Source organism: Halomicrococcus pelagicus, from assembly GCF_050954125.1.
Genome location: NZ_JBPBWC010000007.1, coordinates 114,224 through 171,894, shown reverse-complemented (window position 1 = coordinate 171,894; position 57,671 = coordinate 114,224). Strand labels below are relative to the sequence as shown.

Here is a 57,671-nt window from a genome sequence, read left to right as displayed (position 1 = left end):
CGACCATGTTCGTGCCGAGATAGTGGGAGTTCACCGGGCCGGTCCGGAAGAAGTACTTGTACTTCTCGTAATCGTGTTTGACCTTCGTGGTCGCTTCCGGCGTTGCCGCGCCGGTCCCCATGTGGACGGTCTGTTGCTGTGCGATGGAATCCATCACGTTCAGCAGCACTTCGCTGGTGAATATGCCAGTCGTGAAGTCGACGCTCTCTCCGACGGTAAGTTCCTGATACTTGGACTTGCCCGTCGACGGATCTTCCTTGGTGTCTTTGACGATTACCTTTACGTCTTTTCCAAGCACGCCCCCGTTCTGGTTGAGCTGCTTGGCGGCGAGTTTCGCGCCATTTGCGATGGACCCGCCGATGGGGTTTTTCGAGGGCTCGGGGGCGAGTACTCCGATCTTCACCGGGCCTGACGGACCGCCGTCTCCACTGCTGCTACCGAGGCAGCCGGCGAGACTCATGGTTCCTACGACGCCTGTCGTCTTCAACAGTGCCCGCCGTGACGACGTCCGTGATTCTTCCCCTGTTCGCCTTTCGCTTCTATTATCTTTACTATCACTCGGCATTTTGGGTGTTTGATTACTATTGTTAACCATGCTCTGGATTGAGTATCGGAGAGGTTCGACTTAAATATAAGGGTTGGTATCACACGACAAGGAGGCAGACGACGGGCAGCATCACGGCCACGGCGAACGCTACCGCGTCACCTTCCATCGGTCGAGGGGAACCATGCAGAGCGAACTCGAACGCTCTCGACGCGTCGCTCGTCGTGCCGAAGAAAACTACGGGGAAAGCGCCTAGCGCCCGCTACACCTCCGTCGTCTCCTCGATGCGCGGGACGCCCTGTGCCGTGATAGTCTCCCCGACAAGATAGGAGCTTGCGGAGCTGGCAAGGAACTGCGCGACGTCTGCTATCTCCGCGGACGTCCCGATCCGTCGTTCGACCTCGTCCCGGTCGATGTCGTCGGCGGAGACGCCCATCTGCGATTCGACCCCTGGCGTGGCGACGAATCCGGGCGCGATTGCGTTCACCCGCACGTCGTCGCTCGCCCACTCGTAGGCGAGCGTCGTCGTGAGGTTGATGACTGCCGCCTTCGCAGCGCCGTAGTGGCTCATCATCGGCGATCCGCGTTGTCCGGCGACGCTCGCCAGGTTGATGACGGTGCCGCCGTCGTCCTGACGCATGTGTTCTCCGGCGACCTGTGTGCAGTGGTACGTCCCGGTCAGGTTGATGTCGACGATGGTCTTCCAGCCGTTCGGACTGATGTCCTCGAACGGGGCCATGAAGCTCGCGCCCGCGTTGTTGACGAGACAGTCGATGCTTCCGAACTCGTCGACCGTCGCCTCGACGAGCGCGTCGACGGCGTCCCGGTCGGTGACGTCGCACTCGACGGCGATGGCGGTGCCGCCGTCCGCCTCGTTTATCGTCTCCGCGACCGGGTCGACGTTCCCCTGTTCACGCGAGCAGACGACGACGTCGGCGCCCTCCTGGGCGAACTGTTCGGCGATTTCGCGTCCGATACCGCTCGACGCTCCCGTGACGATGGCCGTCTGTCCCTCGACGCTGAACCGGTCGTTCGTCATGCTCCACCTCGTCCCGCAATTACCGTTATCATCGTTAATACATCCCTCCTCTTCTTCGACAACGTTAATAAATACACCCTATTCATCGACCTCCGTTAAGATAATGTGTGATAACGTCCACCATATGATATGGATATACCAGAATCCCTTCGAGCCACCGAGGCGCACAACGCTGCTCGTCTCTTCGAAGCGACGGCTGACCGCCGCGGTGACGCGGTCGCCGTCAAGATGGACGGCCGCGAACTCTCGTACGCGACTCTCGACGACCGCGCCGCCGCGTTCGCAGGTGGACTACACGACCGGGGATTCGAGCCCGGCGACAGACTCCTCCTGTATCTGCCGAACTGTCCGGAGTACATCGTCGCCATCCTCGGTGCGTTACGAGCCGGGGTCGTCGTCTCGCCGGTCAATCCGCAGTACAAAGCACGCGAACTGGCGCACCAACTTGAAGACACGGACGCCTCCATCGTCGTCACGCATCCGGGACTCCGCGACCAACTCGTCCAGGCGTGCGACGAGACGGGTCGCGACCCGACCGTCGTAACGCTCGACAATTCCGGCGACGTCGCCTTCGAGGATGTAGACGGCGATTCCGTGTTCCTCGAACGCGACGGTGACGACACGGCGATGCAACCGTACACGTCCGGGACCACGGGCCGACCGAAGGGCGTCCTCGTCACCCATCGAAACCTCCGCGCACAGGCGTACTCGGGGTTCCAGTTCACGGAGCAGTCCCCCGACGAGCAGCGCGAACTGGCCGCGCTTCCGCTCTATCACATCACGGGATTCATCCACTCGACCTGGCAAGCGCTGATTCGTGGTGGAACCGTTCACCTCCGGAATCCGGCCGAGTGGGACGCCGAGGAGGCGATGCGAATCATCGAGGAGTACGAGATAACGGGCTTCGTCGGCGTCGCTGCGATGTTCGTCGACATGGTGAACGACGAGTCGTTCGGCGAGTACGACCTGTCAAGTCTCGACACGATTAACGAAGGCGGTGCCAAGATGCCGGTCGCCGTTCAGGAGGCGTTCGAACGAACGGCCGGCGTCGAGATGTCGGAAGGATACGGGTTGACAGAGACGACGGCGGCGACCCACACGGGCGTAGGGTCGACGTTCGGAACGAAACACGGCTCCATCGGTCAGCCACTCCGGATGACCGACTGCAAGATAGTCGACGACGCCGGCGAAGAGCTCCCGCCGGGTGAGACGGGTGAACTCCTCGTCCGCGGGCCGCAGGTGATGAAGGGCTACCACGACCGGCCGGACGCGACCGCCGAGGCGTTCACCGACGAGGGCTACCTGCGGACGGGCGACCTCGCACGGAGGGACGCGGAGAACTACTACGAGATCGTCGACCGTAAGAAGCACATGATCAACACCGCCGGCTACAACGTCTACCCGAGCGAGATCGAGGAACTCCTGTACGAGCATCCCGACGTCGCCGATGCCGCCGTCGTTGGTATCCCCGACGACCGTCGGAACGAGACCGTCAAAGCGTTCGTGGTGCCGACGGCGGCCGACGCAGTGACGGCCGAAGAGATCCGGGAGTTCTGTCTCGACAACCTCGCAGCATACAAGCATCCCCGCGAGGTCGTGTTCGTCGACGAGTTACCACGGACGGCAAGCGGGAAGGTCCAGAAGTTCAAACTCGTCGACGCGGAGACCGCCGAATGACTCGCTACGACGCCGTCTTCTGGGACATCGGCGGCGTGCTCCTCGACGTTTCGTCGGTGCGGGCGGCCCACGCGGCGTTCGTCGAACGGCTCGTCGACCGCCGCGGCGGGTCGATGGACGCCGACGAAGCGCTCGAGGTCTGGCGACGCGCAGTCGGCCAGCATTTCGAGGAGCGCGACGGGACCGAGTTCCGGTCGGCGCGGACGGCGTACGCCAAGGCGACAGAAACGGTTCTGGGAGGGTCGGTTTCGGAGGACGAGTGGTTCCCGCTCTTCCGCGCGACGGTACGCGACTATCTCCGTCCCAACCCTGGTGCCAGCGAGGTCACTGCACGGCTGGCAGATGCGGGCGTCTATCAGGGTATCGTCAGCGACGTGGACGCCGAAGAGGGGGAGTTCCTCCTCGACCACCTGGACGTTCTCGCCCACGTCGACGACGTGACGACGTCGGAGGAGGTCGGTCGGACGAAACCCGACTCGGCGATGTTCGAGGCGGCGCTGGAAAAGAGCCCCGTCCCGGCCGAGCGCACGGTGATGGTCGGGGACCGGTATGAACACGACATGGCCGGTGCCGCCGAGCACGGTATTCGGCCCGTGAGTTACGGTGCGGACGACGGCCCGGCGGTCGAGTACGTCGCCGACGATCTCTGGGACGTCCTCTCGATAGTTACCGCTGACTGATACTCCCGAACGATTATTGCAGTAAAACATTATTTATATCAATGGTGAACGCTACCATATCCCCGATTCACCGCGGACACATCCGAACGGATATAAACCACATCGTCGAGGGCTACCGACTCGGATCCAGCGCGGAACCGAATCCCGACGCACCGATGGACGAAGGCATCGTGTACAACCTCGTCATCGACCACCCCGAGGCCACCATCCTCTGGGACACCGGGTCACACCCCGACGCCGGGAACGGCCACTGGCCCGCTCCTCTCTACAAGCTGAGTAGGGCGAGTGCCTCGGGACGTGACCCCGAGGGTGAAGCCCGTCAACAGGTTTAACGTACCACGTCTCGTACCGTAGTTTAACGACCGTGACGTGGGTTAAAGACCTTAATCCGAAGCGGTCGTTCTCGGAAGTTTGGAAATGCGACTCCTCTCAAAACCCGCCATCGGCGGTGAGACGGGAGTGGTCGGGTCGTGGTGGAGCGACCGATCCTCACGGACACCAGCGAGGTGTTCGGGTGTTACTTCCAACCAACCCAGTTCGGGAAGGTCGAGGGGAATTAAATTCGCCTGCGTCTGTCCGTCCGTTTCTGGACGACACAGACAAAACGGTGAAGCCTCGGGGCGTGTCCCCGAGGTACTTCACGCGGCCTTCGAACATTACGACGCGGACGAACACCCCCTGCCCGACGCCCTCGACGACGCGGGCTACGCGCTGTCGGATATCGACGCCGTCGTCGCGAGCCACCTCCACCTCGACCACGCCGGGGGACTCCACCACTTCGACGAATGGACGTCCCGGTCTACGTCCACGAGGAGGAACTGAAGTACGCCTACTACAGCGTGAAGACAGACGAGGGCAGCGATGCCTACGTCCTCGACGACTTCGACCACGACCTCGACTGGCAGGTCGTCCATCGACCGGTTGAAACCCCTTCGAGGACGTGCAGTTCGTCCACCTGCCGGGGCACACGCTGGGACTGATGGGACTCCAACTCGACCTCGACAGCGGGACGGTCCTCGTCGCGGGTGACGAGGTCTACCGCCGGACGAACTACGACGAGGAAGTCCCGCTGGGAGCCGGACTGCTCTGGAGCAAGCGACACTGGTACGAGAGCCTCCGCGAGCTCAAGGAGCGCGAGCGCCGCCACGACGCGACGGTGCGCTGCGGCCACGACGAGAACGACCTCGGGAGGCTCGAGACACCCCTGTAGAACCACTAACGGCCCTCGAACTGGGGGTCCCGGTCTTCGAGGAACGCCTCGACGCCTTCGGCGTGGTCCTCCGTTTCGAAGACGATGCCCTGCGCCGTCGCCTCGTCCACCATCGCGCGGTCGAGCGACTTGTCGAGGCCCTCGCGGAGCAGGCGTTTCGCGTGTCGGAATGCGACGGTCGGACCGCTGGCGACCCGGCCGACAAACTCGGCGACGCGGTCGTCGAACTCTTCGTCCGGATAGACGTGATTGAACAGACTGAGGTCGGCCGCCCGCTCGGCGTCGACCACCTCGCCGGTGTAGACGAGTTCCTTCGCGACGTTCTCCCCGACGATGCGCGGCAACAGGTACGACGTACCGGCGTCGATGCTCAGTCCGACCTGGCGGAAGAGAAATCCGATGCTCGCCGACGCGCTCGCCAATTGGACGTCACAGGCGATGGCGAGGTTCGCCCCCGCGCCGACCGCCGGGCCGTCGATCTTCGCGACCGTCGGGTACGGACACGTGACGACGCGAGCCATCGTCTCGCTCGTCGTGCGTTCGAGTTCGGCGACAGCGTCGTCGAGTGACCCGTTGTTTTCGAGCCGCTCGTGCATCTGCTTGATATCGCCACCTGCGGAGAACACGTCTCCCTCCCCTTCGACGACGACACATCTGACGTCGTCACGGTCTTCGAGAGCGGCGAGGTGCTCCTGGAGGCCGTCGGATATCTCTCGCGTGAGTGCGTTACGGTCGTCCGGCCGGTTCAACGTGAGCGTTGCGACGCCGTCGCTGACAGTCATGATCACGGGGTCAGTCACGGTAACACCCCTCTCTGTTTCTGTCGCATACGGCATCTCTCGTCGTATTATGGAATAAAAGTTCGGGAGAAAGTGAACAGTGTTGGACTAGATGGCTTATTGAATTACTACTGTTATCGGACCTGGCAAAGACTTACGGTGGTCGGTCTTCGAGTATCCAACGAACACGATGACGACTGCTCGTCTTCTCAGGAAGGGACATCGAGACCACCGACACGAGGCAGGTTCAGCATGACCGAACGCGAACTGCTCCAGTCGTTCGTGGACGAACACGGCTACCTCTCGTGGCTCGGTCTCCGCGTCGAAACCGTCGGCGACGGACGCCTCGAGATGCGGATTCCCTTCGACGAGAAGCTTCTCAATCCGGTCACGGAACGAGACGTCATCCACGGCGGCATCGCCGCGACGCTCGTGGACACGGCGAGCGGGTTCGCACTGCGGACGACGCTGGACGACCCGGAAGCCGCACACTTGGCGACGACCGACCTCAACGTCTCGTACATCCGCCCCATGGGTAACGACCTCCTTGCGGAAGCCACCGTCGTCCGGTCCGGCGATTCGATGGGCGTCGTCACGGTCACCGTCTGGACAGTAGACCCCGACGGACAACGGACGGAAGTAGCCGTGGGTCGCACGTCCTATCGGCTCTTTCGGTGACGCCGTCGACGTGCGACGCGTCGCTCATTCCGTCGCGATCGCCGACCAATCGGGGGTCCCCGTCATCGGAATCAGGTGAAGAGCGTCCAGCGGCCGACGAACTCCCAATATCAGGTCGCTGAAGACGTTGCACACACCTGCGGCAGCGACTGTCCACCTGACTCCACAGCGCCCCACGTCGGCGGAGAGAGAAGACACTCAGAACATATCCCTGTCAAGAGCATGGAGCAATCCCAGAAGGAGCGCAAGAGAGGAGTTACCGGCTTCGACGGGATCAAGAGAACACCCATTGCCGCAAGGTCGACGTCCTCCACGGGCTTTCACCCATGGGATCTCGCTCTGGAATTGTGGTGGACAACCGCCTCCCAAGGTCCACTCCCACTTAGCGGGCCCTATAGATGCACTGGTGAAAAAGCTCGTTTTCTCCCACGGATAGGGCTGTGGCGCGGTCACAGACACCCCAACGGAACGGAACTGATGTCTTCGCCGTGCAAGGAATCGCCCCCGACCGTTCCTTGGCACTCCTCGTCTGTTCGGAGACGAACTCAGTGAGAGGCCGTCGCAGTCCAACCACTGCCCGCCACGAACTCGATCACAACGGCGGGAACGCCACCCATCCACACACAATGCGCGGACCGATGCATCGTACCTACTGCTTCTCTGCTGCCTGCAGACGTGGGGCTGCGCTATCCGTCTGTCGCAATGTCGTACCCCTGAAAACCGGGGGCGGGTCCCTCCGAACAAGAGCAAGCGCTTGACAAACTATTGTCGTTCGTTGACGACTATGAGTCGGTCGTCGCGGCCGATTGACGCCATTCTCCGCCTCCCGTCAACCGCCTCTCTCAGGATGAAGTAGTCATGTATAGAGTTGTCGTCTGGGTTCCGGCCCCACAACAAATATAAATTTATAAAGGTATATTATCTGAATAGAGTCGTAAAGCGAACTATGGCACGCGACAGACTGACGAAAGCAGTAGACTTCGTCACTGGCCACCCGCGCATCACGATACTGGTGATGGTTCTCCTCTCGGCACTGGTGTTGGCTGGGATTCCCCAGCTCGACACGGAAAGTCAGGCCAGCGCTGACTCCGACGCGTTCAACGACGTGGAACGTGTCAAGAAGTCACAGTACATTCAGAAACATTTCGCGCAGACTACCGACAGACCGAACCGGACGTTCGAGATGGTATACGTCCGGGACGACGACGGCAATGTCCTCTCGAAGAAGTCCCTGCTAGCCGGGTTGCGATACCAGCAGGCAATACACGAGAACGCAACCATCAGCACAGCACTCCACGAGGACGGCGTCACGGGTATCGCAAACCTCGTTGCCAAACGCGCGGCGGGCAACCAGAGTGCGTCCCTCGACGAGCAGATTCGGGCACTCGAGAACACGAGTCCCGCCGACGTCGAACGGCTGGTCGAACAGACCCTGACGAACGACCGGCGGGCGCTGCGATTCCTCCCAGCCGACCACGACCCCGCAGACGCGACGGCGACCGACCGCCGAATGCTGGTCGCACTCGACACCGACGTCTCTAACGCGACGCTCGACAACGCGAGCGCAGCCCTCTACAAGAGCGCGTCTGAACGGTCCGACTCCGGGTTCTTCGTGGTGAACTCCCACGCGTGGAACACTTACAGCGATCACTTCTTCGGCCAGATGATAGAACTGGTCGTGCCCGCGGCGCTAGCGTTCATCCTCGTCGTCCTCGGGTTCGCGTACCGCGACCTGGTCGACGTCGTCGTCGGCATGGTCGGCGTCGTGCTCTCCGTGCTGTGGATGTTCGGCCTCCTGGGTTGGCTCGGCGTCGCCGCCGGCACCGTTAGCATCGTCCCCGTCGTTTTGGTCTCAGGACTGAGTATCGACTTCGGCTTCCACGTCTTCAACCGCTACCGCGAACAGCGCGGCGACGACGAGGGCATCCGCGCGCCGATGCGTCGCGGCGTCACGCTCGTCGCCACCGCACTCGTCCTTGTGACGGTCACGGCGGCCATCGGGTTCCTCGCGAACCTCTCGAACCCCCTGCCGCTCATCCGCAGCCTCGGCGTTTCCATCACGCTCGGCGTCGTCTCCGCACTCCTCATCTTCATCACCGTCGTACCTGCCCTGAAAATTGGCATCGACGGTCTGCTCGAACGCTTCGGTATCGACCGCGGCAAAGCCGCGCTCGGCGACGGCCGCTACCTCCGTCCAGTGCTCGCCCGAACCGTGGTGCTCGCACGACGCGGCGCACCCGTCGTTCTGGTTGCCGCCGTTCTCGTCGGTGCTGCCGGCGGCCTCGCCTGGATGGACCTCGACGAGGAGAGATACCAGCAGAGCAACGGCGAAGTCGCAGAGTGGAAACAGCAACTCCCCGGCCCCCTCGGCTGGGACACCCACCCCGTCGCCAGCCAGAGCAACCACGTCGAAGACGTCTACCAGCCCGCAAGCGCGGACGACGCCTTCCAGGAACCCATTCTGATAGAGGGCGACGTTACCAGCGACGATGCGCTCGAAGACCTCCAACGCGGCGTCGATGACGTCAGACAGCAGGACCTGCTCGTCGACCAGGCCGGCACCCGCGCGGTCCGGTCGCCGGTAACGGCGATGCAGGCCGTCGCCGCACAGAACCAATCGTTCGCTGCCGTGCTCCAGCGAGCCGACACTGACGGCAACGGCGTCCCTGACCGCAACCTCGAACAAGTGTACGACGCCTTCTACGCCGCCAACAGCGACGTCGCGAGTCGCGTCGTCGAACGCCGTGATGGAGAATATAAGTCCCTGCTCGTCACGCTCTCGCTCGATGCCGACTACGCCAACGCCGAGGAAGTCGTCGCACAACTCTCCGACAGTGCCGACGTCATGGAAGACGGCGACGAACGAACTGCGACTGTCGCTGGTAGCTTCGCCGTCAACGAGGCAGTGCTCGGCGAGATCGTCGATGGTATCCTCACGACAATGGCGCTCGCGCTCGTGGCCATCGTCTTGACACTCGCCGTCGTGTTCAAGTACATCCACGGCAGCGCCACGCTCGGATTGGTCGTCTCCATCCCCATCGCGCTGGTTCTCGGCCTCGTCATCGGCGGGATGTACGTCCTCTCGATTCCGCTGACGCTCCTGACCGCGCTTCTAATGAGCCTGGTCATCGGCCTCGGCGTCGACTACAACATTCACGTCGGCGACCGTTACGCCGACGAACGGCGTAACGGCGCGAGCACGTTCGAGGCGCTCGACGCCGCCGTCACCGGTACCGGCGGTGCACTACTCGGCAGCACCCTCACCTCTGCGGGTGCGTTCGCCACCATTATGCTCGTCCCTCACCCCCAGCTCCAGAGCTTCGGCGCCATCGTCGTCATCGCCATGACGACGGCGTTCGTCGTGAGCATCCTCGTCCTACCGAGCCTGCTCGTCCTCTGGGACCGCTACGTCCCTGCCACCGTAACGGCCGCTCCCACTACGAGCGACGCTCCCCAAGACTGACCACCACTACGGTGCTTCCCCGGCCTGCAAGTTGCCAGAACCGATATCTCACAGGGAAGACACGCTGCAGGCTAAATCAGCTGTTCCGTCTGCTTGCAATTAATTCACTGTGATGTTGAACAGTAACTCATCTGTTGTCACATACTGCCAAGGGAATGAAAGGCGGTATTCTCGTCGAATAACGAGAACAAGTCACTATACCGCGTTCGCCACGAACCAATCGATGATCTTTCCCTCGGCCCGGTGGAGGATGTCGCTCGCCGTGGCTTTCGAAATATTCATCGATTCCGCGACATCCGTCAACGTCGTCCGGCGAGGTGTCTCGTAATACCCCTGTTCGACGGCCGCGAGTAACACCTGTTGCTGGCGGTCGGTCAAGACGGATTCGGCGTCACTGTCGCTGATGCTTCGAACGTAGTCGATATCGAATTTGATTCCCGACGCCTCTAACTGTTCACCGAGAGCAGAGAGTCGATCCGAAGATGTCGTTAGCTCCCAACTCGCGGTGCCGTCGACGACCTCAAACGGGGTTTGCAACGGCACCCCAATCTCCTGAATCGGATCTAACAGCAGGGGATTCGATGTCTCGACTTGTAATAGCGCTTTGTCTTCGTCTTTCCAGAGTAGTTCGAGCATCGTGATATCCTCCTGATGCTCTATGTCTGCGAGCATCGGCACGGGATTTTTCGCCGTCACTTCAAGAAGCGCAACACTCGATTCACTCCCTGGAAGGACAGTGATGACTTTGAACACACAATCCGAATAGTCGTTCGAGATCTGAGATATCCACGACTCATCCGGAATGGTGATAGTGAATTTGGCTCGTGGCACTTGTTTCCTCCGTCAGTAACGCGTAGGCGATACACGTGCAAAGGGGCGGTTCCAAACATGTTCGCATCCCACCAACCTGTTCGCACGAACCATTGTCCGTTGTCCGCGACAAGAAACGATTACCGAGGTTCCAAAACGAATGCAAGCACGAAACAATCCGTTCTTCGTTATGGCAGGACTGTACCTGACGGTCGGGGTACTGGCCGTGGTCGGCAAACTCGCCATTGGAATTGACTTCATCGAACCACTTGTGCGACTTCGTTGGGTGATGATCCACCTGGTCACCATCGGCGGGATGACACAGGCGCTGTTCGGGGCGCTTCCCCACCTCGTCGGAAGCGTCGGCGGTTCGACGAGCAGTCTTTCATCCCGACTTCGCTGGTTACAGTGGATCTCCCTGAACGCAGGGTATCCGCTAATTCTGTACGGGATGACGACCGGTTCGAATCTCATAGCTGTCACGGGAGCGACCATCGTGCTGTTCGCACTGGCGCTTCTGTTGGTCACGGTCTATCGCGTCAGTGCCGGTTTGCACGGTTCGATGCTGAGCCGTTACTATCGCGTTGCACCGTGGTTTCTCGTCGTCGGCATCTTTGCAGCGTTCGGGATGTTGCTCAACATCCACGGTCCGGGTGGCTACTTCGGTTCGATAGAAGCGCACGTCCACGCGAACGTCTGGGGGTTCCTCGCCCTCGTCGTCGCTGCGACGTTGTTACATCTTATTCCCGCACTGGCGGGCACTGACCTCCGCTATCCTCGTCTAAAGCGGGTGACGTTCTGGGGCGTGACCATCGGCGCGATCGGTCTCGTCTCGGGCCCGTGGTTGGCGATGCACGTGCTGACCTTTACGGGACTCGCCATCTACGTGGTCGGAACGATTGCACTGTTGGCGAACATCGTCGGTACGAAGCGAGCGGGTGGCTGTACGAAAGATGCCCGAGTCGGCCATATTCTCGGCGCGTACGTATGGCTCGTCTTCCCGGTTCCGTGGGCGCCTCTCGTGCTTCTGTTTCCAAACGTCGTCCCTGGTCGAGCCATCGAAACGGCGGCCATCAACGGGTTGGTCTTCGGGTGGATGCTCCAGTTGGCGATGGCGTTCCTGCCGACCGTCGTTGATGCCTTCCAAGGTTCAGAGGGACTCGTGAATCTGAAGGGCGCAGTGGAGGCGAGTCATTATGCTCCGTCGTGGGCAGGGGTCGTCAGCATCAATCTCGGGATGCTCGCTCTTTGGGCGACGGCGTTCCCGGTGTTTTCGAACGTCGCAGAGCTGCTCAGTGTCGCTGGCTTCGCACTCATTGCCCTCCCATGGGCGGCGTTCGTCGTTCGACTGTGGCAGATGATCATAGGTGATGAACCACGTAGACGACGTGATGAACCAACTGATACGTCGGCATCGGCCGGTGACTGAGCACGACTATGTTGTACTGATAAAAACTCATATTATATTAATTCCGGAATTAACTATTAACAAAGGGTTTGTTTTTGACGTCACCTGGTTAATTTAGACCGTGCTTCTTTTCTGTAGTAGTTTCGGGCGACTCTCAATCCATGCCCGTGAAGACTGCCCCTCCCTCCGGACACTACAATGACATCTGCATAGTGTCATCGAATATGGAGGCCACCACCTGCAATGAGGCGATGACAGTCATACTCGATAGTCGTCAGAAAAGTGTCTTCGCGTCCAGTCATCGAATTTAACCGTCGTTTCGACTGGGAACCCTAATCTCAGAAGTTGCGACTGATTCGCTCAATGCAGAGCGAAACGTACGTCACTGTGACAGGCTACTCCCAATTTTGTTACATGATGTGTGTTATCCAATGACGTACGACTGTGCGTAACCGACACATATAAGAAATTGACCAGTGTTGGCTCACTCAGTTCCGTCTTATGACCCACTTGGCTGCACGTCCGTTCATTCCTCTCGTTGCAGTCGTCGCAACTGCATAGCGACGGCCGGATAGCAGCAGCACTCGGGTCGCCTCACTTCACTACGGGTTCCGTAGTCGCACTTACTCACCATGAACACCAACACAAATGCAGACCGCCATCGGGTCTCTGGTCGCCAACGATCAGACACTCTCTGGACGCCGAATCGATTCGCCCCACAAGCCAGCACCAGTCGATAGACTATCAGTAATTCTCTCTCCTGCCGCCCGGACCTACAGCTGTAATCCCTGCAGCGGTGGAAATTCGCTCGCGTTTGCTGATAACCTACTGATGTATATCTTGTTGGGGAGGTGGCCATGAGCCAGCAACAGGACGCAGTGGCCACTGCAGACACAGATAAATCGTCTCCCTGGAACAACCGGGATTTTCTCCGTCTGTTGTTCGGGCGGTTCGTCACGAACGCTGGCGATAGCCTCTACACGATTGCTGGCACATGGCTCGTATACGACCTCACGGGGTCGAGTTTCTATACGGGTCTTGCCGGAGCGTTGCTTCTCTTGCCGCCAGCACTTCAGTTCGTCTCTGGACCCCTCGTCGACCGATGGCCGCTTATCCGGACCCTCGTCTGGACACAGCTAATTCAGGCCGTTCTCATTCTATCGATACCTGTTGCGGCCTACTTCAATCGCCTCACTGTCGAGCTGGTTCTGCTGACGATCCCTCTCCTCTCGTTTCTGAATCAGTTCGTGTATCCAGCTCAGAACGCGGCGCTTCCTCGAATCGTCGATAAGAGCCAGTTGACTCGTGCCAACTCCGCGTTCTCGTTCGCCAATCAGGGAACGAACATGGTGTTCAATGCACTCGGTGGTGTCCTCATTGCTCTGATCGGAGCGGTCTCGCTGTTCGTTCTCGATTCAATCACGTTCGTCATCGCGGTTCTCTCGTTCGTCGGTATTACCGTTCCCGAGCAGTCCGAGAGGACCGACGAAACGGCTGCAATCGACGTTTCCGGATATCTATCTGACCTCCGAGATGGAGTGCAGTGGCTTCGAGGGACAGTGTTTACCGAAATGATGCTCACCACAGCGGTCACCAACTTCGGCACCGGTGTGATGCTCGCTGTTCTCCCAGCGTTCGCCGCTGCTCGTGGTGGCTCGATACTCTATGGAGCCTTACTCGGGGCGATCGGGGCCGGGGGGCTCACCGGCGCGCTGGTCGCCTCCCGACTGACCCACATCAGGTATGGCTCAATCCGAATCGTCGGACTCGGAATTGGATTCGTCATGTGGGTCGTTGCGGTCTACTCACCATGGCCGGCACTGACGGTCGTATTGTTTGCTCTGACGGGAGTTCCGATGGGTGTCACGAACGTGATGGGCCAGACGCTCATACAGACGGTCACCCCCGAGGACTTCCTTGGCAGGGTCACATCTGTTGACGCGAGCGTAGCAACTCTCACGGTGCCGTTCGGGTCGCTCCTCGGTGGAATTGCAGGGAGTACCTTCGGGGTCGTTCCGACGATGGTAGTCGCTACGTTCAGCTTTGCGTTCGTCAGTCTCTACTTTAGCCTCCGACCTCGCTTACGCCGTTTGCCAGCAGTTGACAATATTAAAGAAGAGAAGTTTGTCCGCCGCGAGACGGCTCCATCGCCGGCGAACAGCTCCGAGTAGGACAGTGCGAATCCTATTCTCTTACTTGGTTCGAGGAGGGGCTCTATGGATAGTTACTGGCTAGACGTATGACGATTGACCGGGAGCAAATCTCGGCAAAGGACATCGAAGAGGGATTGCGAGCATCCCGAACCGCTCGACGCGACGTTTTTCGAGCCCTCGCCCAAACCTCGTACCACGACTGGCCGGCGTATCGGTCGACCCCGCTGTACGATCGTCAGTCGCTCCCGGCCCTCGAAGAAGACGTCCGCACCGTCGCCAGCGAGTGGTTCACGCACGACGCTCACAAGTGCGTCGATGAGTTCGCCTGCCACCTACCGCTTGCGTACATGGACTTCCAGCCACACGACGGATACACCGGGCCGACGCAGTATGAGATGACGCCACTCGTCCGGGCGTTCTTAGTCAAAACACTCCAGGGTCGGGACCACGAGACTGCGCTCGTCGAGTATCTCCGCAACCACCCTAACCTACGCCAAAAACTCGGCTTCGAATCAGTACCCGACCAGTCGACGCTGTGGCGCAGTTGGCACGAGCGCTTCAGCACCGACCTCCGAGAAACCATCAAGACGGCTGCTCGGTCGGTTCTCTTCGCCGCTGACCGTGCGGGTGTCGATATCCCGCGTGAGCCAGAGCGCACGACGCCTCATAACGAGACAGAGAACGAGAACCCACCCACGGACCGCGCGGTCCTCAAACAGGCTGAAGCAGTTACTGACCACGTCCGCGATATCGTCTAACCGGCGTTCTCGCTGCCTCGTGGCTAGGGGTGTGAAATCCACGAGCACGCCTTCTAGGACCTCCAGATGTATCTGGGCCTGCGAGAGAATCTCGCGGCCAACGAGGGCGCGAGGGGTTCGTCGACGAGTCACAGCGCGAGCGGACACCACTGGGGCATGTCCACCGGAAACACATTCGCCGGCTCTCTATCGACCAGATTCGGGCGATGTACCGGGAGGCGATGAAGCGCCTGAACGACCGCCTCGAAGAGACTGACGCCTTTCATGGCGCGGGAATCGTCGCTATCGACATCACCGAGGCCGACCCGTTCACCGGCGACCGAACGGGCCACGAAGAGGAAATCATTGGCACCAAGGAGCAAAGCGACGAGTACGCCTACCAGTGGGCGACGATTCAGTTGGTCGGCAACGCGGTTCCGCTCGTCCTCGACGCCCGGCCTGTCCGGAACGGCGAGAGTCGTGTCGACATCGTCGAAGATCTCCTAGACAGTGCCTGAGACCTCGTCCAAGTCGACAACGTGCTGATGGACCGGGAGTTCGACAGCCAGCACGTTCTCGAAGCCATCTCTCAGCGCGGCCTCTCGTACGTTGTTCCGAAGCGGATGTACACGAGCGAACGGGGGCAGGCAAAACGGCTTCTCAAACGCGAACAGGACCGCTACGTTCTCGACCGCAAACTCCACCTCGGGAACAACGAGTGGCATGAAACGACGCTCATCTATCGTCGCAACGAGCGCTCGGAACACGACGATTACCGCCAGTACTCGGTGTTCATGTCGAATTAGAGGACGAGCTATCTTACCGAATATGCGTATCGCTGGGAGATCGAGCGGGGGTATCGGACGATCAAGCGGTTCATGCCCGCCACTACCTCCAAGAACTTCGTCCTCCGGTTTTTCTACTTCGCGTTCGCCTGTCTTCTCTACTCGATGTGGCGCGGCGTCGATCTCCTCGTGCAGGTCGAGTTGACTGGCGAATACGAGCGCTCACCGATGGTGACCGCCGACAACACACTCACGCTGCTGAAGAAGGCGCCGGGTATCGGATAACGTCGAGAAGCGCGCCGACCGCCCCGGTCGGGAGCGGCAGCGCTGACCAGACCGTCGAGTAAGTAGTGAAATAGTTGCAATTACAATACGAATCGACTCCCCACGGCGACGTCGAGAACGACTTCGTCAGTCGATTCGGTCGAAATCGCGCATCACAGACCCGCCGAACTCGCTGTAGTCGCAACTCCACGCGTGGCCGCAAAAGTTGAGACTGGGATTCTCAATGCATATGGTTCTCAAATCTCTTCGTGGTTGAGCATGATCTCTTCGTTGACTTACTCAGCAACATCGAATGCCCAAGATGGCGACTGAACGGAGTGAGTTACTTCTCTAATTCTGACCACACGTGCCGGAACTTCCCACTTCGTTCTTCTCGTTGTGGAGGCTTGGATGCCGCTTCGACAGTTATGCGGCTAATCCCGTGAGTACGAAGGAACGACTGGAGCTCCCGCTCGATATGCTTCCAGACCTCCTCCTCGGTTGCATCAGGAGTGACATCAAAGCGGACCTGAAGTGTCGTGGGGGCTGTGCGGATAATCTGGGGTCGATAGATACCCGGAACTTCTTCGACGACACTTGAGAGGGAGAGTGGGAAAATCGGGACCTCCTCTCCCTCATCGGTTTCGAACTGGAGGACGTCTCCTTGCCGTCCGCCGACTTCCATAATGGGGAATGCGCTCCCGCATGGACACCGCTCTTCGTACAGCGTGATGCTGTCTCCGAGATCGTACCGAACGAGCGGTTGCACTCGATTCGAGAGGCTCGTGATGAGGACGGTGTCCGACGGCGTCCCAGATTCGACCGGCTGATAGTCCTCGTCGACCGGTTCGACCACGACCCAGTCGGTATTGGCGTGGAGATTTCCGTGTTCGCACTCGACGGCAATCGGGACGAATTCCGTCGCCCCATAGAGTTCTCGGACCACACAATCGAAGGTGTCCCGGAGCATTCGCTTTTGGGTCTCAGAGATGGGTTCTGCCGTGGGGAGAACGAGTGCCGGGCTGATGTTGAGTCGACCATCCTGCTGGGCTCGCGCCAGCTCGACGAAAACGGTCGAGTAGCCTTCGAGGATGGCAGGTTGGTACTGGTTCAGATCGGAGATCAGGTCGTCGATCGGGCTCTTCGGAGAAAAGAGTCGAAGGCGACGCTCTCCATAGACGGATTCCCGACGCATCATCTCGAGACCGGCCGCACCGGCGAAGTGACCGCCCGAAACGGCGATAAGTCCGATGCGGAGATTCTGTGTGAAAAGTCGGGACAGTGACGAAATTCCGGCCATTGCGGGCACGATCCACCGATCACCCAGCACATCTGAAATGGTCCATGCGGTCTCATCCTGGACGAACACCCCCGGTTCCCCGGTCGTCCCAGACGTCGTCCAAACCGGATACATGCCGAGGAAGCGCTCGCCAATCTTCGTCTCGTCGGCGACGAACGCGTCGATCTCGCTTTTGGTTATTGCCGTGTCCGTGACGATGTCGTCGAAGTGTTCCATTAATATCGGCTTCGTCACCGGCGGGTACTGTGTGAGGTCGGTACTGCCCTCGGGCACGTCGGCGTAGTGTTGCTTATAGAACCGTGACTGTCGCCGGACGAACGAGAGCATTTCAGCGAGCCGTCGTCGCTCTCGAGCCTCTATCTCTGCACGGGTCGCTCTTCTGGTCCGCCACACGTCAAGCGTGATCTTTCCTCTCTCGATTGGATTCATCGGACTGGTGTTGGAACGCGGGGGAATTCTTCCGAGCCCCCCTCGTGTTCCCTGTCCACTTCGCGGCGAACGGACTTTGTTATTGGCCCGCCGAGCCAGCTGTTACCCGACGGTCCTCATGTCCCCCGGCCAGGGCTCACCATGTCCGGACAACAGCACGACCTCGCCACAGGAATCCAATTTTCGTATCGACGACCGCGCCTTCTCGGTGTCGTAGTGTATCGGTGGCAACACTGCCGGTTCAGTGTGGCGGCCAGTTCGCACGTTGTACGTCATCAGGGCGTCACCGCAGAAGAGCACAGCTCGATCGGGGAGATAGAACGCGGACGACCCGGCCGTATGGCCAGGGACGTGAATGACCATTGGGTGGCCAGGAACGTTGAGTTCGTCGCCGTCCTCAAAGATCTCGAACGCCGTGAGTTGTGGTACTGACCCGACCCCTGAACGGACAACTTCGACGAAGTACGCAAACGCCGGGGGCTTCCAGAGCACCTTCAAGAAGTCAAGCGGTGGGAGCGACCGGGAAACCGTGTTCGCTCGCTGCACATCGGCCGGGTGGATCCACACCGGCGCGTCAGCAGCTTGTCGAAGCCATTCGGCGAATCCGAGATGGTCGAGGTCGCCGTGGGTGATGAGGACCGCCGCAACGTCGGATACCGTGTGTCCGAGTGCCTCGACACCTTCGACGAGGAGGTCCCAATGACTGGGGAGGCCAGCGTCGACGACGGTGAGCGCATCGTCCTCCTCGATGATGTACCAGTTGATTCGGCGCGTCCCGAATCGATACACCCCATCGGCGACTTCGACGCCACGAACGAATTCCATACTGTACGTACGCACTCGAATGGGATATTCCTGCTAGCTGGTTTGAGCGGGTGAGCGCCTGCTTTCTGGATGCCGTGCCTTCTCCGACCGCCCGCGTCGAAACCCGTTGTCAGCCGACGAGCGTCACCCCAATCAGGCTCCCGACACCGTAGGTGAGGACCGCAGCAGCGAGTCCAATCCCGACCTGTCGAAATCCAGAAAAGAGCACGGACCGTCCCGTGAGAAGGGTGATGCCGGCGCCGATGACGAACAGCGCGATTGCACTCAGCACGAGACTCGCGCCGACGGCGACCAGTCCGCTCAACACGAAATACGGGAGGACGGGGACGATGGCTCCGAGTGCGAAGAGCACGAACGACGTCGCGGCCGCTTCCCCTGCTGAACCGCCCAGCTCTTCTGGATTGATGCCCAACTCCTCGCGGGCAAGTGTGTCCAGTGCCATCTCCTCGTCGGCAATCAACTGCTCGACAATCTCTCTTGCGCGTTCTTTCGAGAGGCCTTTCGCCTCGTAGATGAGCGCCAGTTCTTCTGCCTCCTCTTCAGGAACCTCGGCGAGTTCTTGGGCCTCAATGCCAATCTGGCGTTGATACAGTTCCCGAGAACTCTGGACGGAGAGCCACTCGCCCATCGCCATCGACCCCGAGCCAGCGAGGAGTCCGGCGAGACCGTAATTAGAATCGCCGTCGAATCCAGTGCCGCGCCGGCGACGCCCATTACGAGACTCAGGTTGGAGACCAGACCGTCGTTCGCGCCGAGAACAGCGGCACGGAGTGCGTTGCCGCTAGTCGCCCGGTGGCGGCCTTCGAGCTGGGCGAGGACTTCTCCTCGAGCTCCTTGCCCGGGCGTTTCTGCGATGACTGTCAGAAGACGATGTGTGAGCGTTCGTCGGCTGCTATCCCGGTTCCTGTGACCTCTGGTTGGGTCGCGTAGCCACTCCCACCGATGGCTTCCCCGGCTTGCATTGAGGATAGTACTAACCCCGGCCCGAATCGACGAGCTAGCCACGCCAGTACTCTGGCTCTCTGAGATGGATTGGCGTTTCCCGGATCGGAACCGGCCTCTCGAATCTTCTCAGTCCAGAAGTCTGCATGGGTTCGCTCCGTCTCGGCCAGCCGGTGGTAGACTTCTGCGACCTGTGGTTGCGATTCGGCGTCAGCCATCGCCGTGTAGACCGTCGCACTGTCTATTTCGTCCTGGTGATTGCGACGGTAGCGTTCGATATCTTCCGGAGTAGTCATATCTAGTGTAATTGCGACGCGAGGGCTTAGTAGTGCATTCAGCGCATCACCCGGCCGTGACCGCTGCTTGCCCCCTCATCCAATAGAATAACGGTGAGATAGCTCCGAGAAAGACGGCCACTTCCTGAACAGACCGACGGTATGAGGCGAACAGATCTATCGGACGATCGTCACTGGTATCGGTGCTTGTCGCATCACGCGCTCTGCGACACTCCCGAGGACGAGCCGCGAGACGCCCTCGCGGCCGTGGCTTCCCATGATGATGTGCTCGATGTCGTGTTCGTCTGCATACTCCAGGATAGCGCGGGCGGGACGACCGATTTCGGTCGCCGTCGTAATCTCGCAATCGTGGTCGGTAGCCTGCTCTGTCGCATCGGCACAGATCTCGTCGGCCCGTTCTTTCATCCGATCGTGCCACGTGCTCGCTGCGGACAGTCCCTTTGTCTCCGCTTCGTAGACGGAGAGCATTGGATCGATCACGTAGAGCACGGTAATCTGGTCGTCGGGGTGCTTTGTGATGGCTCGCTCAAGCGCTCGATGTGAGAGGGGAGAGCCATCAAGCGGGACGAGAATACGTTCTCTCATAATTGTTCATGTGCGCGTATCCATGAAATCGTTATGCTCGGTTCCGAATGCGAGAGACCACGGATAGTTAGTCGAGGACGTGAAAAATAAGAGCAAGAATGATTGAACAGCTCCTCGGTGACGACGTCGAATCGTCCGGACAGTATCTTGCAGAAGTGATCTATGGCGCCAACGACGGGATCGTTACGACCTTCGCCGTGGTCTCTGGCGTTGCCGGGGCGGCATTGAATCCCTCGATCGTGCTGATCCTCGGTGCAGCGAATCTATTCGCCGACGGATTCTCGATGGGAATGAGCAACTACCTCAGTCGTCGGTCGGAACTCGATTACCAGCGATCCGTTCGAGAGGGCGAGCGAGATCCGCCCGAAGAGTTGGCCGACGGCAAGTCGCCTAGACGCACGGCGTTCGTCACGTTTCTCGCGTTCGTCATTGCTGGCTGGGCCCCCCTGCTTCCGTACATCCTCGAAGTGAGGCCGACATTTCCCCTCTCGATCGCCTTCACCGGGTTCGCCTTCTTTGCCGTGGGGGCGAGTCGAAGTCTCGTGACGAGCCGGCGCTGGTTCGTGAACGGGGCGGAGATGTTCGTCGTCGGAATGGCCGCCGCGATTGTCGCTTACACCGTTGGAAACCTCCTCGGCGGTATCGCCTGAAGCCCCTCTCGAAGTGTCGGTGGATTCTCATCGCTTAGATTCGACGGTTGAACGCCAATCGTTTCCCCGCCACCCCCTTCGATTGAGTTGTATCGATCGCCGAGCACGTCGCACCGGCCGTGTGCACAGATAGGAACGTATGCCACTCGCTCAACTCCTCGAACAGTACGTCAGCCTCGGTATCTTCGTTCTCGCTGCAGGGCTCAGCGTCCTCAGCTTCCTGGCGTGGCGACGGAAACGTGATGGCCGTATGCGAATCGTCAACGCTCGGGTACGCGATGCTCGCCGTCTACGGACTCATTGTGTTTCTCGAGTATCCGCTGCTCCCGTAATTCCCATACGCAACGCTCGAATTGCTCGAACACGAGAGTGCGATCCTGATTCTCGATGGCCTCCTGGCGTTCTTCATCGCTTTGACGTGGGACTGAGCAATGTCGGATCCGGATCTCGAACTGGCCTCACGACGGACAATCTACCAGCGGATAGCCGACGCGCCGGGGGTTCACTTTCGCGCGCTTCTCGACGACCTCGAGTACGCGAAAGGGACGCTCCAGTATCAGCTCCGGTGGCTCGCCGACGAGGGGCTGATCGATGTCTCGGACGACGGCAAGTACACGCGGTACTATCCGGCTGCCGAGTTCGACGAAGCCGATCGGGCAGTGATGAACGCCCTTTGTCGGGAGTACAGCCGTCGCATTCTCGCGCACCTGCTCGCGGACGGCCCGCTCTCGACGACTGACCTGAGCGACCGCCTCGACAAAACCCAGTCGATTGTCTCGTGGCATCTTTCGAAGCTCGCCGAGACCGACCTCGTCACGAAAGAGCGCGACGGCCGGAGCGTCGTCTACGATGTCATCGATCCCGACCGGGTCAAATACCTCTACACGGTTCACCGGCGCTCGTTCACTAATAGAGTTGTCGACCGTATTCTGGGCCGCTGGGACAGCTACTAACCCAGAGTTGTGTTCGATGGTATCCCTCGAAGCACCAGCAAGCGCAACAAGGGCACGTACACGAGAAACGCCACCGAGAGGCCCAGCAGGAGACGGACGACCCCCGTCAGGTCGGTGCCGATGGCTGCAGCATGGATTGTCCCGAACGCGAACCCAGCGTACGCGAACGAGTGGACGACGCGTGGCCCCCACGGTCGCTGGAAGCGTTTCGCCGGTGGTCTCGACTCGTCTGAGGTTTGGCCAGTCAGTCGATTGTAACCACGGCAGTCCCGCGCTTGTGCCCGGTGTCGACGTAGCGGTGTGCCTCGACGATCTCCGCTACCGGGTACCGCCGTCCGGTCACTGAGCGGATCACCCCGGAGTCGAGGAGCTCTCTTAGCTCCCCGAGGTATTTTTTTCCGCACGCCCGCCGGCTTCATCCCCGTGGCTGCGAAGCAGACGTACGCAGTGCGGTCGAGTGCGACGGCCGAGGACCTCCCTGATGCCTCGTTTGCTGGGCAACAGGAGACATTCCTGAACGTAAAGGGAGTGGATGCGGTCATCGACCGTGTCCGTGACTGTATGGCGAGTCTGTTCACTGATCGGGCTATCGCGTATCGAGCGAAGAACGGGATCTCACAGGAGGATGTCTCAATTGCAGTCGTCGTTCAGCAGATGGTTTCTCCGGAGTTCTCGGGAGTGCTCTTCACAGCCGACCCGCAGACGGGGAACCGCCACACCACCACCATCGAGGCGTGTCTCGGTCTCGGCGAGGCGCTTGTCTCCGGAGAAGTAAATGCGGACAGCATCACAGTCGATGCTCGGACGGGCGATATTCGCACTTACGAGGTCGGTGACCAGCAGGTTGCAGTTCGCCGCCGCCCCAACGGAGGGACGGAGACGGTCGAACTTCCGAGATCCGAACGATTGAGGCGGGTGCTCACCGACGACCGGGTGCATGCACTGGTCAAGATCGGACGAGAGATCGAATCACTCTTCGATCGACCGCAGGACATCGAGTGGTCAGTAAAAGAAGGCGAGGTCATCATCCTGCAGGCCAGACCGATTACGTCGTTGTTCCCGCTGCCCTCACCCGCTCCAGATGACGACCGTCTCCATGTCTACATCAGCATGGGACATGGACAGTCGTTCGCCGAAGCGATGCCGCCACTCGTGGTAGACGTCTGGAAGTCGTATGTTCAAACGCTGTTCACAGAATACGGATTTGACCCCGAGACACAGTGGGTGGTCGAGGCAGGTGGGCGCATCTACCTCAACGTATCGCCCCCACTCCGCTCCGGTCTGTTGCGAAAGCGGTTTCCTGAGAGAATGGGTGAGGCGAACGAGCAGATGGGAGCTGCTATCGCCGACCTCCTTGACCGACGGGGCGAGGAGTTTCACCAAGACCGGACGTTCTCGGAACGACTTGCTTCACTACCCACTGTTGCGAGTTCGGCCTGGACGCTGCTGTGGGAATCCATCCCTCAACTAATCACGGTGTTTGGTGGATTTGTTGGCGCGTTCATTGGTGACCCTGTGTCTCCAGAGCGAGAACAGGCGAAGTGGGAGACGTGGGGGCAGAACATCGCCTCCCAGGTGCGGTCTCCTGAAGACACAGCTGGGCAAGTTCGTGCTGTCTTCGACATCCCTAGGGAGGCCACGCAGTTTCCAGCAATGGGTTCACTTATCGCCAGAAATGCCGCAGAGGGCAAACTTGAACGACAATTCCCTGATGCTCCTGATGACGTCAACGCTGTCGGGAGGGGATTGCCAGAGGAAATGCTGACGAAGGTCAATCTCGGAATCGGTGACCTTGCGGATGTAGCGCGAGAGTATCCTGCCGTCGTTGAAGCCCTCAATCGTGATGTACCGCTCGAAGCAATCGAATCTGTGGAAGGCGGAGACGCATTCCGCTCTGAACTTGCAGGATTCCTCGATTCCTTCGGTCACCGAGCGACTGGAGAGATGGACATCAGCCGTCCTCGATGGCAGGATAATCCTTCGGTATTGCTGTCCATTGTTCAATCAACAGTCAAGACAAGTAACGTTGGAGAACACCGCGACCGCGTCCAAGAATTGGAACAGGAGGCTGCGGCGGCAGGAAAACGGCTTGAGCAACGAGCAGGCAACAGGGTCTTTGGTTTACTCCGTCGACGCTTCGTCAGTCGACTAATCCGGACGTATCGCGATGGTATTCAAACTCGCGAGTATCCAAAACACGGTGTTGCATACTTTTACGCGGCATGGCACGAGGTACTTCGTGACGCTGGCGAACGGCTGGTCTCGCAAGGGAAACTCGTCGATCCTGATGATGTATGGTTCCTTCGTAAAGCGGAACTTTTCGACGTACTCGATGGCGAATCGATCGACGTCGATGTCGCTGCTCGCCGCGCTGAATTTCAACGTCACGCCTCGATGGATGCACCGCCGGTCCTGACGAGTGACGGTGAAGCCCTGAGCGGTGAGAGTGAACGCGAAGACATTCCAGCGGGGGCACTGGTGGGAACTGGTGTTTCAGATGGGACTGTTGAAGGCGTCGCTCGGGTTGTTCGGGATCCGAGTGAAGAGCGGATCGAAAAGGATGAGATTCTCGTTACCCCATCTTCCGACCCGGGTTGGACACCGCTGTTTCTGAATGCAGCCGGAGTCGTCGTGGAAGTGGGTGGGCAGATGAGTCACGGTTCCCTTGTCGCACGCGAATACGGGATTCCGGCGGTCGTCTCTGTCCGCAATGCAACCCGGAAAATACAGACAGGTCAACAGATTCGTGTCGATGGCACAAGCGGGATTGTAGAACGACTAGACAATAAATCATGAATAATAGTACACAGGATTGCCGTTCGCCCTTTCATTGACCGACCCGAGAGCTCCTGAGATCTCCCTCGTTGGTGGACAAGGGGCGAACCTAGCCCGACTCGTATAAGCAGCGTTCCCGGTTCCGAAGGGCTTCGTCGTCACAACGGCAGCGTACAATGCCCTCCTCACCGAATCAGACATTCTTGATCGAATCCGAGCTCTCGAATCTCTCGACCCACAGGATACGGGGCCACTGCAGAGGCTGGAGGGGCGCTCAGGGACACTATCCAGTCGTTGTCGTTTCCCTCCGAAGTACAAACAGCAATTAAGGACGCAGTCGCTGACACCGGAGTAAATAAGGCCTACGCCGCTCGCTCCAGCGCTACCGTCGAAGATCTCCCGAGTGCTTCATTCGCAGGCCAGCACGAAACCCTCCTCAATGTTCAGGGCGAAACGCACAGTGGAAGTTGAGACTACAGCGGGTTTAGCGGGGCTGTAATTCGTGAATTAGACCGATTCGGTCAGCGGAAACTACCTTAATTCTCTCTCCAAGTACCATTCTTGTCATACTTCCAATCGTATGGGAGAAATTTCGAGACATCCAACAGCGTAGCCACTCAGACGGCACGCTAACCCGAACAGAGTTCCTCACTACCCGATTCCAGTTTCCTTCTTCAGCAGCGTCAGTGTGTTGTTCGCTGTAATCACCGGTGAGTGCTCATACTCGCCAGTCAATTCGGCTTGGACGAGGAGATCGACAGCGCGCCAGATCGAGTACAGCAGACACGCAAACGCGAAGTAGAAGAATCGAAGCCCAAAATCCTTCGACGTCGTCGCCGCCATGAACCGTTTGATCGACCTGTACCCACTCTCGATCTCCCAGCGATAGCCGTACTCCGTGAGGTGACCACTCCCGCAATTCGTCATGAACACCGAATATTGTCGATGGTCGTCGTGCTCGGAGTCCTCTTTCCGACGGTAGATCAGCGTCGTCTCGTGCCACTCGTTCTTGCCGAGGTGGAGCTTCCGGTCGGTCTCGTATCGGTCCTGGTCACGCTGGAGCAACCGCTTGGCCTGCGCTTTCTCACTCGTCTGCATCCGTTTCGGGACGACGTAGGAGAGCCCACGCTGGCTGATCATCTCCAAGACATGCTGGCTATCGAACTCCCGGTCCATCAGCACGTTATCGACGTGAACGAGGTCCTCAGCCGAATCCAGCAAGTCCTCGACGATTTCCTTGCGTGACTCTCCTCGTCGAACCGGTCGTGCATCAAGCACGAGCGGAACGGCGTTGCCGACTAACTGGACTGTCGCCCACTGATAGGCGTACTCGTCAGTCTTCTCCTTTGTTCCGATGATCTCGTCCTCGTGACCAGTTCTATCGCCGGTGAACGGGTCAGCTTCGGTAATGTCGATCGCGACGATTCCGGCTCGAAAGAACTGCTCTGTCTCCGCAACTTCGTTCAGGAGCCGAGTGATGGCCTGCCGGTACATCGCTCGCACTTGGTCAATCGAGAGGTCGCGGATGTGCTCGCGATGGGCGTGCCCCAGCGGCGTCCGATCCCGAGTCGATTCGTAGACGAAACTGCGAGCCCCTTCGTTCGCAGCCAGCCTCTCGCGAAGTCCGAGATACGTCTGCAGGTCCCAGTAGGCGTTCTCGTGGATCTCACAGCCCTCGCCACGGTCCAGCGAGAACGCGGGGAAGACGACGCGGCTGACGTGATCGCTGATCTTCGCTGCTTTTTCCAAAACAGTCTGGTCGTCCGGATCGGTCGGCCCAGACTCGTCGCCATAGTACTGGAGCTTCCGTTCCGGGTTACGGGGAACCGCAACACCGGCGTTCTGTGCGTTGATGAGGGTCGTCCGAGCCGTTCTCTCGACTGTCTCACGGAGGTCGGCACTGAAGCGCTTGTTCCAACTGCGCCAGAGTGTCGACTGGTCGGGAACGGAATCGAACCCGAGCGAGCGACGGGTTTCTGAGTGTTGCCGGAGATACTCGACGAGCGCGGTTTCGTGACCCCAGCCGTACACTTCTTTCAGCAGGAACGCTCTGAAGAGCTGTGGCATCTCGTATCGAGTCGGACCGGAGTACTGGTCGTGAGGATTGAACTCCACATAGGAAAGTGGATACTGACAGATGAACGCCTCGACCGAGTCGTGGGCGTTGTGCTCGAACCAGATTCCAGAGACGGTCCGGAAATCCTCAATGAGCGCAGTCAGTGAACTCTGGTCGTACAGTGGCGTCGAGTCGTAGGCCGGCCAGTCGAGATACTATGTTGTAGCTATCGAACGGAAGACATCGCGCCGAGAGACAGAAGTCGGTGCCATTGGGGACACGTCTGCTGTTACCGGCCAATGATATGACGTTCTCTCCGACGCTCCCGTGGGGACTCAGGCCTCCTCATCTTCGGGATCGTTCACAGACAACAATCCCGTCGCCATCAGCCGTCGGGTGATTGCGACCAGCCCGTTGTCGAATCCGCGGTCAAAGACGCCTTGTTCGTGCTCACGGCCGTCTGCCCTCGTTTCGGTGAACGAACTCACCAAAATCGCCTCACGGTCGGCCAGTAACAGCCGACCAATCTCCGTGTCGATAGACGGAAGCGGCGACCGACTCAACCAATCCAATCCCACAGCACACTCCAATATCCGAGAATACGTGTCGAACCACCGTTCGGGGCGCTTCACCGGCCGTGTCAATAATGGCCGTTTCCGGAGGCCAAATTCACAGTCTGATCTTAGTATCCTCTGCTACTTTGTCCAATATATGAGCTCCTACGAGGAGGAGGTGGTCGAGGCGAAACTCGTCGACAGACCCGTAGGCGTCGTGCTTGAACCAGACTGCCGCGACGGTCCGAACGTCCTGCTCAAGCCCACCTAACGACCTGCGGGTCGTAGAACGGAGTGGAGTCGTACGAGGGCCAACCAAGAGTTCGCCGCTGGGAAGCACGTCGGAACACGTCCCGCCGAGATGTCTGTGTCGATGCCATCACGTTCCTACAGAATCTTTCTCGTTATTGGATCCCCGCACCTATGTGCACCTCTCTACGTTACAAGCAGGCTTACGACTGCGAGGACTGAGCGGGAAGAGTTTCCAAAGAATCGGGGGATAACGCATCGAGTAGCAGTCTACGAACGATCGTTACGAACCCATTAGATGAGCCATGGCCCACGACTGCCCGCTCGGGGACATCCTCTTCCCCAGCTGTCGGACGTGAACTTATCAAGACTGTGTTCCGGTCAGTCAAGAGTATTCGGCGGATATCGGACGGTTCGTCGGAGGAAATTGCCTTTTCAAGCACCGTCGTCTCCAGAGTAACCGTCTCGATTTCTGCGAGATCGAAGGACTGCCGTGAAACGCCGTCGACCGTACCCACCGTGACGGCAACGTCTCGCTGTCGAGCCGTTCGCAGGGCCCCTTCGCACGCGTCCGTCGGGACGTGATCGTCGCAGGCCACGAAGACGAGCTCGTGATCGGCATCGTCAGTGAGGCGCCGGGCACGAGTCTCGATTGCATCCGATCCCCTCAGTGACCAGACCTCGAGGGGTGGATTCGACTCGGTGCCAGCATCGACGGGTTCGATAGACTGGAGTGTTTCTCGAAGGGTCTCGGTCTTCGATCGATACTCGGCTCTGAGCAGGTCGATCGCTTCGTCGACAGAGAGCGCACGAAACTGCTTCGGACTCGAGTGTTGTGTTTCGACGAGTCCTTTCGAGTCCAGTACCCGAACAGCATCGTACACACGCGTGCGAGGCACTTCCGAGATGTCACTGATCTCTTTGGCGGTCGCGTGGGGAAGTCGGGAGAGTGCAACGAAACACGCCGATTCATACTCTTTGAGCCCGAGTTCTTTGAGCAGGTCGACGGCCTCACGGTGGCTCGGCCGGTCCATCACGGCCACCCTTCTGGTAGCTCGTCTTGGTAGTCGTCCATCAGCCGGAGTAACGGCGCGATCTCATCGAAGTTCGGTCCTCGACGGATACTGTGGATATCCTCGTCCCACTCGATGTACCCCGATTCAGCAAGCTTTGGGAGGTGGGCGTGGTACAGCTCGGTCGTGAGCAGTTCGAGGTCGTCGTCTTCGGTGGCAAGCTCTACGACGGAGAATTCGTCTTCGTCACGCGGGTTATGCTCGCTAACGAGCAGCAGAATTCGACGTCGATAGGGATGGCTGAGCGCGTCGAATATCCGGTCTAACGAGCCTGGAGCGGCAGAATCACCGGTCATGACTCCCCCTTTAGGATAGTAGTCTCGCGCAATACGTCGCCCATCCCACGGCGGAGCTGCTGGGAAACCTCGACGTCTGACCGGCCGAGTTCATCAGCGATCTCGACGAGCGTCGTCGCTCTCGGCACCTCGAAATATCCCTTCTCAAGGGCGACACGGAGCGTCTCCCGTTCCTCTCCAGGCAGCACCACGGTCGGCTCGTCGCCTCCTGTCTGTCGCGTTCCATCCTATCTTACCTCGTTGAATGACCCGATCGAAGGAGTCCCTCAGTCCTCACGAAGGGTATCTCCGGATCATAGTGGCTGTCAAAACATATAGGAGTGAAAGCGTTGGCCCTAACTATACCAACCCCGGCTAATATTTTTTTTGAAGTTAGGGAATTCCTACATCGAGACGATATCACCGGCATACGGTTCGGTCTCGAATAGAACCTCACACAGGGTGCGTTCGGCTGCACGCAGGTGTTCGGAGAACGTCGGCTGTGAGACGCCGAGCAGTTCGGTGACCTCCTGACCGTTACTGACCCGTGGCATCTCGAAGTACCCGCTCAGATACGCCGTCTGTAGGACCTCCCGCTGTCGGTCAGTCAGTTGGTCCTCGAGCGCAGTCACGAAGGTTTGCCGCGTCTTCAGCGGCCGCTCGCACGACTGACGAGCGCGCAGTTCGAAGTTCGGATTCCACTGACGGAGCCGGTCCAGGAACTCACGGACTGCTGCCGTATGGGGGACGTCGAGAGCAGCGGTCGAGACGCCGGCATCGATGGTGATCGAGCGCACGACAGCCCCGTCGTTAGTGACCCGTGCGGCGAGCGGAGGGTCGGACACCCGCGCCCTGAACAGTGACCCATCAGCCCCCTCGGTGAGACAGTCCAGGTCGTCGAACGCAAGGAGTTGCGATGCTGTGGCCTGAACTTCCTCCGGTGAGATCCCACGAGCGATGAAGAAGACGTCGGCCTGCTTGTTCGACCTGGGAAGGAACCCCTGGTAGTCGATGGTACACTCCGTCTCCCGGGCGAGGCGACACAGCGGTGTGTCGGCATCCTCAAACCGGAGCGTGAGTTCGACGACGCTGTCGGTTTGCAATGTTGCTCTCGTCTCTCTGGCGTTGATGGTGTGGGCGATCGTGTCGCCGAGCTCCGACAGCACCTGCTGATTCCGCTCGTCCTCGTTCGACTGGGGGTGGTCGGCGTAGACGGTCAACACGCCATATGTTGCATCATCGAAGACGAGCGGAATGCAAACGAGCGAGCGAGCGCCGCGTTCGAGCGTTGCTTCTCGCCAGGGTGCGAAGTCACTGTCCGTAGCGATGTCCGAAACCACCTGCAGGTCGCCGGTGCGTACTGCACGAGCGATAGGATCACGATTGGTCGGCGTGTCCTCGACCGTGTTCGTGAGATCCTCCAGGTAGCCGCTATCGACGCCGGCCCACGCCCGTGGTTCGACCACGCCGGTCCCCGGATCGTGGTCACCGATCCAGGCGAATTCGTAGAGGTCGGAACTGGCCAGTCGCTCGCAGACGGCCGCGTCGATCTCCTCTCGGGTGTCGGCGGCCACGAGTGCCTGGTCGATCTCCCGAATGAGCGTGTTGAGCCGGTCGAGGCGGGTTAATTCTTCATTCCGACGCGCTAACATCTCTTCTCCGGCGGCGCGGTCCCACGCCGTCTCGACGGTCCCCCCGACCGTCTCCACGAGGCCGATATTCTGCTCGTCGAACGCCTCGGCTTGTGTCGAACCGGCACAGATGACGCCGTGCCTTCCCAATGGAACGAGGACACGACTGCGGAGTGATACTGTCGCTGACTCGCTCTCGCTAGCGTCGATGTCGTTATCGATGTCCACATCGTCGTCCATGAACGTCTGCCAAATCTCCTCGGAAAATCCTCCGGGCAGGCGAACTGTATCGGGGGAGAATTCGGAACTCGTCTGGCTGGCGTATTCGTCGAGCTTCCCGGTCGTCTCGTCGTAGCACCAGAGCGCGGCGTACTCGACGTTGAGGACCGATTGAACGATGTCGACTGTCTGGTCTTTGATCTCCTCCGGGTCAGAGTCGATCAGGTCCTGGCTCGCTTCGTTGAGTCGTTCGAGGGCGAGCTGGAAATGCTTGGAATCGCTGACATCTGTGAACGCGATGGCGACCTTCCGCTCCTCGGGGTCGCCGACGCGGAATGCGTTCACGTCGTACCACCGGTCGTCGTGATGTTCGGCCGGATTCGTGAACCGCTCCGGCTCACCGGTCTTGGCGATCCGACCGTAAATCTCGAACCACCGGTTCTCGTGATTGGGTTCAAGCTCCTTCATCCGTTTGCCCTCCGCGTCGTCGAGTCCGGTCTGTTCTTCGAACGCTGGGTTTGTCTGCAAAAAGCGGTAGTCAACCGGCTCGTCGTCCTCGTCGAACAGTACCTCGATGATACAGAAGCCCTCGATTATTGACTCGAACAACATCCGGTAGCGTGCCTCGCTTTCGCGGAGGTTCTGCTCGGCCTCCTTGCGCTCGGTGATGTCATCGATGAGAAACGCGACCGTCTCGCTATCCGGCCCGCCGTACGGAAACACGTGGACGTCGTACCAGCCGTCGTAGTGCGCGTACCCGTTCGTTTCGACGCGTTTCGATTCGCCAGTCCGGAGGACATCGCCGAAGGCGTCGAACCCCGGTGGGTCCCCAGGTAGTTCCAGCTCGCTTCGTCTCTCACCCACGACGTCCGTCAGGCCGACGAGCGCTTCGAACGCCGCGTTGCTCTCCACGAATCGGTAGTCCATCGGCTCGTCTCGGGCAGCAGCGTCGGCCCGTCCCCCCGTGGCTCCGTCCGAAGCCTCCACCTGCTCGTCGGAGAGTATCTCGACGACGCAGAAGGCCTCGGACATCGACTCGCTGATCGAATCGAACAGCGTGCGGAATCGCGCTTCGCTCTCGCGCAGTTGTTCTTGAGTCTGATGGCGGTCGACAAACTCGGCCGCAGTCCACGCGAGCATGTCGATCAGCCGCAGTTCTCGGTCGCTCGGGCGGTGTGGCTCCGGGAACTGGTTGCTCAGCACACCAACCAACTCGCCGTCGCGGGTTATCATCGGCGTGGATTGGATGGCGTGGATGTCGTCTTCGAGCGCGACCTCGCGGTCCGTTGTCCCCTGTAAGCCCGAGAAGCGCTCGACGTCCTCGATGATCAGCCGCTCGCGGTTCTGGCGCGCGGCGTCGCACGCTGGCTTCGATCCCTCGTGCAGGAAGTAGTTGACAAACGGGGACTGCTCGTCGTATCCACGGTACTCGAACATTTCGAGGCGCTCGCCGTCGTCGCTGACGAGTTGGACGCAGCCACGGTCGGTGTCGAGGAAGTCGTTCGCGGCCTCGATGATCTCGCCGAGTGCAGCGTGAAGGTCGGTTTCGTTCGTCAGTGTGGCGCGCAGGTCGTGGAGGCGGCGCATGTCAGCAAGGTCGCCCGCGAACCCTGTCTCGCCCGTGCGGTCGGCAGTCTGCTCGATCAGTAATCTGTGATCGCGTCCATCACCGTTCGCGCGTACACGGGGCGGCCGCCACCAGACGCGACTGTTGGCTCCGACTTTCTTCGTTTTCAGAACGTCATCGTCGACGAGCGACTCCAGTCGGTTGTAGATGGTCCGCTGGGTGCAGTCGAATCCCTCGGCGACCTCCGGCGTCGTCACCGGCGTACCGAGTGGGCCGAGGGCGTCGACTTTCTCGAGCACGTCTGTCGGTGCTGGTGCGGCCGTCGTCATAGGCAGCCTTTGTTGAGGGCCAGCAAAAGACTTCTGTCGATAGAAACTCTGCCAACATGAATTGGTGGCAACGGATCAGTGTGCAAGACCAAGACCGTCCCGATCTTCCCGGCGATATAGAGATACGTCTGTCCGGACACCCTGTGGTGGCTCTGGACCCTTCTCGGCGTAATCACGATGCTCATGCTCGTATTCGGGGCCGTCTCGTGGGTCCACCTCGAGATCATTGGTGCCGTCGCTGCGTTCCTCACCAGTCTGCGCCTGGAGACCGAGGTCAGAGCCGACGGGATCTCCCTCCAGATGTGGCCCATTCATCGGTCGTTCGGTCGAATCTCGTGGGCGGAGATCGGCCAGTATGGGTCGAGAACGTACAGGCCGCTTCGCGAGTTCGGTGGCTGGGGGATTCGCTGGGCACGGGAGAAGGTTGCATATACTGTCGGCGGGAATCAGGGTGTCTGGATCCAGCAAGCGAACGAGCATTCCATTTTCGTTGGGTCACAACGCGTCGAAGAGTTCGTCACCGCGATCGACGAGGCTACGAGCGCCGAGTGGGCGGGTGAGGAGCTAAGACCAGCACTCGTGCATTGAGAGCAGCAGTCTCATCTACTGAAGCACAGCAGAAGTTGCGACCCGGGCGCTCAATGCATATGCGTAGAGCCCACACAGCTAGAAGTAATATACTTCGCCACCAAAGAACTATACTCCTCTATCTCGTTGATGAAGACATGACCGACAACACTCCACCAGACGAATTCGAGGACATCAACAAGGTGGTGAGCGACGAGTGGGAATCGACGACAACTCCCTACGAGCGCGTTCGTCACGTTATCGCTCACACCTACTCGCCCGCGTCGGCTGATACTGTCGCTGAAGACGCGCGAACCTCCCCGAAGACGGCACGGAAGCATCTGAACACACTTGCCGACGAAGGGTTCGTCGTTACCGCAACGGGGGAACATGGTGGGACAGCCTATCAGCGGTCGCCGGAGTCGCTCGTCGTTGAGCAGGCCGCCGACATCCTCGAACACGTCTCAACCGACGAGCTCGTCACACGCATCGCGGAGATGCGTGATCGGCTCAACGACTACCGGGCGGAATACGGTGTTGACTCACCCGAGGAGGTGACCATCGAGCAGACAAATCAAATTCTCTCCGAGACTGACTCCGGCCAGTCCGATATCGACGCTGAAACGCTCCAGGACTGGCAGACAACGCGCCGAAATCTCGCATTCGCGAACGCTGCTCTCTCGATTGCGAATGCCGAACGGTTTGTTGACGGTGACTTACGAACAACCGACGGTAGTGTCCCTGTCTAACAGATGGTGACGAGAGACGAGACAGACGAGTCCCACTCGCTCCGAGGGCCGATCGACCGGCCAGCGCTCCTCACGATTCGTGATATCATCGAGAGAGAAGAGCCACTCGCAGCGCCATCGCTAGACGACTATCTCAATCCGACGCTTCTGGAAGTCCTGCTCGACGACGGACTCTGTTGTGCCGAATCCGCCCGGATTGACGTTCAGTGGACGACCCAAGCAGACTACAAATTCCACTACACAGACGCTGACGGCGTGAACTTCCGCTGGGGCAACCATCCACATGATGGTGACTACATTCATGTCCCTGGACGTGAGCATTATCACCCGCCTCCTGACGCCACCTCTGATCCTGACGACGTTGAAGAGTCCTGCATCAAGCAGTCTGTCGAAGTACTCGTCACTCATGCTGTTCTCAAGCTATGGCGTGTTGCCTATAATGCAGACTCCTACGACCCACTGAACGCCGCGAGTAATCCACCATAGGAAGTACCGGTAGCTATACTGGCTGTAGTCTCAACTTCTTAGACTAACAGAAGTTGAGACTGGTGCTCTCAATGCATGTGATCTTCTCAAATCAGCTCAAATAGTAATTGCGTGTGAGTTCGTTTTAGTGACGTCCGTAGAATTTACGGAGTAGAGAAAGATTATGATATTAAAATAATTCTATGTATCTATGGTAGAAGCTCGTGTGTACATATTTCTATTTGGTCGGGATCTCCGTGTGTTGGCTGGTTTCTTTGGTGTTGGTCTGGTAATCGCACTTCTGTTTACAGTACTTATCTACACACCTGCTGACCACCGACTTTCGAGTACACGTTACTTCCAATTACAGAAAACGTAAAGAGACTTTTTAGCTATCCGAAAACTTATGCCACGATGAACATAGTGGACAGTATGAATCTATCGACATCGAATTGTCCACTCCCTGCTCCGACGAGTGCAGGTCGTAGTGACCAAGGCACTCCTGTTCGTCTTCCAACTAGAACAGTTGGAACCGCTGAAGAGTCCGTGCAACGCACGTCACACGGCTTAGCTGAAGGTTCCTGGTTGCAACGCATCGTATGACTCTCAGTCACCTCTCTCGCCGGCAGGTGCTCGCCGCCTGTGGCACCTCTGCCGGTATCACTGGCCTCTCTACTTTGACGGGACAAAGTACGTCGGCGGCAGCACCCGTTAATGGATCGTGGCCACTCGGCCGAGGTGATTCCGCAAATACTGGGTATACCGACGCGCGCGGACCAACCAATTCTGTCTCCGTTCGTTGGACGTTCGATGAGCATCTCGTCGCGCGAAAGCCCCCCGTCATCAAGGATGGCTATCTCTACGTTGGGACATTCGAGGATACCGCTGCCTTCGTCGCTCTTGACGCCGCGACTAGCAAGGAACGCTGGCGAACCGATCTCGGTGATGGGATGGACGTGCGGTTCAACGGCTCGGCTGCAGCTATCGCGGGCGACGTCGTTCTCGCCGGCTTCGGGGAGGTGCTCTTTGCATTCGATACGGAAACGGGCAAGGAACGCTGGCGAAGGTCATTCTCTGACTCGGAAATTCGCGCTCCTGTCGTTGCTGAAGGAATTGTGTACGTCGTCGTTGGCGGGACGGGAACAGTGTATGCAATCGATCCAGCGTCAGGCGACGTCCAGTGGGAAACGAAAATCGGTGAGTGGGCACCCGGTGCTGCGGCCGTTGTTGACGGGACAGTATACGCTTCTGGAAACCACGGCCAAACGGCCGGCTTCGTGGTCGCGCTTGACGCTGGGACGGGCGACAAACAATGGCACCATCGTACGAACCACCGTTTAACAACGCCACCTGCGGTCACAGACGAGTCCCTCTATATCGGCGAGGGGTCTGGTCTACTCTCGTTGGCAACAACTGATGGAACACAACGGTGGAGATTTCAGCCTCAGTCTGGATCGACTGGAGAGGCGGTTGACTGGGGATATCTCGGGTCGGCACCCGCTGTTCACGACGATACGGTGTACGTCGGTGCACCAGATGAACGAGTCTATGCTCTTGACGCCACCTCAGGTGAGCAGCGCTGGGCGTTCTGGACGTGGAACGATGTCACAGGTGATCCAGTCGTCGCCGGCGATACCGTCTATGTCGGCAGCGATGATTCGTTCATCTACGCGTTCGATGCTGCCTCGGGTACCCGGCGATGGGAGTTCGATACGACGGGGCGAATCGATGGTGCCGGTGGCGCGGTCGTCGACGGGATTCTCTACGTTTCGACCTGGGAAGACGGGCTCTACGCCTTGGAGGAAAAATGAACCGCCGTGATTTCCTCGTCACCCTCACTGTCGCTGGTGGGGTTGCAACGACGACCGGGTGTCTCGAAACCCGCGGATCTGGTACGGGAATCGTCTCGAAAACAGTCGAGCACGTCGAACCGCGTCGGATTCGAGAACAAAAGTCGACGATCGTTGAGTTTGATGATGACGCCCACGCGGTTCGGGTACTCGGCTACATGTACTACGGGTCGAGCAGTTGCAACAAGGTTGGACTCGAAGCAGCCCAATACGACGGTGATACCGACGAGTTACGGGTCGTTGTGACGCCGAAATCGACGAATCATATTCCGTTCCTTCCCGTCGCGTGTACTGCAGACATGGCGGCCACGTGGTACCGGGTAACCGTCATATTTGCGGACGAACTGCCCGAGACTATTACCGTCGTCGAACATCGAGGCGACAAGGAGGAACAACGAACCGTGAACCGCACTGACCAACACGAACTTTGTACGACTGATCATCCACAGAACTCCTCAGCAGGACAGACAGCACATTGGACGTGTCCGGAACGCTATATTGCAGTGAGCCGTTCCACGAACACGACGGATACCGAATAGCACGGAAGAGAGCTCAATCAAATATCTGGTATTCTATCGGCACTCGAGAAACAAGGGATTCCTTTAGAAGATACAGACATATTTCGGGTCACTCGTGAGTAGGTATCACAGCCTCAGTTTGAGACGAGTCGAGTTCGCTAACTACGCTGAAATCATGCATTCTGGGGTCGCTATTGTCGGTGTGATCTCCTCTCAAATTTCGCACAAGTTGAGACCACCGCTCTCAATGCATCGGTTCTCTTAGCGACATCGGCCTCTCGATGGTATTTCATATCTCATTGGTTGTTCACACCCTGGGCTGAAGCGGACCTCAACTCAAGTAACCTGTACCAAATTTTCATATATGGATCGAAAATAGCTCCGTAATGAACCTACGTGGGCAAGCACTCAGTTCTGACCCTGACGAGAAGCAGCGATCACACCCATTTCTTATCGCAATTGGGTTATTCATCTGTTCAACTATCTTCTTTGCTGGAGTTCCGCTTCTTACCCCGATTTTCCAGGTTCTGTGGTGGGAGTATCTTGCGCTAGGTCTTGTTGCAGGGAGTTAGGTACTCACCGTCCGTGAGCAGGAACTGTGGCGCGTCTGGATCTATGTCTTCGCACTCGGAGCGGGCTGTGGTATTCATCTCGGGGGGATTGGGATCACTGGCGAGATGCCGGGACTTCCGTTCCGAGTGCTATGGGCGGTCGTGATTGGAGTCGTCACCGCAGCTATCCTCGGAACAATTGGCGGCGTCATCGGCCTCGGCCTTCGACGTCTGACCGCTTGAAATAGGAACGGCCAATAGTGCCAGTGGACGTGGTCAGATGCTTGCTTTGATGTCAGAATTGGAATTTTTCACTCAGCTATTTTGCCCGAGTTCTCACCTTTTGAACCCGTACAGTAGTTGAGACTGGTTTTCTCAATGCATATGGGATGAGGAATTCGGCATAATGTTCTGAGAGGTCTTAACTGAAACAGCTATTATAGTTGGCCTGCGTAGCTAACACTCATCTCATATCGACATTAAACGAAGAAGTCAGAAAACCAGTTGCTAGTGCTATTCAGCCGCGCCCAGTTCCCCCACGTGTTCTTCGACTGCTGAGCATGCCCGTTCGAACGGCTCTCGTGACTGGATGTCGAGACCGAGCGTTTCGAATGCCTCGACAGAGCGTACTGTTCCACCTGCTCGCAAGAAGTCGTGGTACTCGTTCGGTGTGACGGTGCCGTCGAGAAGCTGTTCGACGGTGCGTAGTGCGCCAGCTGTCCCGAGGGCGTACTGATAGAAATGGTAAGGGAGTCGTCCGTGACTACCGACGAGCCACCCTCGTTTCGCCCACGTATCTATCTCTATCGGACCACGGAATTCGGACAGGAGGTCGGTATATATCTCCTCGATGCAATCGAGCGTTAGGTCCTCCCCGTCTTCGACGGTCCGATACGTCTTATGCGTGAACAGCGAGTGTAGCGCCGAGCCGTATATTCCCTGTAACACATCGAGCAAGCGGTCACGCGCATACTGGCGGAGGGCATAGTCGTCTACGTTGAGCAGGTGATGCGCGAGCAAGATTTCGTGGACGTAACTTGGGACTTCCTCAATCGGACGCGCCCCGGTCGCGTACGCAGGCGACTGACCCTCTCGTAAGTATTCGGCGTGCATCGCGTGGCCAAGTTCGTGGGCGAGGATTGACATCGAACGTACATCATCCTGATAATTCAACAGAATGTATGACCCGGTATCATATGCCCACGGCCCGTACGCGAGGATATTCTGCTTGTTTTGCGTCTCATAGACATCGATGCGTTGGGACGTGAAGAGCTCTTCAAGCCGATTTTTGTATGAATCCCCGAGCGGTTCGACAGCGGCGAGGATGTGGTCCTGCGCATCCTCATATGTCACAGTCGGTTCGTGCGCGTCAGCAAGTGGAACATCCAAGTCCCACGCTTTGAGTTCGTCAAGCCCGAGGATTGCCTTTCGCCGCTCGTAGTATTGATGCAGTGGGTCAAGCGAGCCGCGGATTGCGGCTGTCAAGGTGTCGTGAACCTCGACAGGGAGGTGAATGTGCAGGCCGGTTTCGGGGTAGCTCGATTTATTGAACGCCATCTCCCGTACTGAGTCGTAGTTTCGAGCGTCCGCGAGTGCAACCTGTGCTTTCACCTTATCCGCGTATGCTGTCGCGATAGTGTGCTTTACGGCGGCGTGTTCTTCGTACACCGACTGGTAGGCACGGCGACGGAACGCGCGGTCCCGGTGACGGAGATGTTTACCGAGATTGACCCCCGTCACCTCGACCTGTTCCCCCTCGGGCGTCTCCACAGACTGTGGCTCGATGTCGTTGTTCGTGACCGAGGAGTAGACACGCGTCGGTGATTCGATGACCTCGGTGAAATCTGCCAGCAGGTCTTCAACCTCTGAAGACCGTGCATGCCTTGCCATCCGAAGAACGTCATCGAGGAAATGCTTGTACACACCCAACTTCTCAGTCGTCTCAACCGCCTGCATTATCGTCTCGCGGCCAGCGGTCTGTATCTCGCGCCGCACCATGTCGGTAACTTTCGTCACATCCCGGTCTAACTGATTTGACTTGTGGAGTCGTTCCTGATGGGCGCTGTTCTCGGTGTCCTCGTTGCGCTTCAATTGGGCGTATAGTCGAAGCCGTTGTGTGCGGCGGAGTATTTCCTCGAATAACTGGAGAGCGCGTAATAACGTTTCATCGTCACACGCAATGTAGCCCTCGTACTCGCGGAGGTCTTCCAGCCGGTTGTGAACTGCGGTCCATTCGCTCTCCCAATCTTCGACGGATTCGAAGATAGCTGAGAGGTCCCACTTGTACTGGTCGTCGATGTCTGCTCGTGTCGGTAGTTTACTCATATTTTGCTGATGCTTGGCGCTGTGAGCGATGGAATCGGACACACCGCTCTAATCGTTACAAAGACGATTCTCGCGGCCCCAAAGCGGGAACGCGACGACTTAGAAGAGGGTGGAAACGGTCATCCTTCAGCCTCTATTTTCAGACAATAAGACTATGCCATATAACCCTTCCGCTGTATTGAGCGATACGTGAGGCCTCTGTATGTACCGAACGAGGGAGTCGCTTTCTTGGCTGTCGGGGCACAGTACGAAGCCGTGTCCTCCACACAGGCATCTCGACGTGCCGTCTACCGGGCCATTGCTCAACGCGGAGACTCGTCGTGGCCTGTCTACTCCACCACACCGCTCTACGACCGCAGTTCTCTAGGCGGCCTTACTGAGGACATCAGAATCGTTGCCTCGGCCTGGTTCAAACATGAGGCCCACGAATCAGTTGATGAGTTCGCGATCCACTATCCCCTCGAATACGTTGACTTCGGTCCACACGACCGCTATTCCAGTTCGTATCAGTACGGGATGTCCAGATTGTTTAAAGCGTTTCTCCTGAAGGAACTCCACGGTCTGGAGCACGAAACAGCACTCGTCGAGTACCTCGATAGCCATCCCACACTCTGTGGGCGTTTAGGGTTGGAGACAATCCCTAATCAATCGACACTGTGGCGCAGCTGGCACACGCGCTTCACCGTTGAGCTTCGCGAAACAGTCCAGAAAGCGGCCCGAACGATCCTCATCAAAGCTCAAAGCGCGGATGTCGCCGTCCCACGCAAACCAGACCGACATCTTGCGTCTCCTGGCGACGATGCAGACGAATCAGATCCAGACAATCGAACCATCCTCGACAGAGCTGGGACAATCATCGATCACGTCAGTCGAGTCGTCTTCCCGGCTTTCTCTCTGAATCGTGGTGAGGGCTGTGAGATCCACGAGAACGCCTACTGGGGCCTGCAGACCTATCTCGGACTCCGTGAGAACGTGGCGGCCAACGAGGGGGCTCGAAGCTTCATTCGCGAATCGACGCGTGATCGAACACCACTCGGGCACGCCCATCGCGATCACATTCGCGACCTCTCAATATTGGAGGTTCGAGAGATGTACCGGCAGGCTGTCCATCAACTACTTGACGAGGTTGCGGAGACGGAGGAATTTTTCCGAGCAGGGATCGTCGCGATTGATATCACTGAAGCCGATCCGTTCACCGGCGATAGGACCGGCCACGAAGACGAGATTATCGGGACGAAAGAGCAAAGCAACGAGTACGCCTACCAGTGGGCGACAGTCCAGCTGGTCGGCAATGCTGTCCCAATTGTCCTCGATGCGCGACCGGTTCGACGAGGGGAATCACGGAAAGAGATCGTCGAGGATCTGCTCAGCTCTGCCGAGGATCTCGTTCACGTAGATAACGTCCTGATGGATCGGGAGTTCGACAGCCAGCAAGTGCTGGAGATGATCAGTCAGCGCGGGCTCTCGTACGTCGTCCCGAAACGGATGCGGACCAGCGAGCAAGCCCAGGCGAAGCGACTCCTCCAACGCGGACAGAGTCGGTACGAAACCGACCGGAAACTCCATCTCGGGGACAACGAATGGCACAAGACGACGCTGGTCTACCGACGGAAAGAGAACGCTGAACATGACGACTACCGACAGTACTCGGTGTTCATGTCGAATCGAGGCGGTGGGTTTCTCAGTGAGTATGGCTACCGCTGGGAGATTGAGAGTGGCTACAAATCGATCAAGCGGTTCATGGCGGCCACCACGTCGAAGAACTTCGTACTGCGATTCTTCTACTTCGCATTCGCCTGTCTGCTGTACTCGATTTGGCGTGCAGTCGATCTGCTCGTACAGGTCAAGTTGACTGGTGCATACGAGTACTCACCGATGGTGACGGCGGATAATACACTGACGTTGCTAAAGAAGGAGACCGGAATCGGATAGTGAGAGCCACAGTCCGAGACAGCCCGGATTTCTGAGTGGCAACGCTGTCGGCAGTCTTAGAAAACCACCAGTGTAGTTGATAGGGTGACAGGAAAGGGCAATCTAGAGTCGATCTGACTCAGTTCCAGTTCACCAATCCGCCCGAAACCATGCATTACAATCCCGCTAAACCCGTTGTAGTCTCAACTTCCCCGTGGCCGTATTTGATATCGCAGTATATGATTTATAAAATTCTAGAGCGCCATTTTCGTGAGGTACAGGAGTTGAGGAGTCCAATATGTCTGGCAGGGGTGAGAGAACATCACTACCGTTTAGAGCGGTAAACGGAAGTGGATTCGGCCGCATCACTGCCCTCGGGGAAGCACGAAAGCCGTGTCCGCTAGCGAGCAGTTAGTAACCTCGAGGATTTACAGTCGAACGTACCCTCACTGCTTTAGCGTCGTGTGATTCTTCTCCTTCCACGACGGTCCCCGAGAACGTCACAACTGCGACCTCACGATCGGAAAACGCGTCGGTGAGCACCGACTCGATACCGTCATTCAGAGCAGAACGTTCCCGGAGCGGGGCAAGCATGGAGTGCTACGAGACTATGCATAGAGAAGCAGGTAAGGCTGTCGTCGGCTTAGACCACCGTTGGCGATACACAGCTCGTCTCTGTCGTGTATTTCGCGTCGCCAGCGCATCCAGAGGGTCAGGATATCCACCAGACAGTTTCCGATGGAAGAGAGTATGTCGATACAAGGGCCGAGGGACAGCGCCAGATAACGCGTTGCGTGACGAGATCGAGACCCCCTTGATACCGAGCAACTGGAAAATGAGAAGCCATGGCTTGCTGAAGACGTGCTGGCAACCGCTTCAGCACGCCACCATCTCGTGGGTGGGCTGCGGATGGCAAAGCAGTGCTCGAGCACGATTCGGTTCTTCAGCTATATGTCAGAACTTGGCGATAAAACAGCGGTGTCGTCACAAGTCAACGACACCTGAGTTGGCAGCGTCCTCCCAGGCTGAACACAAAGCAAGTGCGTCCGCGACCGTATCCGGTGCTGGCGGAACTGCACCTGGTCGAGAATCGCTTCTGGCGGCGCAGATAAACGCGTCGAACTGGCGGTCAAGGATAGGGCTCTGGACCCGTCCAAACACTTCTGCTCGTCGATCGTCCGCCTTGCCGGCATGCCAGTGAATCCCATCGTACCCTTGGTGCGTCGTACGGAGGATTCCGTCTGTCCCGACCACTTCGATTTCCCAATTCCCGAGCGGGTCCCGGCAATCGGTAGCGTACGTCATCGACATCTCTCCGACGCTACCGTCGGCGAAGTGAACGGTCGCAGCGCCAAGGTCTGGATGCGTGCTGTGGGATGTATTTACGTTAGAGAGTTCTCCCGAGAGCCGCTCGGGTCTGTCGTCCGCGAGCCACACGAGTGCGTCGGCGGTGTAGAATCCCATTGCGTAACTGCTTCCAGCCTCCTTTGGCGCGTGTTCAGCGTTCGCTTCGATGCCCGCTTCGGGTACGCGGTCATGCCGAATTGCAGCACGGACGCTGACGACGTCACCGATTGCTCCACGGTGAACACGTTGTCCAAGGGTCGCCACAGCATCGTCGAACCGAGCAGGACTCGTCGTTACGGCGGGAAGATCGGCCTCTGCTGCTGCGACGGCGATTTCGTCGGCTCCTTGCGGACTGTCGGCGGCAGGTTTCGCTGTGAGTACTGGGACTCCGGCTCTGAGCGATGCACAGGCGTCGTCAGCACGTCGGCGTGTTCGTGTGGCTACTACTACCGCGTCGACGCGCTCGGCGTCCAGCAGTTCGTCGACGTCGTGATAGAGACGACAGTCGTGCTCCGCCGTAATCGATTCGTCGGTCGGGCGACCGAGGGCAGTTCGTTGTTCGTCAGTTGTCTCCCCCGGGAACACGGCGACAACCTCGCAGTCTGGGTGATTCGCTGCCCGCTCTGCGTAGGCTGGCCCGTAGAACGACGCGAGACCGAGGACGGCGACGCTGATAGTCATCACTTAGTCGCTACTCCGTGGCTGGGTCTGATATCGTTCGATCCAGGTTCCGACCGGGGAGTCGAGTGCGTAGTAGATGACTCCCGCGACGAGCGCGCTCGACAACGCTGGAACAGTCCAGTCGGGTGCCAGCACGGCGAACGCGGCGCCGATCGCCCACGCCATTACTGCGACTGGGTTCCATCCGCGGACGTACCAGTATTTCCCGTCGACTTCGAACAGGGCGTTGATGTCCATCCCGCCTTCAATGAGGTAGTAATGCACGAGCAGGATACCTGTCGTCGGGACGAGCGTGACCGTCAGCGCCGAGAGGAAACTCTGGATGCCCCCGTAGCTGAAGATGCCGGCGACGGCGAGTCCAGTTCCGACGAGTCCCGTTAGCACGGTCATGTAGAGCCGTTGCAGGCCCGTGAGTTGCGATAGTGCAATTCCTCCGACGTAGACGTTCGTCACGTTCGTCGTCCACGATCCCATGATCAACAGCAGGAGGCCGACCGATCCGAGTCCGAGTTCGACTGTAATTTCGACCGGGTTCCACGTCCCCGCGGCGGCGGCTGCCAGAATCCCGATCGCTGCGAGGATGATGGCGAAAATGATCCAGGCGAGCGTCGCACCCCATCCTGGGCGTGAGGAGTCCTGGGATTGTCCGTATCGTCCGTAATCCATCGCCACGATGAGGTATGCGGCGGTGGCGGCCGGGAAGACATTCAGTGCTGCCCAGAATGACATCCCGGTCCCGCCACTGCTACCGAGGCTGGTCGAGTAGTTTGTGAAGATCTGGTAGACGACCAGTCCGAGTAGGATCGTCATGATCGGCACTGCAAGCCGGTTGAGCCACTCGATCCACTCGTATCCGAATACTGCGACCGTTGCCATCACGATTCCTAGTGCTCCTGCTAGAAGCCAGAACGGAACCGTGATACCGAAGTTACTAAGAATTGCTTTCGAACTGGATGCGACGATACCGGTTTGTACACCGAACCAGCCGACTGTCGCCAGAACTGTTGCGAGTGCTGGGATGACTCGTCCCCGTATTCCGAAGGGCGCGCGCATTGCTGTTGTTCCTGCTGTTCCCTGTTCGGCGGCGATCTTCGTTCCGAAATAGACGATGACGCCGACGAGCACGATACTGATTACGGCAGCCGTGAATCCTTCTACCAATCCAGCACCGATGGTCAACGACCCGAGCAGGAAGTTCGTGATTACGATGGCGAACCCCGCCCAGATGGCGAATATTTTCCAGAATCCTCGATTGCGTTGCTCCTCGTTGATGACTTCGACGCCTTCGGTTTCTATGAGTGGCATTCTACCACGTACCATTCTATTACGACCACCGCAATGGAATTTGGGTAATATTTCGAGATACTTACCTGGGATATTATGGGAATCGTGCCGACACGTCCGAACTTATGTGTAATGTATAAATGGTAGCAGGTACCACAGAACAACATGGAGTTCGGCATCTACCTGAACCAGTACGGTGACAAACGCACAGATTTCGAGTTCGAAGCAGCATTCGAGCAGGCAGCACTCATGGAAGACTTGGGGTACGACATAGCGGCCGTCGGAGAACGGCATTTCTACGAGGACGGGTTCTACGAACCATTCACCTTCCTGTCGGCACTTGGAGCTCGCACCGATACGCTGACACTAACGACTAACATTCTGATCTTGCCTGTGTATCATCCAATTCACCTTGCCGAGCGCATCACAGCGCTGGACCACCTCACAAACGGACGGACGAACTGGGGAGTGTCGCTGGGATACCGTGAGAGCGAGTTGGTCAACTTCGGAGTCGGGATGGACGACCGCGTGGGTCGATTCCTAGAATCGATCTCGGTCGCGAAGCGACTTCTAGAGGGCGAACGGTTCGACTACGACGGCGACCATATCCAGTTCGACGATGGGTTCGTTCGCCCAGAACCCGTACAGGATCCGCGCCCTCGGTTTTGGGGCGGCGGTAACGCCGAAGTGGCGATCAAGCGTGCCGCGTACCGCTGTGACGGCTTCACCGCGGCGGTGACCGAACCAGAACAACTTCGTGACGACATCGAGCTCTACTACGATTCCGTCGAGGAAGCCGGAAAAGACCCTGACGACGCCGAGGTCACCATCATGGTCGACGGCTTCGTCGGCGAGACAACGGACGAGGCCTACGACGCACTGGAACCGTACATGCTCGACCTTCACGAAAAGTACATCAAATGGGGGAATCCCGAGTTCGACAGTCGGCCAACGTGGGACGATGTTGAGGATCAGATAATGGTCGGGACGCCTGCTGAGGTGGCGGAGAAAGTCGAGACGTACCGCGACATCGGCGTCGACAATCTCATCTTCCGGACGCAGTTCCCCGGAATGGATCAGGAGCCCGCTCTCGAAAGTATCCGGCGGTTCGGCGAAGACGTACTGCCGGAGTTCCGATGATTATCGTCTCAGTCGGCTGAACCAGACAACACCGCGTCACGAACCACCGACGCATCTGTTCCAACGGGTTCGGCTGCTACTTCGACCTCGTCTTTCTCTTTCAGTCCATGACCGGTTACCAGTGCAACGACGGTATCATTGTCGTTGACCCTGTCCGCTGCACGAACACCGGCGACGCTCGCCGCGCTCGCGGGCTCGGCGTACACGCCCTCGGTCGCTGCGAGGCGGTTCGTTGCTTCGTAGATCATCTCGTCGTCGAGTGCGACTGCGTCACCGTCGCTATCGACGACGGCTCGGCGGGTCTGCTCCCCGTCGGCGGCGTATCCGTCAAGCGGATCGGCGATAGCGCCGACTGTCGTCGTGATCGGTTCCGTCCACGGACGCACTGTCTCACCGTGCTCTATGGCGTGGACGATGGGATGACATCCGCGTGCCTGCACGCAGAGCATTCGTGGGACACTATCGATGATTCCTGCATCGCGGAGTTCGGCGAATCCGAAATGTGTTCCCCCGAGCAGGGGTCCTGCACCGACGGGGACGGTCACCCAGTCTGGGGCCTGCCCTAACTCCGCGACGAGTTCGAACGCGACGGTGCGGTTCGCACTGGCGACGAGCGCGTTAGCAGAGTACACGGCTGTCGCGTTGAGCACCCTGTCGTCACTAACTGTGTCGGCCAGCTGGAAGCAGTCACTGAACGACCCGTCGACGGTGAAGATGTCGACGCCGTGGGCCGCGACTTGCTCGAGCTTGGATAACGACGTTCCTTCTGGCACTAGCACTACACATGGGACGCCGGCTCGGGCGGCGTACGCCGCGACACTCGGTGCAGTATTCCCGGTGCTGGCGACGATGAGTCCTTCCCAGGGAGTGTCGGCGTCGGTGACAGCCGACACCGTCAGCGAACTGCCGCGGTCCTTGAACGAGCACGTCGGATTCAGTGACTCCAGCTTGCCGTAGACAGTTCCTGAGAGAGTCTGGCTCGTTCGATCGAACTCGACCAAAGGAGTTGAACCCTCTCCCATCCCGAAATCGGATGCAAAGTCGGGAAGCGCCGCTGCTGGATCCCCATCGACGGCGCGACGGAGCGCCGTTGAGTCGTCCTCAACGTAGCGGACGAATCCACCGCACTCATCACAGGTTGCCGATACGTCAGCTACCGACGCCCTGCAAGATTGGCACCGAAAGGGCATGATCAGGTGTATGCCTCACCCTTCTCAGGGTCGAACACGTGAATCGCATCCGGACTCACTGAGACTGTGAGGTCGTCGTGCGTCGACACCGACTGAATCACGTCTTCGTCAGCCGTCTTCATGATCAGGTCTTCGTCAGTGCCTGCGTCGAGGTAGTACCAGTTGGCGTCGCCGAACGTCTCGACCATCGAGACTGAGGCATCGAACGACGGCATGTCGGGCGTTCCACCGTTCCGTGCAGGGCGAAGCTTGTTCGGTCGCATTCCTATGTGGACATCCCGAGAGGGGATGTTCTCACGGTAGATATCGTGGTAAGCCTCGGGAATGGCGAGCTGAAACCCACCTGCGTCGATGTACGGCTGCTCTCCGTCGTCGACATACGTCGCGTCAAGGAGGTTCATGCTCGGTGTACCGATGAAGTTGGCGACGAACTCGTTGTTCGGATCCTCGAACAGGTCGATCGGGTCGCCGTACTGTTGAATCTGGCCGTTGTTGAGTAGGAGAATCTCGTCGGCAATCGACATGGCGTCCTCCTGGTTGTGCGTCACGTGGACGAACGTGGTACCGATTCGCTGCTGGATACGCGCGAGCTCAGCCCGCATCTCGAGGCGGAGTTTCGCGTCCAGCGAGGAAAGCGGTTCGTCTAGCAGGATGACGTCTGGTTCGCGGACGAGGCTCCGTCCGAGGGCGACGCGCTGTTGCTGCCCACCGGATAGCGCTGCGGGTGACTGGTCGAGTTTGTCCTCGATTTGGAGTATCTCTGCGATACGCTCTACCTGTTCATTTTGCTCGTTCTTCGGGACACCGTCCATCTCCAGCCCGAAGGCCATGTTCTCGCGAACAGACTTGTGATCCCACAGCGCGAGATTCTGGAAGACCATGCTGAGATCACGCTTGCGCGGGGGGAGATCCGTAACGATTTCATCGTCGATACTCACGTCACCCCTCGTCGGCGTCTCCAGTCCGGCGATCATCCGGAGCGTGGTCGATTTTCCACAGCCGGAGGGGCCCAGAATCATCGTGTAGGACCCATCAGGGATAGTGATGTCGACGCTGTTCACTGCTACGAGGTCACCATACTCCTTCGTCAGATTGTCGAGTTTGATTTCGCCCATGTTTAGACCACTCCTGCACCTTTCGCAATGCCTTCACCGAGGTACTTCGCCATCAACCAGAACAAGGCAAGGACGGGAATCGTCGCGATGACGCTCACCGCCGCAAGCAGGCCCCAGCTGATGGAGTACGATCCGAGCAACTGCTGAAGTGCGACCGGTACCGTGTGACTGGCTGAATCGGTCATCAGCACGTACGCGAACATGTACTCGCCCCACGACATGATGTACGCAAACGTCCCTGCAGCGATGATGCCGGGCATCGCCTGCGGGATAGTGATGCGGAGGAATGCGCCGAACTGACTCGCCCCCTCGACGAGCGCTGCTTCTTCGAGTTCTCGTGGGATGTCTTCCAAGAACGCTTGGAGGATCCACATGCAGAATGGTAGCGCCAGCATCGAGTGGACGAGGATTAGCGTGACGGGATGTCCGAGCATCCCGAAGTCCGCGGCGAGTTGATACAGCGGCACCATGAGCGCCACGTGTGGGAACATGTACGTTAGCAACACCAGCTTCGCAGCTTTCTGGCGGCCAGGGTACATGAATCGAAGGATGCTGTACGCACCCAGTAGCGCCACGGCCGTCGTCAGCAGCGTCGTCCCGATGGCGACGATGAGGCTGTTCCAGACTGCACCGACGAATTCGATCTCGAGCGCTCGCTGGTAGTGATCGAACGTCATCTTCGGCGGGATGAGGTGGACGCCCTGATAGATGACGTTCGTTGGTTCGAACGACGTCTTGAGCATCCAGTAGAAGGGGAACAAGAAGACGACGAGTACTGTCGCTATCAGGGTGTACCGCATACCCTCTGCGACGCGACGGTAGGTGGAGTACCGCGAACTCATGCGAACTCACCTCCTTCTTTGAATTCCTCCTGCTGGAAGTAGAGTGCGACGAACACGACGAGCAGCAGGAACAGCACGACGCTGATGGCTGTCCCACGCCCGATGCGCTGCGTATTGAACGCGATTTCGTAGATGAATACGGGGAGTGTAGTCGTTCTGCCGACCGGTCCACCGTTGGTCAGCAGCCAGATGATGTCGAAGATGTTGAACGTCAGGAGGAAGCCTAGTAGACCGAGCACAGTCATAGAGCTCTGTAAGTGGGGATACGTGACGTGATAGAACTCGTTGAGCATGCCAGCCCCCTCGATGCGGGCGGCCTCGTATTCTTCGTTCGGAATCGTCTGGAGCACCGCGAACACGACGAGTGCGACGAGAGGCGCCCACCGCCAGGTGTTGATGAGCGTCACGGTCAGGAGGGCGAGTGACGGATCTGCCAGCGGGTTCACGGGCTGTGCCAACAGCCCTAATTGGACGAGCCACTGGTTGAGCGGTCCATAGGTCGTGTTGAGAAGCCACCGCCACATGACAGCCGTCACTGCCGACGGGATGACGAATGGAATCAGCATAACTGTTCGAACCGCGTCGCGTCCGAAGAAATGGCGGTGGAGCAACAGCGCGATGCCGATACCTGCGATACCTTGGAGTGCGAGGTTGCCGACCGTCCACAAGAGGCTTCGTTTGAGCGCCGACCAGAACGTATCCGTTCCGAACAACCATTCGTAGTGAGACAGCCCAACGATTTCGCCGGCCGCGTAGTCTGTGAAGCTGATGAAGAGGGCGCTCAGGAACGGATATACGAGAGCGAGAACAATGAGGAGAACGGCCGGGACGATGAGGCCCGCACCGACGAGCGTCTCCCGATCGTAGTTCTCGAGATACTGGCGGACCGCTTCGGAACGAGTTGTCGTCGACATCGTCAGTTGATTTTGCTACTTTTCTCGGTCTTCAAGACGTTCTGTAGCCGTTTCTGTCCCCATGAAGCTGCTTTCTCTGGAGACTGGTCGTTTACGATGAGCCGTTGAACGATTTCTCCTAGCACGTGGGAGCCTTCGAGCGTCCCGACACTGGGGATGTACGTGTCGTTCTTGAGGTGGATGTCGCGGAATCCGTAGAGAGATGCTTTGGGTAGTGCGTCGAATTGCGTCTTGACCATCTCCTCGTGTTTCTTGATGAGTTTGTGGTTCCAGAACTTGTCTGAGTTCTTCCCCGTCTTGGTGACAGGAAGGTACAGCGTCGGTTCAGTGTTGGCCAACCACTCACCGTAGACGCCCTTGCTGTGCAGGAATTTGACGAACTTCGCGATAGCGCTCTTTTTGTTCTCGTTGAACACCATGATGTCGTTGACGTAGTGAACGCTCCCTTCTTGACCGCCCTTGGGGGAGGGTTGCTCGATAGCGCTGAACTTCCCTGCGTGCTCCGTCTCTTCGAGACTGCGGGCCCATGACGAGAAGCCGTTCGTCGAGTAACTCGTGCCCTGTAGGAGCGACCGTTCCCACTCTGCCCAGCCCCAGTTGGTCGCGCTCGGTGGACTAGCCTGCTTGAACACCTTCTTATAGAATTCCAGTGTTTCAACGGTTTCCGGGGTGTCGAACATGATCTTCCCCTCTGGACCGTAGACGTAGGCTCCGTTGTTGATCATGAGAGTGTAGAGGTTCTCGGTGGTCCAGAGGTTCTTCGCGGCCGGGAGTGTGATTCCGTAATTGTCGTTGTCGGTGACCTTCGTTAACGCCTGTGACCACTGCTGCCAATTCTTTGGAGCCCAGGCGTTCGTGTCTTTCAGTTTGTCAGTCCTGAAGTGATGGAGGAATACCATGTCCCACATCGGAATCCCCCATGTACCGCCCTGGTATTGGAACGGCGTGATAGCGTTGTCGAACATTCCGTGTTCTTTCTTGAGGTCCTTCACGATATCGGAGACGTCGACGAGGTCACCACGGGATTGGAACGTCATCGTGAACGCCGGGAGGGAGAACATGAAGTCGGGTTCTTTCCCCGCTTCGAGGGCGCTCGTTAGTTTGCCGAATACGGAGTTCCAGTTCTGGGGTTCGACGGTAACCTCGATGTTATCCTGTTTCTGGTTGAACTTCTTCGTGTATTTCTCGAACTGTTTCTGTCGGTGGGGGACACCTTCCTGATGCCAGTACGTGAGTTTCGTAGTACCGTTTCCGCCACCGCCACCGTTACCATTGCCATCGCCACCTCCGAATCCCGTGCACCCGGCAAGACCAGCAGTAACGAGGCTCGAAGTGGCAATAAACTTACGTCTTGAAGCGATACTTGTACCGTTGCTATCGTCTGGCATAGACAATCAGTAGAAACCCTTTCCGCTAATTAATAGCTGTCGGATATTTTCGGAGAAGAATACCGGAAAATAGTATTCTTCACTGCATAGCCGCAAAGTATTAGTTAGGATACGTTTCGAGTGCGTTTTCGATCCACGTAAGATTGTGTTCCGGCAGGAGTCCATAATTGTAGAAGGAGAGCCGCGGGGCGCCGGCTTCCGCGAGTCCGTCGACAATCTCACGGGTCGTCTGTGAATCGTAAACCGAGGGATGCCCAGGGAGTACGCCAGCGTGAACCGGTACATCGCCGGAGAGCTTCAGTGCCGTCTGGTACTGTTCGACGGCCGCCTCTCGAGAAGACTCGTACGCCATAACCGTGTAGAAGTCGACGGAATCGGCGAGAGCCTCCAAGTCTGCTCCGTGCATCCACGATCGATCCGCTCCAACGAAGCCGACGTAGTATCCGAGTTCTGCATCTGTGACAGCGTCCCCCAGCGTTCGGAACATGTCGGCGAGAGTGTCTGTTCGCACGTCGACGTAGTCAGCAACCGTCGGGTGACCGTCGAGCCACTCCTCTACCGAACGCTCTGGGTCGAGGTTACCTTCCGCGAGTCCGTCGACAGTCGTCCGGCACGTCTCACGTGCTCTCTCGACGTCGATCCCTGCGTCGGCGGCGTTCGAACGACAGTGGTCACAGAAACAGAGGCCGAACAGGAACTCGCCGAGCGTCCCGAGGCGGGTATGGTACTTGTCGTGGTGCCATCCGAACCCCGTCCCGTAGAAGTAATCGAACGTCTCCAGTTCGATGCGTTCGAACGGAGCTCGTGCGTCGAGGTCTTCGACCAGATTCGTGAGATACGATTGCACAGCCGGGTTGGATGGACAGAGCCCAAACACGAGCGAATCTCCGTGAGGGGATTCCAACGTTAGGTCGGGACGCTTCATCCCCAGTCTCGAATTGTGACAACCGACAGTCCAGGAGTTCAGCGTCAGGTGAGTGTCCGCTATCTCTTCGACGATTCGCTCCAGCCAATCGTCCTCACCCATCGTCTCGTTAGGTACCGGTGTGATACCGTCGTAGCCGTCACCGGGCTGAAAGTACGAACTGGCGTGTGCGAAGAACGTTCGTCGTTCCGGGTTGTGGGGGAGGAACGTCTGCACCGAGTGGTAGTTGGTTGCGAGGTTGACCTCGGTCACGCCCATCTCTCCGAGTCGGTCGGCGACGGTCTCGACACCTTCGTCGAGGAGATCCCACGGGTAGGCCCAGATTGCAGCTTGCATGTCGACCAGAACATGTCGCGCGACGGTCTTTATTTTTTGGTACCGTGCACCACCCAAGGACAACAATTATGCGCCCGACGATACAGATTTCTGTCGATGGAGTTCGGTATCGACCTCGGCGGAATGTATGAGTCGCCAGCGTACTACCTTGACCGGGCCGAGTCGGTTGAGGCCGCCGGCTTCGACACACTCTGGTTCGGCGACCACATTCAGCCGTGGTTCCACGATGAGGGGCGGGCGCCGTTCGCGTGGTCGTGGATGCCGGCGGCGATGGAGCGAACCGAATCGATTCCTGTTGGCGTATTCGTAACGCCCCCGCTGTATCGCTACCATCCACTCGTAATCGCGAACGCAGTGGCTACCCTCGACGAGCTATATCCCGGTCGGTTCATGCTCGGCGTCGGTACGGGTGAGCGGATGAACGAACACCCCTTCGTCGACGAGTGGCCGTCGTGGGACGAACGCGGCGCTCGTCTCCGGGAAGCCATCGACATTCTACGCCGATATTGGACTGCAGACGATTTCTTCGGCTACGACGGCGACCAGTTCTCGTTCGATCCGGTATACCCATACGAGCAGCCCGAGGAGGACGTTCCAGTGTACGTCGCTGCGTCAGGGCCGAAGAGTGCACGCCTCGCCGCCGAGTGCGGCGATCACGTCATCACCATCGCCGGTATCCCCAATGTCGAGGAGCGAGTCATCGATACCTACCGCGAGCACGGCGGTGACGGAGAGGTCGTGATACAAACCGTCGGTGGATACGGCGATGCGGAACGTCTGATTGATCGAGTGATGGACTCGTTTGCATCGACGCTCATTCCGGAGAATTTCGACGAAACAGATCCACGGGCACTGCAAGCCTCGACCGACCAGGTTTCCCGGGATGAGATCCGAGACGCGTTCCTCATCGCCGAGGACCCTACGGATGTGCTTGCGTGGGTGGACGAACAGGCTGACCGCGGCGCCGATCACGTCGTTGTTACGGACGTCAGCTACGAGCAGGACGAGTTCTACCGCGTCGCCGCAGATGACGTTCTCCCAGAACTGTAATGTGGAATGATCGGCAGTCGCTCCATCATCTGGACCCCGATACTAATTTACAAGTGAGCGTGCGTCAGATTGCAGTGTATGCAGATAGATAGCGTAACGATCCACCAGTACGAGATCCCACTCGAAGAACCCTTTGTTACGGCGCTCAAACCGATTCCGGAACTCGAACGCGTTCTCGTCGAGGTCGAAACCAACGAGGGCATCGTCGGACTCGGCGAAGCCGCTCCCGCTTACGAGGTGACCGGGGAGACACAGGGATCTACTGCAGCCGTAATCGAGGACGTACTTGCACCACTAGTGCTCGAATCCGATCCGCTTGCTATCGAGCGCGTCGTCGGTGAGATGGGGGCGCTCGTCGACGGATCGCCCGCCGCTCACGCAGCGATCGAGATCGCACTTCAGGACATCCGCGGTAAGTACGCTGGGATGCCAGTATACGAGTTACTCGGCGGTGACGCCGAGTCGCCATCTCTGGATGCACCCAAGGTGGTGAGCATCAAAGAGCCCGACGAGATGGCAGCAGACGCCGTGGCAGCCGTCGAAGATGGCTACGACCAGATCAAGATCAAGGTCGGTGGCGACCCCGAGACGGACGTCGAACGCGTGCGAGCGATCGACGAAGGAGTCCCAGACGATGTGAGCCTCAAAGCTGACGCCAACCAGGGCTGGGGCGATGCAAAGACGGCATTGTCGGCACTGTCGGAGATAGCTGACTGCCTCGACGTCATTGAACAACCCGTCGCGAAGGAGAATGTCGACGACCTCGTCGCCCTGCGCGACCGAGTCGACGTGCCGGTGATGCCCGACGAGAGTGTCGAGACGGCGGCCGACGCACTGAATCTAATCGAGCGGGGGGCCGGCGACATTTTCAACATCAAGTTGATGAAGACCGGCGGCATCACCGAGGCTGTTCGCCTCAACGCGGTCGCTGAGGCCGACACTCGGCCGGTCCAGATTGGGTCGATGGTCGAGGGCCACGTGGGGACGGCCGCTGGTGTCCACTTCGCCGCCGCATTTGAAAACGTAATCTGGAACGAGATGGTCGGTCCGTTCATGACGACGGCGGGCGTCACCGACCTTCGCGCCGATCTGCCCCGTATTCACGCCGACGGTCCCGGTCTCGGCGTGAATCTCGACCGTGACCGACTGGCCGACCTTCGAAGTGATCGGGTGGTCGTCGAATGAGCGGGCGAACACGAGAGGTGGTCGCGCTCACGCGCGACCTCGTTGAGCGCGAGAGCGAGAATCCACCCGGGAATGAGCGAGTTGTCGCCGAGTTCCTTCGCACTCGTCTGGAGGACTCGTCGATTCCATTCGAAGTAGCGTCCTACGAGGTCGAATCAGATCGTCCGAACGTCGTTGCACGAGTCGGCAATCCGGAGCATGGATCGGTGCTCCTGACGGGGCACGTTGACGTCGTACCGGCGAACGCTAGCGAGTGGACTGGCGACCCCTATCGGCTTCGTGAGCAGGACGGCCGGATTGTCGGCCGTGGTACCGCGGACATGAAGGCTGCGCTGGCGGCAAAAGTCCTCGCCACGGAGTCCTACTACGAAGCGGTCGACGATCCGGGTGAAGTGATTCTCGGGTTCGTCGTCGATGAAGAGGATACCGGTGCGGGAACGCGCGCACTTGTCGAACGTGGCGTCGACGCGGACGCAGCGATCATCGGCGAGCCGACCGAACGAGAGGTTTGTATCGCCCAGAAGGGCGTCGCACGGTACGAGGTGACCGTAAACGGGGAGAGCGGACACTCAGGACGTCCGGACGACGCCGTCAATGCTGTTGCCGGCCTACGGCAGGTTCTCGAACGTATCGAGGCGTTCGACGACCGTCTCCGTGAGGAGACGAATCACGAATTCCTCGCGCCCGAGACGATCACCGTCACCGAAATCGAGGGTGGCATCGCTCCCAATGTGGTTCCTGACAGCGCGACTGCGACCGTTGATTGGCGGTTCCTCCCGGGTACGACGTCAGCCGATCCGTTCGACCGACGGCTACGCGAACTGTTGGACGATGTCACCGTCGACGGGAGAACTATCGACGTTGATATCGAGCGCACGGTGTTCGCTCGCGCTGCGGCAGTGCCAGCGAACCACGACCTCGTTCAGGGGGTTCTTGACGCCGCTGACTCGGTCGGCGTCTCAGCTGACGCAGTCGGCTTCAATGCAGCTACCGATGCACGGTTTCTCATACACGACGCCGGGATTCCAGCCGTTCTGTTTGGGCCAGGGAGTATCCAGAACGACGCACACACCGTCGACGAGTCGATCAGCGTCACAGATTTGGTGTCGACCGTCGACACGTATCGTGCCGCGCTGGAACGACTTCTCTCGTAACAGCGCCCGACGGCGGCCGTATCCCATCGGTAGTTATGTCTTCGACGACGGTGTGTACATACCAGCGAGTGCGTCGGCGGCCTGATCGATACTGTCCTGTCCGTCGCGGAGTCGCGGAAGCCCGTGTCCGGTGAAGAGAGCGTCGATTCCCCGCCCGACGAGGTTCTCGATATCGGCGCGGTAATCAGCGAGCGATGACCCAGGCGTGTTGAGGAGGCTGATTGATCCGTCTGGGTACACCGCGTCACCGATGAAACAAGCGGTCAACCCGTCGACATCAGTCAGGTAGGCGACGTGGTCGCTGGCATGTCCTCGTATCTGGGCGACATCGAGCCGTCGCCCCCCGACATCGATGGTGGATTCGGGGGTGGCTGTCCTGTCTGGGGTGTAATGCGTGTACTCGTAGTCGTTGGGATACACGTCATCACGCTTGGCGGCCGTGATACCAAGTTCTGTTTCGGTACCCTCCGTGAGTAGTGGAACGCTCGGGTCGGGGGCCACGACCGGAATCCCACGGTTCTGTAAGTCCGGGCCGCCCTGTGAGTGATCGGCGTGTGCGTGCGTGATGAGTACACCAGCAGGGTCGCCGAACGTCCGTCGAGCGTTCTCTAGTAATGATTCAGTGTCACCACCTCCGCCGGTGTCGATTAGTATCGGGCCTTCTTGAGCCTGGATTGCGTAGACGTTGCAGTCGAGGGGGTCTGTGAGTCGCGCGTCGCCGGATCCGATGAGTGCGACGCTATCAGTGAGACGCATACATCTTCCCACGGGCGGACAGAATTTGTAGTTACTGCCGCTGGGATTCGACATCAGAATTAATACCGTGGGACCTCGTGTATCTAACAGAATGGTATCAGGGCAAGCCAGCGACTCTCCAGTCGACCGTCTCGCGAATCGCGCCACATCGGTCGAACGTTCTTCGATTCGACTGATGTTCGATCTCGCGCAAGAACATGATAGTGAGGATCTCGTCCACCTCGAAATTGGCGAACCGGACTTCGACACGCCGGACCATATCGTCGAAGCAGCGAGCGAAGCTGCCGCAGATGGGAAGACGCACTATACGTCGAATGCTGGGCTGCCGGAACTCCGTGAGGCCATCGCCGCCGATATGGCGCGTGACGGGGTCACTGTCGATCCGCGGTCGGAGATCCTCGTCACGACCGGCGCCATGGAAGCACTCCACCTTGCCATGCTGACTACCGTCAATCCTGGCGAAGAGGTCGTTGTTCCGACGCCCTTGTGGCCG

General features: G+C 58.7%; 46 protein-coding genes and 4 pseudogenes (2 of these 50 running past the window's edge). 24 read left to right on the top strand and 26 right to left on the bottom strand.

What is annotated here, in order from left to right; translation table 11 throughout:
* A protein-coding gene (locus tag ACRYA2_RS14760; protein ID WP_433629557.1) for an ABC transporter substrate-binding protein crosses the window boundary here: on the bottom strand, nt 1-460 show its 5' portion. 749 nt of this gene lie to the left of the window's left edge; the window shows 460 of its 1,209 coding nt (coding positions 1-460); the start codon lies at nt 458-460; its stop codon lies beyond the left edge, outside the window.
* 346 nt (nt 461-806) lie between these two features.
* Entirely contained in the window at nt 807-1,583 is a 777-nt protein-coding gene (locus tag ACRYA2_RS14755) for an SDR family NAD(P)-dependent oxidoreductase (RefSeq protein WP_433629554.1), read from the bottom strand.
* Nucleotides 1,584-1,712: 129 nt separating this feature from the next.
* Between ACRYA2_RS14755 and ACRYA2_RS14750 the strand changes: the two genes are divergently transcribed.
* From ACRYA2_RS14750 to ACRYA2_RS14735, 4 genes and pseudogenes are all read left to right on the top strand, one after another.
* On the top strand, nt 1,713-3,260 hold the full coding sequence (locus ACRYA2_RS14750; RefSeq protein WP_433629551.1) for a class I adenylate-forming enzyme family protein: 1,548 nt from the start codon (nt 1,713-1,715) through the stop codon (nt 3,258-3,260).
* Complete coding sequence (locus tag ACRYA2_RS14745) at nt 3,257-3,940, top strand: HAD family hydrolase (protein WP_433629548.1); 684 nt, start codon at nt 3,257-3,259, stop codon at nt 3,938-3,940. The genes ACRYA2_RS14750 and ACRYA2_RS14745 overlap by 4 nt, the downstream gene beginning before the upstream one ends.
* Nucleotides 3,941-3,981: 41 nt before the next feature.
* Nucleotides 3,982-4,272 (top strand): MBL fold metallo-hydrolase, encoded by a 291-nt coding sequence (locus ACRYA2_RS14740; protein WP_433629545.1) that lies wholly within the window; start codon nt 3,982-3,984, stop codon nt 4,270-4,272.
* Between the two features lie 280 nt (nt 4,273-4,552).
* Nucleotides 4,553-5,150: pseudogene (locus ACRYA2_RS14735) on the top strand (N-acyl homoserine lactonase family protein); the annotation flags it as partial.
* Between the two features lie 5 nt (nt 5,151-5,155).
* Here the strand turns inward: ACRYA2_RS14735 and ACRYA2_RS14730 are convergent.
* The gene (locus ACRYA2_RS14730; protein WP_433629542.1) at nt 5,156-5,950 is read right to left on the bottom strand and encodes an enoyl-CoA hydratase/isomerase family protein; all 795 of its coding nucleotides are present in this window, start codon (nt 5,948-5,950) and stop codon (nt 5,156-5,158) included.
* A gap of 231 nt (nt 5,951-6,181) precedes the next feature.
* On the opposite strand from ACRYA2_RS14730, the gene ACRYA2_RS14725 reads away from it, so the two are divergent.
* Nucleotides 6,182-6,607 (top strand): PaaI family thioesterase, encoded by a 426-nt coding sequence (locus ACRYA2_RS14725; protein ID WP_433629539.1) that lies wholly within the window; start codon nt 6,182-6,184, stop codon nt 6,605-6,607.
* Between the two features lie 946 nt (nt 6,608-7,553).
* Nucleotides 7,554-10,070: an efflux RND transporter permease subunit gene (locus ACRYA2_RS14720; protein WP_433629536.1), complete on the top strand. Its 2,517-nt coding sequence runs from the start codon at nt 7,554-7,556 to the stop codon at nt 10,068-10,070.
* Nucleotides 10,071-10,265: 195 nt separating this feature from the next.
* Here ACRYA2_RS14720 and ACRYA2_RS14715 read toward each other — a convergent pair whose 3' ends face one another.
* Nucleotides 10,266-10,901, bottom strand: a complete 636-nt coding sequence (locus tag ACRYA2_RS14715) for a helix-turn-helix domain-containing protein (RefSeq protein WP_433629534.1) — start codon at nt 10,899-10,901, stop codon at nt 10,266-10,268.
* Nucleotides 10,902-11,040: 139 nt separating this feature from the next.
* Between ACRYA2_RS14715 and ACRYA2_RS14710 the strand changes: the two genes are divergently transcribed.
* The 3 genes and pseudogenes from ACRYA2_RS14710 to ACRYA2_RS14700 all read left to right on the top strand — a co-directional run bounded on the left by ACRYA2_RS14710 (nt 11,041) and on the right by ACRYA2_RS14700 (nt 16,248).
* Nucleotides 11,041-12,309: a hypothetical protein gene (locus tag ACRYA2_RS14710; RefSeq protein ID WP_433629531.1), complete on the top strand. Its 1,269-nt coding sequence runs from the start codon at nt 11,041-11,043 to the stop codon at nt 12,307-12,309.
* A gap of 836 nt (nt 12,310-13,145) precedes the next feature.
* Nucleotides 13,146-14,459: an MFS transporter gene (locus tag ACRYA2_RS14705; RefSeq protein WP_433629528.1), complete on the top strand. Its 1,314-nt coding sequence runs from the start codon at nt 13,146-13,148 to the stop codon at nt 14,457-14,459.
* Nucleotides 14,460-14,575: 116 nt separating this feature from the next.
* Nucleotides 14,576-16,248, top strand: a pseudogene (locus tag ACRYA2_RS14700) (transposase).
* 322 nt (nt 16,249-16,570) lie between these two features.
* On the opposite strand, the gene ACRYA2_RS14695 reads toward ACRYA2_RS14700, so the two are convergent.
* The 5 genes and pseudogenes from ACRYA2_RS14695 to ACRYA2_RS14675 all read right to left on the bottom strand — a co-directional run bounded on the left by ACRYA2_RS14695 (nt 16,571) and on the right by ACRYA2_RS14675 (nt 20,604).
* The gene (locus ACRYA2_RS14695) at nt 16,571-17,956 is read right to left on the bottom strand and encodes a phenylacetate--CoA ligase family protein (RefSeq protein WP_433629525.1); all 1,386 of its coding nucleotides are present in this window, start codon (nt 17,954-17,956) and stop codon (nt 16,571-16,573) included.
* Nucleotides 17,957-18,058: 102 nt separating this feature from the next.
* Nucleotides 18,059-18,781, bottom strand: coding sequence for an MBL fold metallo-hydrolase (locus tag ACRYA2_RS14690; protein WP_433629522.1), 723 nt, complete (start codon nt 18,779-18,781; stop codon nt 18,059-18,061).
* A gap of 109 nt (nt 18,782-18,890) precedes the next feature.
* Nucleotides 18,891-19,495, bottom strand: a pseudogene (locus ACRYA2_RS14685) (VIT1/CCC1 transporter family protein).
* A 146-nt stretch (nt 19,496-19,641) separates the two neighbouring features.
* Nucleotides 19,642-20,019 (bottom strand): ferritin family protein, encoded by a 378-nt coding sequence (locus ACRYA2_RS14680; RefSeq protein WP_433629520.1) that lies wholly within the window; start codon nt 20,017-20,019, stop codon nt 19,642-19,644.
* 156 nt (nt 20,020-20,175) lie between these two features.
* Nucleotides 20,176-20,604 carry a universal stress protein gene (locus ACRYA2_RS14675; protein ID WP_433629517.1) on the bottom strand — a complete coding sequence of 143 codons (429 nt, stop codon included), beginning with the start codon at nt 20,602-20,604 and terminating at the stop codon, nt 20,176-20,178.
* A 98-nt stretch (nt 20,605-20,702) separates the two neighbouring features.
* On the opposite strand from ACRYA2_RS14675, the gene ACRYA2_RS14670 reads away from it, so the two are divergent.
* Both ACRYA2_RS14670 and ACRYA2_RS14665 read left to right on the top strand, forming a co-directional pair.
* A complete protein-coding gene (locus tag ACRYA2_RS14670) occupies nt 20,703-21,254 on the top strand; it encodes a VIT1/CCC1 transporter family protein (protein ID WP_433629514.1) in 552 nt (183 codons plus the stop codon).
* A 431-nt stretch (nt 21,255-21,685) separates the two neighbouring features.
* A complete protein-coding gene (locus tag ACRYA2_RS14665; RefSeq protein WP_433629511.1) occupies nt 21,686-22,207 on the top strand; it encodes a winged helix-turn-helix transcriptional regulator in 522 nt (173 codons plus the stop codon).
* 244 nt (nt 22,208-22,451) lie between these two features.
* Here the strand turns inward: ACRYA2_RS14665 and ACRYA2_RS14660 are convergent.
* Nucleotides 22,452-22,595 (bottom strand): annotated as a pseudogene (locus tag ACRYA2_RS14660) (zinc-binding dehydrogenase); the annotation flags it as partial.
* Nucleotides 22,596-22,630: 35 nt separating this feature from the next.
* On the opposite strand from ACRYA2_RS14660, the gene ACRYA2_RS14655 reads away from it, so the two are divergent.
* Nucleotides 22,631-25,003: a PEP/pyruvate-binding domain-containing protein gene (locus ACRYA2_RS14655; RefSeq protein WP_433629509.1), complete on the top strand. Its 2,373-nt coding sequence runs from the start codon at nt 22,631-22,633 to the stop codon at nt 25,001-25,003.
* 204 nt (nt 25,004-25,207) lie between these two features.
* On the top strand, nt 25,208-25,453 hold the full coding sequence (locus tag ACRYA2_RS14650; protein WP_433629703.1) for a PEP/pyruvate-binding domain-containing protein: 246 nt from the start codon (nt 25,208-25,210) through the stop codon (nt 25,451-25,453).
* 180 nt (nt 25,454-25,633) lie between these two features.
* Here the strand turns inward: ACRYA2_RS14650 and ACRYA2_RS14645 are convergent, their stop codons facing one another.
* The 6 genes from ACRYA2_RS14645 to ACRYA2_RS14620 form a co-directional block, all read right to left on the bottom strand.
* Entirely contained in the window at nt 25,634-27,220 is a 1,587-nt protein-coding gene (locus tag ACRYA2_RS14645) for a transposase (protein WP_433629700.1), read from the bottom strand.
* Nucleotides 27,221-27,373: 153 nt separating this feature from the next.
* Complete coding sequence (locus tag ACRYA2_RS14640; protein ID WP_433629506.1) at nt 27,374-27,526, bottom strand: hypothetical protein; 153 nt, start codon at nt 27,524-27,526, stop codon at nt 27,374-27,376.
* Between the two features lie 518 nt (nt 27,527-28,044).
* On the bottom strand, nt 28,045-28,875 hold the full coding sequence (locus tag ACRYA2_RS14635; protein WP_433629503.1) for a TrmB family transcriptional regulator: 831 nt from the start codon (nt 28,873-28,875) through the stop codon (nt 28,045-28,047).
* Nucleotides 28,875-29,210: a winged helix-turn-helix domain-containing protein gene (locus tag ACRYA2_RS14630; protein WP_433629501.1), complete on the bottom strand. Its 336-nt coding sequence runs from the start codon at nt 29,208-29,210 to the stop codon at nt 28,875-28,877. Before ACRYA2_RS14630 ends, ACRYA2_RS14635 begins: the two co-directional genes overlap by 1 nt.
* Entirely contained in the window at nt 29,207-29,401 is a 195-nt protein-coding gene (locus tag ACRYA2_RS14625; protein WP_433629498.1) for a helix-turn-helix domain-containing protein, read from the bottom strand. The genes ACRYA2_RS14630 and ACRYA2_RS14625 overlap by 4 nt, the downstream gene beginning before the upstream one ends.
* A gap of 192 nt (nt 29,402-29,593) precedes the next feature.
* On the bottom strand, nt 29,594-32,935 hold the full coding sequence (locus ACRYA2_RS14620; protein WP_433629495.1) for a bacterio-opsin activator domain-containing protein: 3,342 nt from the start codon (nt 32,933-32,935) through the stop codon (nt 29,594-29,596).
* 177 nt (nt 32,936-33,112) lie between these two features.
* On the opposite strand from ACRYA2_RS14620, the gene ACRYA2_RS14615 reads away from it, so the two are divergent.
* The 5 genes from ACRYA2_RS14615 (at nt 33,113) to ACRYA2_RS14595 (ending at nt 37,105) form a co-directional block, all read left to right on the top strand.
* Nucleotides 33,113-33,523 (top strand): DUF6141 family protein, encoded by a 411-nt coding sequence (locus ACRYA2_RS14615; RefSeq protein WP_433629492.1) that lies wholly within the window; start codon nt 33,113-33,115, stop codon nt 33,521-33,523.
* 137 nt (nt 33,524-33,660) lie between these two features.
* Entirely contained in the window at nt 33,661-34,251 is a 591-nt protein-coding gene (locus ACRYA2_RS14610; RefSeq protein ID WP_433629489.1) for a DUF7342 family protein, read from the top strand.
* Nucleotides 34,252-34,254: 3 nt separating this feature from the next.
* Entirely contained in the window at nt 34,255-34,737 is a 483-nt protein-coding gene (locus ACRYA2_RS14605; protein ID WP_433629486.1) for a toxin-antitoxin system TumE family protein, read from the top strand.
* Between the two features lie 578 nt (nt 34,738-35,315).
* Nucleotides 35,316-36,527 (top strand): outer membrane protein assembly factor BamB family protein, encoded by a 1,212-nt coding sequence (locus ACRYA2_RS14600; RefSeq protein WP_433629483.1) that lies wholly within the window; start codon nt 35,316-35,318, stop codon nt 36,525-36,527.
* Entirely contained in the window at nt 36,524-37,105 is a 582-nt protein-coding gene (locus tag ACRYA2_RS14595) for a twin-arginine translocation signal domain-containing protein (RefSeq protein ID WP_433629481.1), read from the top strand. The genes ACRYA2_RS14600 and ACRYA2_RS14595 overlap by 4 nt, the downstream gene beginning before the upstream one ends.
* A 1,043-nt stretch (nt 37,106-38,148) precedes the next feature.
* On the opposite strand, the gene ACRYA2_RS14590 is transcribed toward ACRYA2_RS14595, so the two are convergent.
* Complete coding sequence (locus ACRYA2_RS14590; RefSeq protein WP_433629478.1) at nt 38,149-39,960, bottom strand: M3 family oligoendopeptidase; 1,812 nt, start codon at nt 39,958-39,960, stop codon at nt 38,149-38,151.
* A gap of 255 nt (nt 39,961-40,215) precedes the next feature.
* Between ACRYA2_RS14590 and ACRYA2_RS14585 the strand changes: the two genes are divergently transcribed.
* On the top strand, nt 40,216-41,892 hold the full coding sequence (locus tag ACRYA2_RS14585; RefSeq protein WP_433629698.1) for a transposase: 1,677 nt from the start codon (nt 40,216-40,218) through the stop codon (nt 41,890-41,892).
* Nucleotides 41,893-42,855: 963 nt separating this feature from the next.
* Here the strand turns inward: ACRYA2_RS14585 and ACRYA2_RS14580 are convergent.
* Nucleotides 42,856-43,899, bottom strand: a complete 1,044-nt coding sequence (locus ACRYA2_RS14580; RefSeq protein ID WP_433629475.1) for a Gfo/Idh/MocA family protein — start codon at nt 43,897-43,899, stop codon at nt 42,856-42,858.
* 3 nt (nt 43,900-43,902) lie between these two features.
* Nucleotides 43,903-45,204: a purine-cytosine permease family protein gene (locus ACRYA2_RS14575; RefSeq protein ID WP_433629473.1), complete on the bottom strand. Its 1,302-nt coding sequence runs from the start codon at nt 45,202-45,204 to the stop codon at nt 43,903-43,905.
* 144 nt (nt 45,205-45,348) lie between these two features.
* Here ACRYA2_RS14575 and ACRYA2_RS14570 point away from each other — a divergent pair, with 144 nt between their 5' ends.
* Complete coding sequence (locus tag ACRYA2_RS14570) at nt 45,349-46,323, top strand: LLM class flavin-dependent oxidoreductase (protein ID WP_433629470.1); 975 nt, start codon at nt 45,349-45,351, stop codon at nt 46,321-46,323.
* An 8-nt stretch (nt 46,324-46,331) separates the two neighbouring features.
* Here ACRYA2_RS14570 and thrC read toward each other — a convergent pair whose 3' ends face one another.
* The 6 genes from thrC to ACRYA2_RS14540 form a co-directional block, all read right to left on the bottom strand.
* Nucleotides 46,332-47,345: a threonine synthase gene (thrC, locus tag ACRYA2_RS14565; protein ID WP_433629467.1), complete on the bottom strand. Its 1,014-nt coding sequence runs from the start codon at nt 47,343-47,345 to the stop codon at nt 46,332-46,334.
* A 170-nt stretch (nt 47,346-47,515) separates the two neighbouring features.
* Nucleotides 47,516-48,628, bottom strand: a complete 1,113-nt coding sequence (locus ACRYA2_RS14560; protein WP_433629464.1) for an ABC transporter ATP-binding protein — start codon at nt 48,626-48,628, stop codon at nt 47,516-47,518.
* 2 nt (nt 48,629-48,630) lie between these two features.
* Nucleotides 48,631-49,470: a carbohydrate ABC transporter permease gene (locus ACRYA2_RS14555; RefSeq protein WP_433629461.1), complete on the bottom strand. Its 840-nt coding sequence runs from the start codon at nt 49,468-49,470 to the stop codon at nt 48,631-48,633.
* Nucleotides 49,467-50,384, bottom strand: coding sequence for a carbohydrate ABC transporter permease (locus ACRYA2_RS14550; protein ID WP_433629459.1), 918 nt, complete (start codon nt 50,382-50,384; stop codon nt 49,467-49,469). Before ACRYA2_RS14550 ends, ACRYA2_RS14555 begins: the two co-directional genes overlap by 4 nt.
* Before the next feature lie 2 nt (nt 50,385-50,386).
* Nucleotides 50,387-51,772 (bottom strand): ABC transporter substrate-binding protein, encoded by a 1,386-nt coding sequence (locus tag ACRYA2_RS14545; protein ID WP_433629456.1) that lies wholly within the window; start codon nt 51,770-51,772, stop codon nt 50,387-50,389.
* A gap of 100 nt (nt 51,773-51,872) precedes the next feature.
* On the bottom strand, nt 51,873-53,033 hold the full coding sequence (locus ACRYA2_RS14540; protein ID WP_433629453.1) for a hypothetical protein: 1,161 nt from the start codon (nt 53,031-53,033) through the stop codon (nt 51,873-51,875).
* Between the two features lie 96 nt (nt 53,034-53,129).
* Between ACRYA2_RS14540 and ACRYA2_RS14535 the strand changes: the two genes are divergently transcribed.
* The 3 genes from ACRYA2_RS14535 (at nt 53,130) to ACRYA2_RS14525 (ending at nt 56,422) form a co-directional block, all read left to right on the top strand.
* Nucleotides 53,130-54,083, top strand: coding sequence for a TIGR03557 family F420-dependent LLM class oxidoreductase (locus ACRYA2_RS14535; protein WP_433629450.1), 954 nt, complete (start codon nt 53,130-53,132; stop codon nt 54,081-54,083).
* Between the two features lie 78 nt (nt 54,084-54,161).
* Nucleotides 54,162-55,268 (top strand): mandelate racemase/muconate lactonizing enzyme family protein, encoded by a 1,107-nt coding sequence (locus ACRYA2_RS14530; protein WP_433629447.1) that lies wholly within the window; start codon nt 54,162-54,164, stop codon nt 55,266-55,268.
* Nucleotides 55,265-56,422 carry a M20 family metallopeptidase gene (locus ACRYA2_RS14525; RefSeq protein ID WP_433629444.1) on the top strand — a complete coding sequence of 386 codons (1,158 nt, stop codon included), beginning with the start codon at nt 55,265-55,267 and terminating at the stop codon, nt 56,420-56,422. The genes ACRYA2_RS14530 and ACRYA2_RS14525 overlap by 4 nt, the downstream gene beginning before the upstream one ends.
* A 33-nt stretch (nt 56,423-56,455) precedes the next feature.
* Here the strand turns inward: ACRYA2_RS14525 and ACRYA2_RS14520 are convergent, their stop codons facing one another.
* A complete protein-coding gene (locus ACRYA2_RS14520; RefSeq protein WP_433629441.1) occupies nt 56,456-57,178 on the bottom strand; it encodes an MBL fold metallo-hydrolase in 723 nt (240 codons plus the stop codon).
* 175 nt (nt 57,179-57,353) lie between these two features.
* Between ACRYA2_RS14520 and ACRYA2_RS14515 the strand changes: the two genes are divergently transcribed.
* A protein-coding gene (locus tag ACRYA2_RS14515) for a pyridoxal phosphate-dependent aminotransferase (RefSeq protein ID WP_433629439.1) crosses the window boundary here: on the top strand, nt 57,354-57,671 show its 5' end (the start). The gene runs 798 nt beyond the window's last position; 318 of the gene's 1,116 nt are visible here — the first part of the coding sequence; the start codon lies at nt 57,354-57,356; its stop codon lies beyond the right edge, outside the window.

Bases quoted from the DNA above. Each gene is read 5' to 3' on its own strand.
- ACRYA2_RS14755 (WP_433629554.1), bottom strand. From the start codon at position 1,583: ATGACGAACGACCGGTTCAGCGTCGAGGGACAGACGGCCATCGTCACG.
- ACRYA2_RS14750 (WP_433629551.1), top strand. From the start codon at position 1,713: ATGGATATACCAGAATCCCTTCGAGCCACCGAGGCGCACAACGCTGCT.
- ACRYA2_RS14745 (WP_433629548.1), top strand. From the start codon at position 3,257: ATGACTCGCTACGACGCCGTCTTCTGGGACATCGGCGGCGTGCTCCTC.
- ACRYA2_RS14740 (WP_433629545.1), top strand. From the start codon at position 3,982: ATGGTGAACGCTACCATATCCCCGATTCACCGCGGACACATCCGAACG.
- ACRYA2_RS14725 (WP_433629539.1), top strand. From the start codon at position 6,182: ATGACCGAACGCGAACTGCTCCAGTCGTTCGTGGACGAACACGGCTAC.
- ACRYA2_RS14720 (WP_433629536.1), top strand. From the start codon at position 7,554: ATGGCACGCGACAGACTGACGAAAGCAGTAGACTTCGTCACTGGCCAC.
- ACRYA2_RS14710 (WP_433629531.1), top strand. From the start codon at position 11,041: ATGCAAGCACGAAACAATCCGTTCTTCGTTATGGCAGGACTGTACCTG.
- ACRYA2_RS14705 (WP_433629528.1), top strand. From the start codon at position 13,146: ATGAGCCAGCAACAGGACGCAGTGGCCACTGCAGACACAGATAAATCG.
- ACRYA2_RS14695 (WP_433629525.1), bottom strand. From the start codon at position 17,956: ATGAATCCAATCGAGAGAGGAAAGATCACGCTTGACGTGTGGCGGACC.
- ACRYA2_RS14690 (WP_433629522.1), bottom strand. From the start codon at position 18,781: ATGGAATTCGTTCGTGGCGTCGAAGTCGCCGATGGGGTGTATCGATTC.
- ACRYA2_RS14680 (WP_433629520.1), bottom strand. From the start codon at position 20,019: ATGACTACTCCGGAAGATATCGAACGCTACCGTCGCAATCACCAGGAC.
- ACRYA2_RS14675 (WP_433629517.1), bottom strand. From the start codon at position 20,604: ATGAGAGAACGTATTCTCGTCCCGCTTGATGGCTCTCCCCTCTCACAT.
- ACRYA2_RS14670 (WP_433629514.1), top strand. From the start codon at position 20,703: ATGATTGAACAGCTCCTCGGTGACGACGTCGAATCGTCCGGACAGTAT.
- ACRYA2_RS14665 (WP_433629511.1), top strand. From the start codon at position 21,686: ATGTCGGATCCGGATCTCGAACTGGCCTCACGACGGACAATCTACCAG.
- ACRYA2_RS14635 (WP_433629503.1), bottom strand. From the start codon at position 28,875: ATGGACCGGCCGAGCCACCGTGAGGCCGTCGACCTGCTCAAAGAACTC.
- ACRYA2_RS14630 (WP_433629501.1), bottom strand. From the start codon at position 29,210: ATGACCGGTGATTCTGCCGCTCCAGGCTCGTTAGACCGGATATTCGAC.
- ACRYA2_RS14620 (WP_433629495.1), bottom strand. From the start codon at position 32,935: ATGACGACGGCCGCACCAGCACCGACAGACGTGCTCGAGAAAGTCGAC.
- ACRYA2_RS14615 (WP_433629492.1), top strand. From the start codon at position 33,113: ATGCTCATGCTCGTATTCGGGGCCGTCTCGTGGGTCCACCTCGAGATC.
- ACRYA2_RS14610 (WP_433629489.1), top strand. From the start codon at position 33,661: ATGACCGACAACACTCCACCAGACGAATTCGAGGACATCAACAAGGTG.
- ACRYA2_RS14605 (WP_433629486.1), top strand. From the start codon at position 34,255: ATGGTGACGAGAGACGAGACAGACGAGTCCCACTCGCTCCGAGGGCCG.
- ACRYA2_RS14600 (WP_433629483.1), top strand. From the start codon at position 35,316: ATGACTCTCAGTCACCTCTCTCGCCGGCAGGTGCTCGCCGCCTGTGGC.
- ACRYA2_RS14595 (WP_433629481.1), top strand. From the start codon at position 36,524: ATGAACCGCCGTGATTTCCTCGTCACCCTCACTGTCGCTGGTGGGGTT.
- ACRYA2_RS14590 (WP_433629478.1), bottom strand. From the start codon at position 39,960: ATGAGTAAACTACCGACACGAGCAGACATCGACGACCAGTACAAGTGG.
- ACRYA2_RS14580 (WP_433629475.1), bottom strand. From the start codon at position 43,899: ATGACTATCAGCGTCGCCGTCCTCGGTCTCGCGTCGTTCTACGGGCCA.
- ACRYA2_RS14575 (WP_433629473.1), bottom strand. From the start codon at position 45,204: ATGCCACTCATAGAAACCGAAGGCGTCGAAGTCATCAACGAGGAGCAA.
- ACRYA2_RS14570 (WP_433629470.1), top strand. From the start codon at position 45,349: ATGGAGTTCGGCATCTACCTGAACCAGTACGGTGACAAACGCACAGAT.
- thrC (WP_433629467.1), bottom strand. From the start codon at position 47,345: ATGGGAGAGGGTTCAACTCCTTTGGTCGAGTTCGATCGAACGAGCCAG.
- ACRYA2_RS14560 (WP_433629464.1), bottom strand. From the start codon at position 48,628: ATGGGCGAAATCAAACTCGACAATCTGACGAAGGAGTATGGTGACCTC.
- ACRYA2_RS14555 (WP_433629461.1), bottom strand. From the start codon at position 49,470: ATGAGTTCGCGGTACTCCACCTACCGTCGCGTCGCAGAGGGTATGCGG.
- ACRYA2_RS14550 (WP_433629459.1), bottom strand. From the start codon at position 50,384: ATGTCGACGACAACTCGTTCCGAAGCGGTCCGCCAGTATCTCGAGAAC.
- ACRYA2_RS14545 (WP_433629456.1), bottom strand. From the start codon at position 51,772: ATGCCAGACGATAGCAACGGTACAAGTATCGCTTCAAGACGTAAGTTT.
- ACRYA2_RS14540 (WP_433629453.1), bottom strand. From the start codon at position 53,033: ATGCAAGCTGCAATCTGGGCCTACCCGTGGGATCTCCTCGACGAAGGT.
- ACRYA2_RS14535 (WP_433629450.1), top strand. From the start codon at position 53,130: ATGGAGTTCGGTATCGACCTCGGCGGAATGTATGAGTCGCCAGCGTAC.
- ACRYA2_RS14530 (WP_433629447.1), top strand. From the start codon at position 54,162: ATGCAGATAGATAGCGTAACGATCCACCAGTACGAGATCCCACTCGAA.
- ACRYA2_RS14525 (WP_433629444.1), top strand. From the start codon at position 55,265: ATGAGCGGGCGAACACGAGAGGTGGTCGCGCTCACGCGCGACCTCGTT.
- ACRYA2_RS14520 (WP_433629441.1), bottom strand. From the start codon at position 57,178: ATGCGTCTCACTGATAGCGTCGCACTCATCGGATCCGGCGACGCGCGA.